The sequence below is a fragment of the Mediterraneibacter sp. 210702-DFI.3.120 genome (genome assembly GCF_020561005.1).
Taxonomy (GTDB): domain Bacteria; phylum Bacillota; class Clostridia; order Lachnospirales; family Lachnospiraceae; genus Mediterraneibacter; species Mediterraneibacter faecis.
In genome coordinates this window covers 1-57671 of sequence record NZ_JAJCNG010000020.1, presented here as the reverse complement: position 1 = coordinate 57671, position 57671 = coordinate 1, and the positions used below count along the sequence as shown (strand labels likewise).

The following is a 57671-nucleotide window of genomic DNA, read 5'->3' as shown; positions in this document are numbered from 1 at the left end:
GGAGTCGATTTTTATGGGAGTTGTAAACATCGGAATATCCAGTACAGCAGAACCGGCACTTGCAGCCGGACTTGCAACTGCTTTTGCAATTAATCTCGGAGGAAATGTCGGAACCATTATTCCAATCGTTTTCCCATTGGCAGTGCTTGGATTACAGTTAATGAACTTTATTTTCTCTTTTGTGATTGGTCCGTGCGCACCGAAATTTGAAGAACTTGCAAAAGAAGGAAAAGATAAAGAAATTACAATACTTCATTTTGGTTTATGGTTCGTACATTATGCGTTATATGCATTGATTCCGTTTTTTGCAGTATTGTTTGGTTCGGATGCTGTTCAGCGTATTCTGGAAATGATACCGGATGTAATTATGAACGGTCTGACGGTAGCGGGAAATATGCTTCCTGCAGTTGGTATGGCAATGCTTCTGCAGATGCTCTGGGATAATAAGATTGCAATCTATTTCCTGCTGGGATTTATTCTCGTAGCATATTTGGATCTTCCACTGATCGCAATTGCAGTATTGGGAACAATTATTGCGGTTGTGACAGCACAGCGTGATATGCAGTTAAAGAACAATCAGGCGGCACCGGTAGAAAAAACGAGTGAAGAGGAGGACTTTTTCGCATGAAATTAATGAATAATGTCAGTAAGGAAGAGAAAAAATTAATCAGAAAAATGTTCTGGAGATCCGGAGCAATGTATGCATCAGTAAATCCGGTTACCATGGGAGGAGGCGGTTTCTGCTATTCCATGATTCCGTTTATCAATCATTTTTATAAAGATAACGAAGAAAAAAGAAGAGAAGCATTGACACGTCATGTGAAATATTTCAGTACGACAATTCCGATGGCATCTTTTGTAATGGGAATTGCAGGCTCCATGGAAAAAGAGAACAGTGAAAAAACAGATTTTGATGCAGGATCCATTAACTCAATCAAGCTGAGTCTGATGGGACCGCTGGCCGGAATCGGCGATTCCTTATTCTGGGGCGTATGGCGTGTTGTTGCAGCCGGACTTGCAATCGGACTTGCCAATGCAGGAAATGTGCTTGCACCATTGATTTTCCTTCTTGCATTTAATATTCCGAACTACCTGTGCCGTTACTATGGAGCGTTTTTAGGATATTCTCTTGGCGCAAAATACATAGAAAAGATTTATTCTAACGGAATGATGGAGATTCTGACGAAGGCAGCGGGCATTGTCGGACTGATCATGGTCGGAGCGATGACGAGTAAAACGGTTCTGTTTACGACAATTCTTGATTTTACGATGAAAGGAAAATCCGTAATGGATGTACAGTCTTCTCTTGACAGTATTTTTATCGGAATTGTACCGCTTTTGCTTACATTTGGATGTTTTAAACTGTTAAAGAAGAAAGTAAATATCATTGTTTTGATCTTTGGAATTGTTGCATTGGGAATTATATTATCCGTTCTCGGAATCTGCTAAGGCAGGAGGAAAAGTTATGACAGGAAATCGTATCAGAGACAGTAAAAGAAATCCGTTTTTTCAGGTAAAAGTAAAAGACGGAAAATACAGCACGGAAAATCAGGTGAGTTATTATGGAAAAAAACTACCGGATGATACATTTTCCTTTGATGTTTCCAATCAGAAAGTACAGGCGAATCTGGATGAATTCGGAACGATAAGACATATTACATTTTTTCACGGAAATTATCTGATGGAAAGTAAGCCGGGGGTGTGGGTGGCAAAGGATTTTGTGCAGGAACATCAGTTGTCTGTTTCTGTAAAATGGAATGGACAGACAGAAAAATTATGTGAACATACAAAATATGTGGAGATGGATCTGGCAGAAAATCTGTTTCCACGCTGCAGGCATTATTTTCCGTGGGGAGAAGTCACGATTCTTGCCACAGCACCGATTACAGCAAAAGGAGAACGGCTGAGTTGTCTTCTTTATGAAGTAACGGTAAAAAATACAGGCAGAGAGGCGGCAGAGATGACGGTCTGTCTCCCTGCTTTGTATGAAAAGAAATATTCGGATACAAGAAATGTGTTGATGATAACAGCGGAGAGTGGAACGTATCAGGATGTTTCCTTTACACTGCAGCCAATGGAGCAGAAACGGGTTTCACTTCTGTTTGGAGATCCGAACCGGTATCAGGATATAGAAATGTTTTTAAGTAAAGATACGGATTTCTGGATGGAACAGACGTTACAGTATTTCCGGTCATTGACAGGAGAACTGAAGATGGAAGAAGATGCGATGGCAGGAATGCTTTTGCAGAGAGCATACCAGCAGGCGTTTGGTGCGTTTGCAATGTCAGGCGAGAATGAAATTCTGGGTTCCAACTGGGGAACGTATCCGGTCACACCACATGTATGGAATAAAGACATGTACTACTCCAGTCTGCCGTTTACACTGACAGAGCCGGAACTTTGTAAAAAATGTATTCTCTGGTTTGCAAAATATGGAATCAAATATAAAGGAACTAAATTCGAAGGCGGCGTCTTTCATTCATTGAGCAATTCGTTGTCTGTGATCATGCTTTCCGGTGCATATTATGAGTATTTCGGTGAGAAAGAATTTTTCCAACAGCATCCAAAGCTCTATAAGAAAATGAAAGCAATTCTTCAGACGGTTCTCGAAAGCCGTGAGGAAAATGAGCCTTATCTGTATCGTACAACGTGGATTTCCGATGCGTATGCACTGGGAAAGTATCATACAGGAACCAATCTCTGTATGTACCGCAGTTTTATGGCATTAGCAAGAATTGCGGAAGAAGTTTTCGGAGAGAAAAGTTATGCGGAAATGTTGAGAAGTGAAGCAGGAAAGACAAGAAAAGATATCGAACGGTATATGACTGCGAAGGGGCTCTTTGGAACACAGTATCTGGAAGGAATCAGTGGAATCGCAGAGGAAAAGAAGGAATGTGATTCTGCAGAAAAGTATCAGAAAGAGATGTTGGACCAGGGGCTTCAGTTTATAACAGATGTGAACCATGACGGAGAAATTTGTCTCAGAATGCATGATGGGGAAGAATCGGATACAACCCTGATGAAATACTACAAATATCAAAGTGAAGAGCAGGATACTTTGAAGCAGTATGGTCAGTTTACAGGAAGCAGAGAAAATCCTACTTACAGTGAACTGAGCAGAGGAATCAAGTGGGGAAATCAGTCCGGGGCAACATTTCCGGGATATATTTCGATTTTAAACGGTGCGGCAGAGAAAGAAAGCTGGTCAGGAGACGAAGGTAGATTTCGTGAGTTAGAAAGACTGACAGACCTGGATGGTTCCTGGTGGTGGTGGCCGTATAAGATCGGAGCGCAGACCGGTGATGTTGTGAGAATGAACAGCTGCGGAAAATGTGGATGGGGTGCAGGAATCTTTTTTATCCTTTTTATCACGGAATTTCTCGGAATCGAATACGATGCGCCGAAGGCGGTGTTCAGAATCCATCCTAAGCGGTTTATCGGCGGATTCTGCTGGAAAAATATGCGGATAGGAAATGCCCGATTTGATATTTCGGTTCGGTATGAGCATCATATGGCAGAGTTTTCTATGAAAAATAGAAGTACATTTCCGGTTTATGTAGAAATGAAAAAAAATCAGAAGAAATTAATTCCCCCAAACAACGAAGAGAAATGGAGTCAGGATTATGAATTTATTAAATAATATCACAACCTTTAAGGGCGAGCGGTCAAGAGCAGTATCTCCGGAAAATCCGACGGGAGAAAAGGGAAGAGCATGCATGGAAGACAGTGCACTCGGACCGCAGAGAAAAGGAAGAGGAAGTATCCGTCTTCCAATGGGAGAAGAGACGGTCATTGCAGATATAAAAGGACCGGGAATCATTCGTCATATCTGGATGACGATTCGTGAAAATACAGAAAAGGGAAGTTTTGTTATGCGTGATGTTGTACTCAGAATCTATTGGGACAACAGCAGCACTCCGGCGGTAGAAGCTCCACTGGGAGATTTCTTCTGCAACGGATTCGGTGAACGATGTGACATTGCGTCTCTGCCGATCGTAGTAAATCCAACGGGCGGTATGAACAGCTATTTTGAAATGCCGTTTCGTGAGAGAGCAAGAATTACCATTACAAATGAACATCCGAAAGACATTACTTCATTTTTCTATACAGTAAATTATGCGGAGACAGACAGTCTGCCGGAAAACACTCTGTATTTCCACGCATACTGGAAACGGGAAAGACAAACAGAACTGGCAAAAGATTACGTGATACTGGATAAGATTAAAGGAAAAGGCTATTATGTAGGAACATTTCTTGCGCTGACTGCACTGGAAAGATATTGGTGGGGAGAGGGTGAATTTAAGTTCTATCTGGATGGAGATGAAGAATTCCCGACAGTATCCTCCACAGGTTCTGAAGACTATTTCGGAGGTGCGTGGGCATTTCATCAGAAAGATGAGCTGGGAAGACCTTCCGTTAAGAACTATTCCACACTGTTTCTAGGTTATCCGTTTTATGAGACAAAGGACAAGACACGTGTACGGTTTGAAACAGGAAAATTAAATGCAGTACATGCATTTGGTGATGACAGTCTGCCGCGCCATGGTCTGTACCGCTGGCATATTCTGGATCCAATCGCATTTTCAGAAGATATCAAAGTAACTTTGCAGCAGATTGGAAATGATGATCTGTCATTGTTTGAACGTTCGGACGATGTGGCAACAGTGGCTTATTGGTATCAGGATTCTGCAGAAGGATTTGACCGGGCATTTCCGGACAGAAGAGCACGTCTGCCGAGGTAAGAATGCCGGGAGTTACTGCTCACAGGTTAACATGTGAACAGTAATCCCCGGGACAAAAAGCCATGAGATGGAAAAGAAAAGTGTTGTAGAGAAATTCAAAATTCATTATAATAGGGGTACGAAAAAGCAGAAAACCCGGGAGGTACTTTTTATGGAAGCAAAAGACAGGGTATATCAGGCACTGTGCAGGATGGCGAAGAGTGATTGTCAGATTACGGCGGCAGCACTTGCAGAAGAACTGAATTTAAGCCGACAGGTAGTCAGCCATTATCTGAACCGTCTTTTGGAAGAAGGCTGTGTGGAAAAGACACTTACCCGGCCGGTATGCTGGAATATCAGGAAACAACAGAGAGAGAACGTGCAGGGTTCTGTCAGTGAAGAAAGAAAAGAAATAGAAGAAGTGCTGCCGGAAGTACGCCGGGAAGATGTCTTTGATGCAATGATCGGTGCTGACGGCAGCCAGAAAAATGTAATTGAAAGATGCAAAGCGGCGGTGTCATATCCGCCGGACGGACTGCCGATATTGATTACAGGAGAAAGTGGAGTCGGAAAAAGCTTTCTGGCAAGACTGATCCATCAATATGCAATTTCCAGAGCCGTTATCAGGGAAAGTGCTCCGTTGGTAGTGCTGAATTGTGCAGATTATGCGAACAATCCAGAACTATTGTCGGCAGCACTTTTAGGGTACAAAAAGGGAAGCTTTACAGGAGCGGATACAGATAAAGAGGGGCTTTTGCAGGAAGCGGACGGCGGTTATCTCTTTCTGGACGAGGTTCACCGGTTGTCTTATGAAAACCAGGAAAAGCTTTTTGTTTTCATGGACACAGGAAGATATCGGCCACTTGGTGACAAAAACTGGAAAGCAGCGAAGGTAAGGTTTATTTTTGCGACGACGGAGGTACCTGAAAAAGTCCTTCTGGAAACATTTCGCCGGAGAATTACCGTGCAGATTTCAATCGGAAGTATTGCAGAAAGGCCGCTGATGGAACGGCTTCAGTTGATTTATCGGTTTTATCAGAAAGAAGCAGTAAAGATCAACAAGGATATATTGATTGAAAAGGATGCGATGCAGTATCTGTGTTTTTCAAAGTTACCCGGAAATATCGGAAAACTGGAAAATCTTGTGCAGGTAAGCTGTGCGGAAGCATATTTTCGGCAGCAGGAGAAGGAACTGTTGAAAATCTCTTCAAGAGAGCTGCAGAATGAGTCACCGGACAAGGACGATTCCTTGGAAGAAATTGTCTGCCCGATGAAAGTTTTGTGCAGTCAGGAATGTGAATCTGCGTATGAAGCATGTGTCACGGAGCATACCGTGAATGTTTCAACACTTTGGGAAGAGGTAGTGAAGGCATCCTGGGATGAGATCGATATGTTATATCTGCGGTATAAACATCAGATGAAGACTTGGGAAAAATACGTCACAGTGAGTTCTTTGGTGTTTGAAAATACGGCAAAGAAGATGTTTGAAAGCAGCTGCAGATTGGTGCTGAAACGCTATGGAATCCGTGTGACAGACCAATGTCTGAAGGAACTGTACCTGAGTTATAAGATGTTTTCGCAAATGGAATTGGATGCAGAGATGGAGTGGAAATTGTCTGTTTATTTTGAACAGGCTCTTTCAAGGGCACATTATATTGCAAAACGCCTTTTTGAGAAAGTGGCATCGTTGGAACAAGGCTGTGGAAAGCATGTTCTGTTTTTGTTTACACTTGCTTTGCATGAATATGTTGCAGAGTGTGTTGAACTGGCAGGTCTGATTGCTGCGCACGGAGATACCACGGCAAGCAGTATTGCAAAAGTGGTGAACCAGGCATGTGAAACCTTTGTGTTTGAAGCAATTGATGTGCCGATGGATTCTTCTTTTGATGCGACGATCGAGAAAGTAAAGAGTTATCTGGAAGATATCCCGGGGGGAAGAGGACTGATTCTGCTGGTAGATACAGGTTCTCTCAGCAGAATGTATACATTGATCAAAAACAGTCTGTCAGGGGATCTGATGATTATCAATAATGTTTCCACGGCAATTGCACTCGATATCGGAATTAAAATGCTGGGACATAGTTCCTTTACGGAAATTACACAGAGTACAAAGAAACTCTGTAGTTTTGATGTACAGTTTTTTGAAGGCCTTTCACAAGGAAAAAATATTGTCATATCCTGTATGTCCGGAGTGGGAATTGCGGAGAAGATTCAGGAAATGATGAAAAGCGTGTTCGGAGACTGTGGGCTTGATTTTATTACGATGGATTATAAGGAACTGATTCGGGCTTTGGATGAAAATGATGAAAAATCCTTTGAGCAGACACTGTTGATTTTGACGACTTCTTCACTTTCAGAAGGAGTAAAAACTCCATGGCTGAGTATGTATGACGTGTTGGATGGAAGTGGAGAACAGGTGCTGTGGGATTCTTTAAAGACAGTGATCAATCCGGAGCGGTTTGAAGTGCTCAAAAGAGAATTTGTAAAGTTTTTCTCAATGGAAGGTATTGTAAGCCGTCTGCAGTTTTTGAACCCTGCGGTTGTAGTTCAGGAAGTAGAATTGATTTTGATGCGGTATGAACAGTATTATACATTGGAAATGTCGGGGTATGTGAGACTAAATTTGTATATGCACATTGCATTTATGTTTGAACGTCTGATGATCGCACAGGATGATTATGAGGAAGAACAACGGGAATTATCTGAGCAAGAGCAGGAGTTCTATCGGATTTCACGGATTGTATTTTCAGAAGCAGAAAAAAAATACAGAATCAGACTGGATGAATATGAATTGTCGATGCTATACGAATTGTTTAAAAGCCTGATTAAGTAGCAAAGAGGAAATTCGATGGGACTGGAACTGAAGGTTGAGCAGAAACAAAGGGTATATCAGAAGCAGATTGAGCAGGCACGCATCCTGCAAATGAATGCACAGGAACTCGCTGTGTGTATTCAGGAGGCAGCATTGGAGAATCCGTTGATTGAACTGGAAGAAATGATGGATGTGCCGATAGAAGAACTGGTGAAGAAGGATGTGCGAGAAACTGATGAAACAGAAGCAGAGGTATCGGAGGATACCGACTGGAGATATACCGGCGGGCATCAGTCGCCAGAAGACTGGTGGACTCCACAGGGAGGAAAATCGGAAAGTCTTGTTGATATGATACATCAACAGCTGCTGACGATGTCAATTGGGGAAAAAGAAAAGGAAATTGTGGAAAAGTTGGCGGGAGCGTTGGACAGCAGAGGATATCTGGAGATTCCGGTGAAAAAACTGGCAAAATATATACCATGTTCGGTGCAGGAACTTCGGAGTGCATTAGAGATACTTAAATCATTGGAACCGGCAGGAATCGGTGCGACAGATTTGAAGGAATGTCTGATTCTGCAGTTGAGACGGCAGAAAGACTCCCGGCTTGCGGTTACATTGGTCAAAAATTATCTGGAAGACTTGCCGAAACATAGAATTTCAGCAATTGCAAAGGAACTGGGAGAGAACGAGGATGCGGTAAAAGATGCATTTGCCAGAATCAGGACCTTGAACCCAAAACCGGGAAGTATTTTCGGGGAAGGAACAACGGTGCTCTATGTGATACCAGATATTATTGTGTCGGAAGAACATGGAGAATACACAGCGGCATTGAACGAGGCTGTGTACCGGAAACTGCGGCTGAATGAATCCTATGTGAAGCTGAAGGATTCTGAGGAATCAGAGGTAAGAGAATATATTATTCAAAAACAGGCGCAGGCAGGGTGGCTGAAAACATGTATTGAACAGAGAAGTCATACACTGCAGAGAATCGCAGATATATTGATAGATTTCCAAAGGACATTTTTAGAGACGGGAAAGGATATGAAACCGCTCAGACAGAAGGACGTTGCACAGATCATGGAAGTGCATGAATCGACGGTCAGCAGGGCTGTAAAAGGAAAATATCTACAGTGTGGCAGAGGTGTATACGCACTGTCGGATTTTATGCCGAAAGGAATGGAAGAAGTCAGCAGTGATTCTGTAAAGCAGATGCTGAAGAAAATCATTCAAAATGAAGATAAGAAAAAACCACTGAGTGATCAGAAACTGGTAAAGAAACTGGAAGAAGAGGGTGTACAAATATCAAGAAGAACAGTGGCAAAATACAGGATGCAGATGGAAATTCCAGATGCATCCGGCAGAAAAGCAGAGTGAGCTGCGAATCAGAGCTGTTGGCTGAACTGATACCATTTTTTAGGAGTTGTGACATTAGGGTATGACTTCTTAAAAAATATTAATAGCAATTCAATGGTTAAATTGTATAGAAATAAAAACAATTTTAATGTTTGTAAAAAAAATATTGTGAAAATGTTAACAATAATTACGTCTGTGGATTGTTTTTTATGCAAAACATAAGATTGTCATTTATAAATTAATACGCTATAATATAGAAGAATTCTAAATAAATAATTCCTGATGATTTTCACGGGTGTCAGGATCTTTAAGAATTGGAGGAAAGAAATATGTTAGTATCAGCTACAGAAATGCTTCAGAAAGCAAAAGCAGGCCACTATGCAGTAGGACAGTTCAACATCAACAATCTTGAGTGGACAAAGGCTATTCTTACAACAGCACAGGAACTCAACTCACCAGTTATCCTTGGTGTATCTGAGGGTGCAGGAAAGTACATGACAGGATATAAGACTGTTGTAGGTATGGTAAACGGAATGATGGAAGAACTCGGAATCACAGTTCCGGTTGCTCTTCATCTTGACCACGGCAGCTACGAAGGATGCCTGAAATGTGTAGAAGCAGGATTCTCATCAATCATGTTTGACGGATCTCATTATCCAATCGACGAGAACGTTGAGAAGACAAAAGAACTCGTTAAGATCGCTCACGAGCACGGAATGTCAATCGAAGCAGAAGTTGGATCCATCGGTGGAGAAGAAGATGGAGTTATCGGAAGAGGTGAGTGCGCTGATCCGGAAGAGTGTAAGAGAGTAGCTGATCTGGGAATCGATTTCCTGGCAGCAGGTATCGGTAACATTCATGGTAAATATCCGGCAAACTGGGAAGGATTAAGTTTTGAGACTCTGGATGCTATTCAGCAGCGTACAGGAGCAATGCCACTCGTACTTCACGGTGGTACAGGTATCCCGGAAGATATGATCAAGAAAGCAATCTCTCTTGGAGTTGCTAAGATCAACGTTAATACAGAGTGTCAGCTTTCTTTCGCAGATGCTACACGTAAGTACATCGAAGCAGGAAAAGATCTTGAGGGTAAAGGATTTGACCCACGTAAACTTCTCAAACCAGGTGCAGACGCAATCATGGAAACAGTAAAAGAGAAGATGGAGTTATTCGGATCTGTCGGAAAAGCCTGAGAAGTTACTGCTCACACGGTGTGCGACCAGCAACGCATCTCGCCATTTTAAATCGCCTTTGGCGATGGGGCGAGATGCATTCAAGCCAAAACATGCATCCTCCGTGCCAATCAGCGGAGTGATTGACACGGGAGTGAACAGTAACCCTGCGAAGAACTTTTTTAAAAAAAGCACTTGCGTTTTAAAGCAAGTTGAGGTATACTGACTCACGTAGACAGAACAAGGGCGTTCCAATTATAATTGGAGTGCCCTTTTTTTATCGCTTGGGAAATGATCCGCATGATTGAATCAGAGTGGATGGAATGAAATCAGATCAGATCTGACTGGATCAGACGGATGATTTCCTGAGAGGTAATCTATTATGGGGTTTCCCGTAGTGTAATCGAATATTGTTCATTGCAGTGAACGGTAATCGAAGAATTAAGAGAAAAGGAAGGTATAGGGTATGAGCACAGAATTATTCAATGTAGCTGACATCTTTGGAGAAAATGTATTTAATGATACAGTTATGCAGGAGCGTCTGCCAAAGAAAGTTTACAAGAATCTGAGAAAGACAATTGAAGAAGGAAAAGACCTGGATCTCGAGACAGCAGATGTTATTGCTCACGAGATGAAAGAATGGGCGATTGAAAAAGGAGCGACTCACTATACACACTGGTTCCTGCCACTTACAGGAGTTACAGCAGAGAAGCATGATTCCTTTATCTCAGCGCCACTTCCGAGCGGAAAGGTTCTGATGACTTTCTCAGGAAAGGAATTGATCAAAGGTGAGCCGGATGCATCTTCATTCCCGTCAGGAGGACTGAGAGCAACATTCGAGGCAAGAGGATATACAGCATGGGATTGTACATCACCGGCATTCGTAAGACAGGACGCAGGCGGAGCTACACTTTGTATCCCAACAGCATTCTGCTCCTATACAGGAGAGGCACTGGATCAGAAGACACCGTTGCTTCGTTCTATGGAAGCTATCAATAAAGAAGCATTAAGACTTCTTCGTTTATTTGGAAATACAACATCTAAGAAGGTTACTCCATCTGTTGGAGCAGAGCAGGAGTACTTCCTTGTAGATGCAGAGAAGTTTGAAGAAAGAAAAGATCTGATCTACACAGGACGTACACTTTTTGGAGCAATGCCTCCGAAAGGACAGGAGCTTGATGATCATTACTTCGGAACAATCCGTCAGAGAATCGCATCCTTCATGAGAGATGTAAATATCCAGCTTTGGAAGGTGGGTGTTCCATCAAAGACACAGCATAACGAGGTTGCACCGGCACAGCATGAGCTGGCTCCGATTTATACAGAAGCTAATATCGCTGTAGATCAGAATCAGCTGACAATGCAGACATTGAAGAGAGTAGCTTGTCAGCATGGTCTGAAATGCCTGCTTCATGAGAAACCGTTCGCAGGAGTTAACGGCTCCGGTAAACATAACAACTGGTCTATTACAACAGATGATGGAATCAATCTTCTCGAACCAGGTAAGACACCTCATGAGAATACACAGTTCCTTCTTGTACTTGCCTGCATTATGAAGGCGGTTAATGTACATGCAGATCTGCTCAGAGAATCTGCAGCTGATCCGGGAAATGATCATAGACTTGGAGCAAATGAGGCACCTCCGGCAATTATCTCTATCTTCCTTGGAGAGCAGCTTGAGGATGTTGTTGAGCAGTTGATCAGTACAGGAGAAGCTACACACAGTCTGAAAGGCGGAAAGCTGGAGACAGGTGTAAGCACACTTCCAGATCTGTTCAAAGATGCAACAGACAGAAACAGAACATCACCGTTCGCATTTACAGGAAATAAGTTCGAGTTCCGTATGGTTGGATCAAGAGATTCTATTGCAAACCCGAATATCGTACTGAACACAATCGTTGCAGAAGCATTTGCAGATGCATGTGACATTCTTGAGAAGGCAGATGACTTTGATCTTGCAGTACATGATCTGATTAAAGAATACCTGACAGAGAACCAGAGAATCATCTTCAACGGAAACGGATACTCTGATGAGTGGGTTGCAGAGGCTGAGAGAAGAGGACTTCCGAATATTAAGTCTATGGTTGAAGCAATTCCGGCAATCACAACAGAGAAGGCTGTAGAATTGTTTGAGAGATTTAACGTATTCACAAAAGCAGAGCTTGAGTCCCGTGCAGAGATCCAGTATGAGGCATATGCTAAGGCAATCAATATTGAAGCCCGTACTATGATCGATATGGCAAGCAAACAGTTCCTGCCGGCATTTATCAAGTATACAAAGACACTGGCAGATACAATTAATGCTGTGAAGGCAGCAGGTGTTGATGCGACAGTTCAGACAGAGACACTTAAAGAAGTAAGTGCTCTGATGGCTGAGACAAAGGCAGCACTTGATAAGCTTGTAAAAGTGACAGGTGAGGCAGCAGCAAAAGAAGAAGGCGAAGTACAGGCTACATACTATCATACAGAGGTTGTTCCGGCTATGGATGCACTCCGCACACCGGTTGACAAACTTGAGATGATCGTGGATAAAGAAGCTTGGCCAATGCCATCTTACGGAGACCTGATCTTCGAGGTATAAAATACATTACAGAAAAGTAATTTGAAGTAAATGATTGGAAGTCATTATTCGGATAAAGAGTCTGGATAATGGCTTCTTTTTGCTGTACAGATCTGGCAGGCTGCATGACTCTTGCATGCAAGAAAGCAAAAATTGTTGTATAATAAGAATTGGTTCGTGTAGTTTGAGTGTGTTCTGCACGAATGAGAAAAAAGAAAGAGTGGAATAAAAATGCAGTCAGAAGCAGAACTTAGAAGTTTATTATCAAGAATAGATCACCGGGGATATCCGGCTTATAAAGATACAAAAGGACAGTACCGATTTCCGGGATATATTTTATCGATCGATCACGTACAGGGAGATCCGTTTGCGTCACCGTCAAAGGTAAGTGTACTGGTGAGTGGGAAGACAGCAGGATTCCCACAGAAATTATATTGTGGAAAATGTCAGAGAATTGCACTTCAGGACGAACTGCTGCGCCAGTTTGGAAGAAGGGCAGAGAGGTTTGCATTCAAGGCGAAAGGTTCAGGTAAGAGCGGACTGATCTCTGTCAGCAGATGCGGACAGGAAGTTTTGGAGAGAACCGCGTGTCAGATTCAGCCGGAGAACGGAAACATCCTTCTGAGAATGGAAATAGGATTTCCGGCAAATGGACGAACGATCAATGCAAGAGAGTTAGAGAAGATTTTATTTGATTTTGTTCCGGAGTGTGTAAAGGCATCCCTGTTTTACAAGAATCTGGATGCAAAGAGATTGAGAAGAATCGTAGATCTGGCAGAAGACCAGGAGTATATCCGTAAAGAACTTCCGAAACTTGGTCTTTGTGCTTTCGTGGCAAACGGAAGTGTACTGCCAAGGGAATCCGGAATTTCGTTCCGCCCGATGCGTGACGGAATTGCCTTCCAGTCTCCGAAGGAGCAGGAAGTGCAACTGGAACTTCCACATAAAGGAAAGATTACCGGTATGGGAATCCGTAAGGGGATTACTTTGATCGTCGGTGGAGGTTATCACGGAAAATCAACACTTTTGAAAGCATTGGAACTTGGAGTGTACAATCACATCGCAGGGGATGGAAGAGAGTATGTGATCACAGATGCGACAGCAGTGAAGTTACGTGCGGAGGATGGAAGAAGTATCCAGAAGACAGACATTTCCATGTTCATCAACGATCTTCCGAACGGAAAAGATACAACGTCATTCTGTACAGAAGATGCAAGTGGAAGTACTTCACAGGCAGCAAATGTGATTGAAGGAATTGAGGCCGGAACATCCCTGTTCCTGATTGATGAAGATACGAGTGCAACAAACTTTATGATCCGTGATGAGCTGATGCAGCGCGTGATCCACAGAGAGATGGAGCCGATCACGCCATTTATTGAAAGAATCAGAGAATTGTATGAAAATTATGGAATTTCGACAGTGATCGTTGCAGGAAGTTCGGGAGCTTATTTCCATATCGCAGACAGCATTATCCAAATGGATCGTTATGTTCCGAAAGACATTACAGTACTGGCGAAAAAGGAAGCAGAGAACTTTCCACAGATCAGTGTGCCGGAGCAGTCGGCAAAAAAACCGGCTTATGACAGAGTGCCGCGACCGGATAAAGCATTTCGCGGAAATGACAGGATCAAGATGAAGACGATGGGAAAAGAATCTGTGATGATCAACAGGGATGCGATCGATCTGAGATACTTAGAGCAGATTGCAGATAGTGAGCAAGTGACAGCACTGGGATATTGTGTACGATATGCACAGAAGCATTTGATTGACGGAAAGAAGAATCTGATCCAGATTGTAGATGAGCTGGAAGAAGTGATGCAGAATAAATCGCTGGCGGCATTATGCGAGAGTACATCAAGTGTATCTTGTATGGCAGTGCCGAGAAGACAGGAAATATTTGCATGTTTTGATAGATATAGAGCACTTAGGTTAGTATGATATAGGAGTGGCGGACATGAAATTAGAGAATGGAAGACCAGAAAACACAGAAGGAAGATTACAGAAGGAAATCAGGGTATATGATTTCCTCGACAAGCTTGGTGTGGAATACCAGAGAGTAGACCATGAGGCGGCAATGACAATGGAAGCCTGTGAAGAAATCGATAGAACACTTGGAGATGGAACCGCAATCTGCAAGAATCTGTTCCTTTGCAATCGACAGGAAACAGAGTTTTATCTGCTTCTGATGCCGGGAGACAAGCCATTTAAGACGAAAAATTTGTCGGCACAGATAGGCTCTGCCAGACTTTCCTTTGCAAAGCCGGAGTATATGGAGAAGTATCTGGACATTACACCGGGATCCGTCAGCGTTATGGGACTTATGAATGATACAGAGGGGAAAGTACAGCTTCTGATCGATGAGGATGTAATGAAAGATCCGTATTTTGGGTGTCATCCGTGTATCAACACATCCAGCTTGAAGATTCGTACATCTGATTTGATTGCAAAGATCATTCCGGCGCTGAAGCATGCACCGAAGATGGTGAAACTTCCGGGAGCGGAGGAGCAACAGTAGTAGTGAAAGTGTAATTAATAGACATTAGGTCCATTTCCTGTTGGTTGTATATTTTTCGTGAATTTGCTATAATTTATATGTTGATATGATACAAGGGTCAAAAGGTCATGCGTTTCTTGCTTGCATGAAATGCGAAGCAATCCGTGTATCATAGGGGTCAAAATACCTTTTGCCCCCAACATCTTGATATATGAAGAGCAGGTATCATTTTCAGGATTAATGCGTAGAAGATAAAAGGAGAACTATAGTGTCTGAAGAAAATAAAGTGATAGATAAAGTGAATACATCAGAAATAGTCGAGCAGCTGGTGGAGACAGAGGCGATACCACCGCTGAATACGGAACCAACACATCCTGTACAGCCACCGGTAGAACCAGCGCAGAAGCTGGAAGATTATTACAAAGAGACTGCGGAGGATCGTGTAGCCGAGGAAGAGTATGAGCAGGCGGTTAAAGATCCGCAGAACAGGAAGGAGAAGATCGATCAGATCAAGAGTATTTTCCACCGCAGTGGGGAGAAGAAGTTTTCCAGAGAAGAAGTGATTCTTTCTAAGATTCGACCGGAGGATATGCTGGAATATCTGACGTTGGAGCAGCGCAGACTGGAATGCTTACAGAAAGCAAGACAGAGCCGGAATGAGAAGCTTCTCAAGGTACTTCAGCTTGCGGCGATACTTGCAGCAATTGTAGCGGTTGTCGCTTTACTGAAGGATAATCCGGTCGTTCTTGTGAACATTCTGTATATGCTTGGTATTGTAGCAGCAATCTGGATCTGGAAGAATCCGGGAAAGAAGTAAATTTACTGTAATGAGGTGACGATATGAAATTTTTTCATTTATCAGACCTGCATATAGGAAAGCAATTACATCACTATAACCTCCGGGAGGATCAGGAACATATCCTTGCGGAGGTTCTTTCATATGCAGCGTCCATACATCCGGATGCAATTGTTATCGCAGGAGACATTTATGACAAATCAGTGCCATCAGGAGAAGCGGTAAGTCTGTTTGATGAATTCTTGACAGCTCTGGCTAAGATTGAACCGGTGATTCCGGTTCTTATTATATCGGGAAATCATGATTCGGCACAGCGGCTTGATTATGCCAGTCGTTTGCTTGGAAGCCATCAGATTTATATTGCGGGTCAGGCTCCGGAGGAAGAAGCAGATCGTTTGAAAAAGATTACTTTGACGGATGAATTTGGAGAAGTGGATTTCTGGCTGCTTCCGTTTTTAAAGCCGGGATATGTGCGCAAGATCTTTGGCGGAGAGGTGCCGGAGAGTTATACGGCAGCTGTACAAGGAATTCTGGAACGGGAGAAGATTGATTTTTCCAGAAGAAATATACTGGTTTCCCATCAGTTTTATACAGGGAAGGGGGAGACTCCAACAACGTGTGAATCAGAAGTATTATCTGTCGGAGGCATTGATAATGTAGATATTTCCGCAGTGCAGGAGTTTGACTATGTGGCACTTGGACATTTACATGGTGCACAGAGAGTCGGACAGGAGAAGATCCGCTATTGTGGAACGTTGCTGAAGTATTCTGTCAGTGAGGCAAGCCAGAAGAAGACACTTCATGTAGTTGAACTGAAAGAAAAAGGGAGCGAGCCGGAGATTCAGAATCTGCCGCTGCATCCACTTCGTGATGTGAGAAAACTCAGGGGAACGCTGGAAGAGATCCTTGAAGCGGAGGACGGAACCGGGAGTGAAGATTATGTCAGTGTAACGCTGACAGATGAGGTTGATCCGTACAAACCAAAGGAACAGCTGGAAAGAAAGTTCCATCATATTCTAGAAGTGCGGATGGATAATGAGAGAACAAGACAGAAGCTGGAATTTTCTGAAGAACAGATACGGATCGGTACTCCGTTTGAAACATTTTGTGATTTCTACAAAGAGATGCAGGGGCAGGAAATGTCTGAACAAGAACAAAAGATCTTAAGAGAGATTCTAAGTGAAATGAAAGGGGAAGACGTATGAGACCGGTGAGATTGACGATGTCCGCATTCGGATCTTATGCGGGTGTCCAGGAGATAGATTTTACAAAGATTCACAGCGGATTATTTCTGATCACCGGAGATACAGGTGCAGGAAAAACAACCATCTTTGATGCAATCATGTATGCACTGTATGACCGGACGAGTGGCGGACGCAGGGATGGAAATATGATGCGCAGCCAGTATGCATCAGAAGATACAGACACTTATGTTGAATATGTGTTTTCTTATCGGGGACAGGAATATACCGTGCGTCGTAATCCAGAATATCTCCGAGTCGGAAAGAGGAGAAAAGCAGATGGAAGCCTCCGGTATGTGAAAGAGACAGCGAAGGTAAGTCTCCTTCTTCCGGACGGAAGGGAATACCAGGGGAAGAAGCGAGAGACAGACCAGAAGATTCAGGAAATCATTGGTCTTGATGCGGGACAGTTTACACAGATTGCCATGATCGCGCAGGGAGATTTCTTAAAGCTTCTTCATGCAGAATCGAAAGAACGTAAAAAGATCTTCTCACAGATTTTCCAGACACAAATCTACTGGCGAATCCAGGAAGCGCTGAAAGAAAAAGGAAAAGATCTGTATATTGCGCTGAAGGAAAGTGAATCAGACATCCGGCGTGAGATGGAGCGTGTGGAACCGGAGAATACAGAACAGCAGGATCTGGCAGAACAGTGGAAAGAACTCAGTGAGTTATCCATGCCGGAAGGGGAAAAGGTTCTGGAGGTTGTGAAAAACTTTCTTGAATACGAAGAAAGTTGTGGAAAAGTCTTAAACAAAGAATCAGAGGAACTTAAGAAACGGTCCGAAACACTTCGAATGCTGATTCAGAAGAAAGAAGAGAAGAATAAGATATTTGACCGTTTGGAAATGGAAGAGAAGAGTTTGCTTCTTCTGAATGCAAAACAGGACGAGATGGAAACTTGTCGGGTTCAGGCAGGGCTTGGACACCGGGCAGAGCAGGCGAGACATTTGGAAGTGCAGGCTCTTCGAACAGCAAAATCCGTGCGGCAGATACAGGGAGAGATCGAGCAGATCACTGCATGGCAGAAGGGACAGGAAAAGGAACTTTCCGAGGTTAAAGAAAAAGCGGAAGAACTGGAAGATATTTTTGCAAAGGAAGAACCGCAAATGCTGAAAAGAATTTCACAGTTATCGGATCTTCTTCCACATTACACAAATGTGCGTAAGTATTCGAAAGAATATGACAATCAGACAGAAGCTATGCGACAGTGTATACAGAACTGTCAGGAAGCATCAGCAAAGTATGAGGAAGCATATGCGAAATTCTTTCAGGAGCAGGCGGGAATCCTGGCAAAGGAATTACGAGAAGGTATTCCATGTCCAGTTTGCGGATCAATAGAACATCCGCATCCGGCAAAGATTTCCGGAGAAGCACCGGATAAAGAGACGGTAGAGAAACTGAAGCAAAGACGTGATCTGCTGGAACAAAAAAGAATACAGCAGCAGGAAAAGTTTCAGATATGTAAAGCACAGCTTGAATCAGAACAACGTATTCTCGGAGATAATCCTGTGAAAGAAGAGCAGGTGAAAGAAGAGCTTCAGAAGATGCAGGTTGAACTGGATCGGAAGAAGAATGAAACAAAGCAGGCACAGGAACAGTGCCGTAAGATGACGGAGGAAAGCAGACGTCAGGCAGGAAAACTGGAGGGACTTCGAGGCCAGAAGGCAGAACTTGAGAAGCGTTTTGTAAAAGAGCAGGAAGAGTTCCGAGAGGAGATCAGTCGACAGGAATTTACTTCACAGGAAGAATTCCGTGAGGCGAAACAGTGGATCGAAGGGTGGCGGGAGAAAGACAAAGAAGTGAAAGAACATGACCGCCAGCTGTTAGAGAAAAAGGCAAAGATCGAGACGCTGAAGGAACAGACTGCAGGCGAAAAGCGGGAAGATCCGCAGCAGGAGATAGAAAAGCGAAATGAAGTAGAACATCTGTTGAAAGAAAAACAGGATCATCAGATGCAGCTTCACAGCAGATGGACAGGTAACCAGAATGCATACAAGAATCTGAAACAATATTTTTCTTCGCAGGAAGCTGTGCGAAAAGAATATGAGGTACTTTCCAATCTGAGCAAGACTGCAAATGGCAATTTGAGTGGCAGTGTGAAACTTGATTTTGAGACGTATGTACAGCGGACTTATTTCCGGCAGATCATTCAGGCGGCAAACCGCAGGCTGGCGCGGATGACATCACATGAATTTATTTTACAGTGCAGGGAGATTCAGGATCTGAGCAGTCAGGGACAGGCCGGCCTTGATCTGGATGTCTATGATCTGGTGACAGATTCTGTCAGAGATGTAAAGTCTCTCTCAGGAGGAGAATCCTTCATGGCAGCTTTGTCGATGGCATTGGGACTTGCAGATATTATCCAGAATACAGCCGGAGCAGTGAGTCTGGAGACGATGTTTGTAGATGAAGGATTCGGATCTCTGGATGATGCATCAAGAGACCGTGCGATTCAGATTCTCAAAGAACTTGCAGGAGAGAAAGGACTGGTTGGAATCATTTCCCATGTAAATGAATTGAAAGAGCAGATTGACTGGAAATTAAATATTACAAAGACGGAGCATGGAAGTCAGGCAAAATGGGAAATCTAAAAGCATAAGGCAATAATAGGGACAGCTACGAAGAAGGACAGAATACAGGCAGGTGCGGAAAATGAAACAAAATGGAATGAGAGAAAGAAAAGGAAGGATTTCAAGATACGGAAGAAGGATGTTGGCAGTTCTGCTCAGCGCAGGGATGCTGCTGACAGGGACTCTTCCGGTATCCGGAACAGAAAATACGGAGGAAACGGCACGCCCACATCAGCTTTATTGCACAGTACTTGGAGACAGTATTGCGAAAGGTTACACTTGCGATAAATCCTGGATGGAGAATTATGGAAGTCTGGCAGCAAAGGAAATAGCATATAGCGAAGGGTGCAGATATATTTATCACAATTATGCAAGAACAGGTCTTGATACAGCAGGATTGAACGAAAAGTATTTGTCAAAGCAGGATGTGCAGACGAATCTTGCAAAAGCAGATGTTATTTTTATAACAATTGGTTCGAATGACCTGCTCAACGAATGTAAGCGTGTGGTTCAGGAAATTCTGAAGACAGATACAAAATTTAAAAGTGCGGATGAGGCACTTGCATCTTTGAAAGAGTCCGTAAAGAAGAATCCGCTGCTTGTGCTGAGTGCGATCAACGCGTTGAACAACTGGGATTATAATTCCTTTGAAAAAGAATGGATCCAGATGATGAAGACAGTAAATTCATTGAAAAAGGACGATGCAAAAGTGATCGTGACTACAATTTATAATCCGGCAGGAAATATGAAGCTTCCATCTACGCTGAATAAAATTGTAGAAGACATTATTGAAAATATGAACGCGATCATTGAAAAACGTGCGGGAAAATACGATTATGAAGTTGCGGATGTGTATCAGTCATCTGTGACATCTCATCTGCAGAAAGACGGAGTACATCCGGATTTTCAGGGGCAGCAGATCATTGCAGATCTGGTTTATAAGGAATATGAAAAGTAAAAAAGAAGCATTCTTTGTGTTGGTTCTTATATGGAACAATGCAGAGAATGCTTTGTTCGTTTTGCAAGAAATAGAACTGTCACATTTATAACACAAAACATTCACAGAATCCTGATACTTTTGAAAGGTCAAAAATCTCGGTTTGTCTGCATAGATATAGACTGGAAGAAATATAGGGAGGTAAGACTTTGATAGAAGTAAAGAATCTTGTGAAGAAGTATGGAAATCATACAGCAGTAGATCATTTAAACTTCACAATAGAGGAAGGGCATGTCTACGGCTTTCTTGGACCGAATGGGGCGGGAAAATCAACAACGATGAATATTATGACAGGATACCTCGGTGCTACCGAAGGAGAAGTACTGATCAATGGACATGATATTCTGAAAGAACCTGAGGAGGCGAAAAAGCAGATTGGTTATCTGCCGGAATTGCCACCGTTGTATATGGAGATGACAGTCCGTGAATATCTGGAATTTGTAGCGGAGTTGAAAGGAATCGCTAAGAATAAAAGAGAAGAGTCTATCAATGAAGTAGAGAAGATGGTGAAGATCTGGGAAGTGGAAAACCGTCTGATCAGGAATCTGTCAAAAGGATACCGTCAGAGAGTCGGACTGGCACAGGCAGTGCTTGGATTTCCGGAGATCATTATTCTTGATGAACCAAGTGTCGGACTTGATCCAAAACAGATTATAGAGATCCGTGAACTGATCCGTCAGCTTGCGAAGAAACATACGGTGATCCTGAGTTCTCATATTCTGGCGGAAGTCCGTGAAGTCTGCGATTATATTTTGATTATTTCCAAAGGAAAACTGGTCGCAAGCGATACGCCGGAGAACCTGGAACGGAATCTGGGAGATTCTGATCTGATTGAGGTCGAGACGAAAGCAAGCCCGGACGAAGTTCGGAGAATTCTTGAGACAGTAGATGGAATTCGAAGCATTTCTACAAAGCATCTGGAAAATGGAATCACATGGGCTCAGGTTCAGGAAAAGAAAAATACAGATATACGTGAGAAAGTATTTCAGGCATTTGCACAGAATCATCAGCCACTGCTGAAACTGAATCCGCTGCAGGTAAGTCTTGAAGATGTCTTTATGGAACTGACGCAGAGCGACAGGGCAGCAGAAGAATATGCAGAAAAGGCGAAGAAGAAGGAAACGGAGGACATGAAAGATGCTGGCGATTTATAAAAGAGAAGTACGCTCCTATTTTCAGTCTATGGTGGGATGCGTGTTTGTTGCATTTCTTATTGCATTTACAGGAATCTACTTTATGGCATATAACCTGACAGCCGGATATCCATACTTTTCCTATACGCTTTCAGGCACACTGATCGTATTTATCGTAGGGATTCCGCTGATCACGATGCGCAGTTTTTCAGAAGAGCGTAAAAATAAGACAGATCAGCTGCTTCTGACAGCTCCGGTCAGTCTGTGGAAGGTTGTGCTTGGAAAATATCTTGCAATGGTAACGGTAATTGGAATCCCGAATGTGATCTTCTGTGCGTTCCCATTAATCATTAAGGCACAGGGAACTGCATATCTGAAAGTAGATTACATATCCATCGGGGTATTCTTCCTGTTGGGTTGTGTATATGCGGCAATCGGCATGTTCCTGTCTGCTCTGACGGAAAGTCAGATGATCGCATTTATCAGTACATTTGGTATTCTGCTTATCTTGTATCTTTGGAATGGAATTCTTTCCATGCTTCCAAGCAGTGCAGTCAGCGGATTGGTCGGTGTGCTTATCATTCTGACTCTGATTGTTGTTTATATTTATCAGATGACAGGAAATATAGTGATTGCCGGTGTGATTGAAGCAGTTGGTGTGATCGCCGGTATGGTCGTGTACTTTGTGAAATCAAGTCTTTATGAAAACCTGCTGACAAAGATGCTTGGAAGACTGGCACTTGCAGATGTATTTACGGATATCACTTCGAACAGTATTGTAGATATAACAGGAATCGCGTTGTATCTTTCACTGATCGTAGTCTTTGTGTTCCTGACAGTACAGGCAATCCAGAAGAGACGTTGGAATTAGGAGGGCATGAAAGTGGATAGAAGAAAGAAAACAACAGGAAAGATTAAAGGGATGTTCCACACCTCCGGTACAAAGCACGGATCTTACAGTGTGGGGCTGACAGTACTTGTAATCGCGATTGTTATTGTGTTCAATCTGGTAATCGGACAGATCCCGGAAGCTTATCGCAATCTGGATATGAGCAGTACAAAGATTTATGAAATTTCAGATACAACAAAGGATCTGCTGAGCGGATTGAATGATAAAGTCGATATGAAAGTTCTTGCGGTAAAGAAAGACACGGATGACAGGATTAAGACATTTATCAGTAAATATGCAGCACTTTCAGATAAGATCAATGTTGAGTGGATCGATCCGGTTCTGCATCCGTCAGCATTGACAGAGTATAATACATCCGAAAATACAATCGTTGTATCTTGTGAAGCAACAGGAAAGACAACAACTATTTCTTTTGACAAGATTCTTGTTATGGATATGTCTTCCTATTATTCGGGAAATGCATCTTATTCAGAATTTGACGGAGATGGCCAGTTGACAAGTGCGGTGAATTATGTGACAAGTGATGTGCAGAAGACAATCTATAAAGTAAGCGGGCATGGAGAGGCGGAACTGTCATCTACAGTTACAGATTTGATGAGTAAAAATAATTACACGTTGACAGAACTGAACCTTCTGATGGCAGATTCCATTCCGGATGATTGTGATCTTCTGCTTATGAATGCACCGACGAATGACCTTTCAGAAAATGAAGTGACACTTCTGACAAATTATCTGGCAGCAGGTGGAAAAGTGATGTGTCTGCTTGGGGATACCTCTCTGACGGATTTCCCAAATCTGGCAAGTGTGCTGAAGGTGTATGGAATTGAAGGTGTAGATGGTTATATTGCGGATCCGACAAGATGTTATCAGAACCAGCCATATTATATCTTCCCACAGCTGAATGTATCTGGTGATCTTGCGAACGGAATCAGTTCTCAGATGGTGCTTTTGACGAATGCACATGGAATGACATTGACAGATCCGACACGAGATACGATAACAACAAGTGCATTCATGGAGACATCGGAAAATGGATACGCAGTAACAGAGTCCGAACAGAAACAGGGAACGTATGAACTTGGAGTTGTCGCAACAGAGACAATTTCTTCGGGAGATGATTCTTCTTCGAATAGTTCAGATGCCGAGGCAACAGATACAACAACTGATGATAGTGAAAGTACGGAAGATTCTGAGGAAAGCAGTACAACAGAAGCCCGTCTGACGGTGATCTCCGCAGGAAGTCTGATCGATCAGAATATTACAGATGCATTTTCACAGCTTGAGAATACACAGATCTTTATGAATGCAGTAAGTGCAAACTTTGACGGAGTACAGAATCTGTCCATCGAGGCAAAGAGCCTTGGAACAGAGTATAATACGATACAGCATGCCGGTCTGTTCAGCCTTCTTGTAATCTTTGGAATCCCGGCAGTGATTCTGATCGTCGGATTCAGCGTATGGTTCAGAAGAAGAAAAGCTTAAGGAGGAAGAAAATTAGAATGAAGAAAAAGAAAGGGCCAGTGATTCTGATCGGTGTTCTGGTGTTGCTCCTTATCCTCTATTTTGCCTTAAGCACATGGAATAAGAAGCAGGATTCCAAGGAAGAAGAAACGGTGAAAGTGACAGACCTGAAGACCTCAGAGATTACCGGGGTGAAATATGATCTTGGTACGGGTGAAATGAATTTTGAGAAAGACGGAGATACCTGGTACTATACCGCAGATAAAGATTTTCCATTGCGTCAGAGTTATCCGAAGACAGTGGCTGATGCCATGGGACAGTTGAGTGCGGATCGAGAACTTGAGGATACGGATGCGCTGGAAGAATATGGATTAGATCATCCGACTTATACAGTTACACTGACAGATGAAGATGGAACTGTGACAACAATCAAGGTTGGGAATGCGACCGGAAATGATTACTATGCGACAGTGGACGATACGGAAAAGGTTTATACAATTCCGGCGACTTCATTGGATGATATCCAGACAGAACTGGATCAGATTACTCAGTTGGATACTTATCCAAGTATCGGAAGTGGAAATCTGAAAAAAGAAGTGATCACACAGAACGGTGAGACAACAACCTATGATTCCGAAAATGAGAATCAGGCAGAAGATGTTGCAGCAGTAGCCGGAGGACTTGGTGCTGTGAAGCTGTCAGAGGCGGCGGATTATTCTGTAGATGATGCGGATCTTGCAGGGTATGGTCTGGATGCGACTTCCAGAATCACAGTAGAAGTTACTTATACAAGCGATGATGAAGATCAGACAATGACGCTTTACATCGGAGGAGAAAATGGAAGTGGAGACAGATATGTCATGATAAATGATTCTAGAATTGTTTATCTGATTTCTGATGAAATCTGCAAAAATATTTTGAATCAATAAAGAATGGTAATCGTTCAGAGGAAAGTGAAAAATTCGGTATATTTCCTCCGGGCGGTTACCACATTTTATATTTATTTAATTGACTTTTATTCGAAAACAGCGCAGAATAAAGCACATATCGTTTTTATAGAAAATGCATAGCATTTTGGAGGTTGGCTCTGAACAGTTAGAGATAATATAATTGGCGAGATGCACAGCAGAGAAGTAGGGGCAGTAAAAATGTGCATGAGCAGATTTATCAAGAAAGAAGGATTTGTATGAAAGAAAAATTTTTACGTTTTATGCAGGGCAGATATGGTGTGGATCAGTTTTCTAAAGGTCTGCTCATTGCTGGACTGGTAGTAGTACTCTTGTCCTCATTTTTTGCAGGGGGAAGGGCAGGATCATTATTCTATTTACTTGGATGGGTATTGATCATTTATTGTTATTTCCGTATATTTTCCAAAAATATATCTAAACGATATGCGGAAAATCAGAAGTATCTTGCAAAGACATACAAGATTAGGACTTATATTCAGCAGCAGAAGAACAGTCTGGCGCAAAGAAAGGCATATCATATTTATAAATGTCCGGGGTGCAAACAGAAGATTCGTATTCCGAAGGGGAAAGGAAAGATTGAGATCCGATGCCCGAAGTGTGGAACAACATTTATTAAGAAGAGTTGATGTGTTTACTGGAGAGAAACCATCTGTTATGATAGGTAGTGCGTGTTAGAATGAATGCGAGAGAAAGAATGAGAGGACGGGAAGGATGTCAGATCCATACAGTATATTAGGTGTAGACAGAAATGCTACGGATGAGGATGTGAAGAAAGCTTATCGAAAGCTGAGCAGACAATATCATCCGGATGCGAATATCAATAATCCGAAGAAAGATGAGGCTGAGGCGAAGTTTAAGGAAGTGCAGCAGGCTTATCAGCAGATTATGGATGAACGCGAAAAAGGATATACTTCCGGATATGGTTCGAGTGATGGTTCAGGTTATGGAGGTTACGACCCGTTTGGAGGATTCGGCGGTTTTGGTTCTTATGGATATGGTTCAGCAGGAAGTACGGGTAGAACTTCCGGGATGAGTGAGGAAGATGCACATCTGAATGCGGCAGCTAATTACATACGAAGCGGACATTATAAAGAGGCTCTTAACGTACTTGACGGAATCAGTCAGCATAGTGCAAGATGGTATTTCTACAGCGCATCGGCGAATTCCGGATTAGGAAATAACGTGACCGCATTGGAACATGCGAGAGAAGCAGTTCGTCTGGAGCCACAGAATATGCAGTATCAGATGTTGCTTCAACAGCTGGAAGGTGGAGGAAACTGGTATCAGACAAGACAGACGATGTACGGATATCCCGGAACCTATAATAGCAGCTGGTGCGTGAAATTATGTATTGCCAATCTGATGTGCAATATTTGCTGTAACGGTGGCGGACTGTGCCTGGGAGGCGGTCCGGGCGGCGGAACATTTATGTAAGAGGAATAGAAGAGGAGAACCGAGAATGTTAACACAGTTTTCGAGAACAGAACTGCTTTTAGGCAAGGAAGCAATGAACAAGCTGGAAGATGCCCGCGTTGCAGTATTTGGTATCGGTGGTGTCGGCGGCTATGTCTGTGAGGCACTTGTAAGAAGTGGTGTAGGAAAATTTGACTTGATCGATGATGATAAAGTGTGTCTGACGAACTTGAATCGTCAGATCATTGCAACGAGAAAAACAGTTGGAAAATATAAAACAGATGTGATGAAAGACAGAATTCTGGAGATTAATCCGAAGGCAGAGGTGAATATTCACAATTGCTTTTTTTTGCCAGATACTGCAGATGAATTCCCTTTTGAAGAATATGATTATGTTGTGGATGCAGTAGATACTGTGACGGCTAAGATTGCGCTTGTCATGAAGTGTAAAGAACTGAATGTGCCGATCATCAGCAGTATGGGGGCGGGGAATAAGCTGGATGCAAGTGCCTTTCGCGTGGCGGATATCTATAAGACGAAGGTGTGTCCGCTGGCAAAGGTGATGCGCCGTGAATTGAAGAAGCGCGGTGTGAAGAAGCTGAAGGTAGTTTATTCAGAAGAACAGCCAACCCGGCCGTTGGAAGATATGTCTATCAGTTGTCGTGCAAACTGTATTTGTCCGCCGGGAGCAGAACATAAATGTACCGAGCGCCGGGATATTCCTGGAAGTGTTGCGTTTGTACCATCTGTAGCCGGTCTGATCATTGCAGGAGAAGTTGTAAAAGATCTGGCAGGAATTAAGAAAAAATAGGATAACGGGGGGAGAAAATGGGTATTTCAATAGAAGAACTCCGCAAGCTGGAGAAAGATAGTTATCAGATCCTGGATATCAGAAATGAGACAGAGATTTCACATGGAGCAATTCCGGGAGCGATTGCGGTTGCGGAAGATGCAATTGATGGGCATCCGGAGATTGATTTTACAAAGAAACTGGTCATCTGCTGCAGCAGAGGAGAGCATAGTGTGGAAGTGGCAGAGACACTGGAAGAAAAAGGTGTTGATGCAGTCAGTCTGAACGGCGGATATATTGCCTGGCTGATTGATACGATGAAGCAAAAAGAGGCGGAGGATGCGAAAGAAGAAGTGAACTTCGCAAAAGAGGTAGAGCAGAGTTTAAGGAAGAAGTTCAGAAAAAACATCTGGTGCAAGTTTACCAAGGCGATCAATGAGTATGAGCTGGTAAAACCGGGAGACAGAATTGCAGTCTGCATCTCCGGTGGAAAAGATTCCATGCTGATGGCAAAGCTTTTTCAGGAATTAAAGCGTCATAATAAATTTGATTTTGAAGTGAAATTCCTTGTGATGGATCCGGGATACAGCCCGGCGAACCGCCAGGTGATCGAGGAGAATGCAAGACGTCTGGAGATCCCGATTGAGATTTTTGAATCAGATATCTTTGAATCCGTCTATAATATTGAAAAGTCCCCATGTTACCTGTGCGCAAGAATGCGCCGCGGATATTTGTACAGTCATGCACAGAAGATGGGCTGCAACAAGATTGCACTGGGACATCATTATGATGATGTGATAGAGACAATCCTGATGGGAATGCTCTATTCGGCACAGGTACAGACGATGATGCCGAAGCTGCACAGCACAAACTTCGAGGGGATGGAGCTGATCCGTCCGCTGTATATGGTCCGTGAGGATGATATTAAAGCATGGAGAGATTATAATGATCTGCATTTCATTCAGTGCGCATGCAAGTTCACAGATACATGTACGACATGTAATAATGAGGAGAACCGTTCCAAGCGTATGGAGATCAAAGAACTGATCGCAACCCTGAAAAAGGTGAACCCATACGTGGAGGGAAATATTTTCAAGAGTGTTGAAAATGTAAATCTGGATACTGTAGTTGCGTATAAGTCAAAAGGTGAGAAGCATCATTTCCTTGACACTTATGATGAGAAGTTGGAAGAACAAGGTGAATGATACGGAACTGCGGATGTAAATGAAAAAGCAGCGAATATAAAAATGCTAAATTGAAAAATTAAGAAAGAGGCTTGACTTCTGTTTGTCCCCATGATACAATGTTTGGGCGAATGGAAGTAGGCTTTTTTTTTATGCCTAAAAATTGATGGCTCGCAACCATCAGCAACACGTAGGTGAATATATTAAAAGCGAGGTGGAAGTTGTGCGCACAAGAATTACTCTGGAATGTACGGAATGCAAGAACCGTAACTACAACATGACAAAGGATAAGAAGACTCATCCGGAACGCATGGAAACCAAGAAGTACTGCAGATTCTGCAAATCACACACACTGCACAAAGAGACAAAATAATTGTTGTCGAAAGGAAGTGGAATTATGGGTGAGAATACAAAAACTCAGAAAAAGAGCTGGTTCAAAGGACTTAAGGCAGAGTTCAATAAGATCGTTTGGCCAGACAAGAATACACTTGCTAAACAGACCACGGCAGTTGTTGCTGTCTCCGTAGTGCTTGGAGCGCTGATCTCAGTAGTTGATGCGCTTTTGAGATATGGAATTGACTTTTTAGTGAAATAGTTGATCGCAGCAGAAAGGTGATTTTATGTCAGAGGCAAAATGGTACGTCGTTCATACCTATTCAGGGTATGAGAACAAAGTAAAAGCAAACATTGACAAGACAATTGAGACTCGTCATCTGGAAGACCAGATTTTGGAAGTTCGTGTTCCACTTGAGGAAGTACCTGAGATACGTAATGGGGTGGAAAAGGTCGTACAGAGAAAGATGTTTCCTGGATATGTTATGATCCACATGATCATGAATGATGACACTTGGTATGTTGTAAGAAACACAAGAGGTGTTACAGGATTCGTCGGACCTGGATCCAAGCCGGTACCGCTTGATGAGAGTGAGATGGAGAACCTTGGAATCAAACAGGATGAGGTGATCCTTGATCTTGAGATCGGTGATGTTGTAACTGTACTTAGCGGTGCATGGGAAGGAACAGTTGGAGCTGTTCAGACAATCAACGAACAGAAGAAGAGTCTGACAATCAATGTTGAGCTGTTTGGCCGAGAAACTCCGGTTGAACTTGGTTTTTCAGAAGTGAAGAAAATGGATTAAAATTGCGTGGGAGGGATGAGAATCCCGCCAATACCACAAGGAGGTAATTGAAATGGCAAAAAAAGTAGAAGGATATATCAAATTACAGATTCCTGCTGGAAAGGCAACTCCGGCACCACCGGTTGGTCCTGCACTTGGACAGCACGGTGTAAACATCGTAGAATTTACAAAACAGTTCAATGCTAGAACAGCAGATCAGGGAGATCTTATCATCCCTGTAGTAATCACTGTTTACAATGACAGAAGCTTCAGCTTCATCACAAAGACACCACCGGCAGCAGTTCTTATTAAGAAAGCTTGTAAGATTCAGTCCGGTTCTGGTGTACCGAACAAGACAAAAGTTGCTACAATCACAAAAGCTCAGGTTAAAGAGATCGCTGAAATGAAGATGCCAGACCTGAACGCAGCTACAGTAGAGGCTGCTGAGAGCATGATCGCTGGAACATGCCGTTCCATGGGTGTAGTTGTAGAAGACTAATCCAGATTTTATAACGATTATATTGTAGGATACAATCAGCCGACCTTTTCCGGTGTCCTCGGGGGAGAGAGCGCTGAGAGTTCAATTGTTTAGTAAATTCATAAAGTGGGAGGGGCAAGTTCCCGCCAATACCACAAGGAGGTTATTGTAAAATGAAACGAGGAAAAAAATATATCGAAGCTGCAAAACTGATCGAAAGAGGAAATCTCTATGATCCTGCAGAAGCAGTAGCATTAGTAAAGAAATCAGCAACAGCAAAGTTTGACGAGACAATCGAGGCTCATATCAGAACAGGTTGTGACGGACGTCACGCTGATCAGCAGATCCGTGGTGCTGTAGTTCTTCCACACGGAACAGGTAAGAAGGTTCGCATCCTTGTGTTCGCTAAGGACGCTAAGGCTGAGGAAGCAAAAGCAGCAGGTGCTGACTTCGTTGGAGGAGACGAACTGATCCCGAAGATTCAGAACGAGGGATGGCTTGACTTCGACGTTGTAGTTGCTACACCGGATATGATGGGTGTTGTTGGACGTCTTGGACGTGTACTCGGACCTAAGGGACTTATGCCAAACCCGAAGGCTGGTACAGTAACAATGGACGTTACAAAAGCTATCAACGATATCAAAGCTGGTAAGATTGAGTACAGACTGGACAAGACAAACATTATCCATGTTCCGATCGGAAAAGCATCCTTTACAGAGGAGCAGTTAGCGGACAACTTCCAGACGCTTATCGATGCAATCAACAAGGTTAGACCAGCCGCTGTTAAAGGTCAGTACATGAAGAGTGTAACTCTTACATCTACAATGGGACCTGGCGTGAAGATTAACCCGGTTAAGCTTGCATAATAAAATGTAAAAGAGACAGTTGCGAGACTGTCATAGAGGAGGATCTGCTTTCGGCGGATCCTCTTTTGAAAAAGAGTTTTGAAAAAGAAAAAAGAAAAAGATGAAAAATAGGCTTGACATATGGAAAATAACATGGTATTATAGCCTAGCAACTGCCGAAGACAGTAGGTGCTGAAAAGCGTAAGTTATGAACGCCTACCGAGGAAGAATGAATTTTTACATGCGTATGAATTTGTAGAACCTCCACGTCTTTGGACCTGGAGATTTTTTTAGTTTCAGCAGAGTGATCTGCTGGGAACTTTGGCAGTACACGAATAATATAAGGAGGTGTACCGAAAAGTGGCAAAGGTTGAAGTAAAACAGCCAATCGTTGACAAGATTGCAGAAGAGATTAAAGACGCTCAGTCAGTAGTTCTCGTTGATTACCGTGGACTTACAGTTGCTCAGGATACAGAGCTTCGTAAACAGCTTAGAGAAGCTGGTGTGATCTACAAAGTTTACAAGAACACAATGATGAAGAGAGCTTTCGAGGGTACTGAATTTGCAGCCCTTGATGACTGCCTGGAAGGACCAAGCGCTATTGCTATTTCTAAAGATGACGCAACAGCACCGGCAAGAATCCTTTACAAATTTGCACAGGATGCTCCGGCACTTGAACTTAAGGGTGGTGTAGTTGAAGGAACAGCATATGATGTAGCAGGTATTTCTGAACTTGCTAAGATCCCTTCAAGAGACGAACTGCTTTCCAAGTTGCTTGGAAGCTTACAGTCACCTATCACAAACTTTGCTCGTGTTATCAAACAGATCGCAGAGCAGGGTGGAGAAGCGGCTCCAGCAGAAGCAGCAGAGGAGACAGCAACAGACGCAGAGTAATATGCGTCAGCTGATCTGGATACAGACAGCACATATGAGCAGATGCTCATCTAATTAATTAAGAATGAAAAGAAAAATGGAGGATATTTAAAATGGCTAAATTGACAACAGCTGAAATGATCGAAGCGATCAAAGAGTTATCAGTATTAGAGTTAAACGAGCTTGTTAAAGCTTGTGAAGAAGAGTTCGGCGTATCTGCAGCAGCAGGCGTTGTAGTTGCAGCAGCAGCTGAGGGTGCAGGAGCAGCAGAGAAAGATGAGTTCGACGTAGAGCTTACATCCGCTGGAGCATCTAAAGTAAAAGTTATCAAGGCTGTTCGTGAGATCACAGGTCTTGGACTTAAAGAAGCTAAAGAGCTTGTAGACGGAGCTCCGAAGGTAGTTAAAGAGGCAGTTTCTAAAGCAGAGGCTGAGGAAATCAAAACTAAACTTGAAGAGCAGGGAGCAGAGGTTACTCTTAAATAATTTTCCTGAATATAAGTTTATTCCGACCGCAGAAGATGATATGCTTCTGCGGTCTTTTTGCGAAAGAGGCGTTAGAAATGGATGCAGTTGAGTTGACGAGAGAGCTGATTAAGATAGAAAGTACGGATCCGGGAAGCTGGGAAACCGAGATTGGTGAATATATCTGCGACTATTTGAAAGAGAGTGGAGCAGATACAGAGACTTACGAAGTAGAGCCGGGAAGAAAAATTGTAAAAGGTGTTGTGAAAGGTGCGAAAGCGCATCCGGCACTGGTATTTATCTGTCACATGGATACGGTTGTTAAGGGCGAAGGATGGACAAAGAATGCATTCGGCGCAGAAGTTTCAGATGGGAAAATCTGGGGACGAGGAGCTTGTGATATGAAGTCAGGACTTGCAAGTGCGTTGACAGCATTTGCGGAGGTGGCAAAATCACAGAAAGAGAATGCTGAGGATATAGAAAAACTTCCGGGAACATTAGTCTTTATCGGAACTGTAGACGAGGAAGCAGATATGAAAGGGTCAGAAGCAGCAGTGCAACAAGGATGGATTCAGAAGGAAGACTGGGTTCTTGATATGGAACCGACTTCCGGAATGATTCAGATGGCTCACAAAGGGAGAACCTGGTTTGAACTTAGTGTGGAAGGTATTACTGCACATGCGAGTATGCCGGAGAAGGGGGCAGATGCAATCGCCGGAATCGCATTTATGATCGCAGAGATCCGAAAAGCGATGGCAAAAGTACCGACACATGAAGAACTTGGAAAGTCTACGGTTACATTTGGACAGATTTCCGGAGGATACAGTCCGTATGTAGTATCAGATCACAGTATGGTGACGATAGATATGCGTCTTGTTCCGCCGATGAATACACAAGGGGCAGAAAAGATTGTTCGAAAAGCAATTGAAATTGGGGAAAATGCAGTTCCGGGTGTAAAGGGTTCTTATAAGATTACAGGTGACAGACCACCGGTGGAGACACACATGGAGTCAGGTCTTATGAAAGCTTTATCTGAATCAGTGAAAAAAGTTACTGGAAAAGATCCGGTTGTGTCAGCGTTCACGGGTTATACAGACACAGCAGTTGTGGCAGGTCTTTTGGGAAATCTGAATTGTATGTCTTATGGGCCGGGAAATCTTGCACAGGCTCATAAACCGGATGAGTATGTTGAAATTGCGGATATTGAGCGGTGCGTTCAGGTTTATCGTGAACTGATCTGTCTTTATGAAGATATGATATAGAAGTTATTTCTGAAAAAAAGATACTGTTCAAAAGGAAAAAGCTTAGAATAGCGGAAGATATAACATATCTTGAGAAAAAAGTCAAGAAAAATATAAAAAAACACAAGAATCATGTTGACAATAAAAAGAGCTTTGTGATATAGTAAAAAATGCGCTATTATGGAAAGGTATGCCATATAGTGACAGAGAATACTGTCGCAAGGCTCTTTTCATTTTTATATAACTGGAACTCGTAAAAGGCAGTTTATTGCCTGCAAAAACAATAAATGAGGAGTGAAACGTCAATGGAGAAAAACAGAATTCGTCCCATCAAAACCGGAAAAAGCTTCCGCATGAGCTATTCCAGGCAGCAAGAAGTATTGGAGATGCCTAACCTCATTGAAGTTCAGAAAGATTCCTATCAGTGGTTTCTTGACAAAGGACTGAAAGAGGTATTCGATGATATTTCCCCGATCGCAGATTACAATGGTCATCTGAGTCTGGAATTTGTGGATTTTACACTCTGCGAGGAAGATGCAAAATATACGATTGATGAGTGTAAAGAACGTGATGCAACTTATGCAGCACCTCTGAAAGTCAGAGTAAGGCTTTATAATAAGGAAACTGATGAGATTAACGAGCATGAGATCTTTATGGGAGATCTTCCGCTGATGACAAAGACAGGTACTTTTGTTATCAATGGTGCTGAGCGTGTTATCGTCAGCCAGCTTGTGCGTTCCCCGGGTATTTATTATGGAATCGCACATGATAAGTTCGGTAAGAAGCTTTATTCAGCAACTGTTATCCCGAACCGTGGAGCATGGCTGGAATATGAGACTGACTCCAATGACGTTTTCTATGTACGTGTAGACCGTACAAGAAAAGTGCCGATCACAGTTCTGATCCGTGCACTTGGAGTAGGTACAAATGCAGAAATCATTGAACTCTTTGGTGAAGAGCCAAAACTTCTTGCAAGTTTTGGAAAAGATACTTCTGAGAACTACCAGGAAGGTCTGTTAGAGCTCTATAAGAAGATCCGTCCGGGCGAGCCGCTGGCAGTAGACAGTGCAGAAAGCCTGATCACAAGCATGTTCTTTGATCCAAGACGTTATGATCTTGCCAAAGTTGGACGTTATAAGTTTAATAAGAAGCTTCTTCTTAAGAACCGTGTATCAGGACAGATCCTCGCTGAGGATGCTGTAAGTGCAATCACAGGTGAAGTTGTTGCTGAAAAGGGAACAAAGATTACTCGTGAGATTGCTGATATGATCCAGAATGCGGCAGTACCGTACATCTGGGTAGAGGGTGAAGAGACTTCCAGAAATATCAAGGTCCTTTCCAATATGATGGTTGACCTCCAGGCTGTTGTTGATATTGATCCGGCTGAGGTTGGCGTGACAGAGCAGGTATATTATCCGGTTCTTGCAGGAATCATTGAAGAATCTGCAGGTGATGTAGATGAGATGAAGAGACTGATTAAGAGAGATCTTCATGATCTGATTCCAAAGCACATCACAAAGGAAGATATTTTTGCATCTATCAACTACAACATGCATCTTGAATATGGCATGGGAAATGATGATGATATCGACCATCTGGGTAACAGACGTATCCGTGCGGTTGGAGAACTTCTTCAGAACCAGTACAGAATCGGTCTGTCCAGACTGGAAAGAGTTGTTCGTGAGAGAATGACAACACAGGATCAGGATGGTATTTCACCACAGTCCCTGATCAACATTAAGCCTGTAACAGCAGCAGTGAAGGAATTCTTCGGATCTTCCCAGCTGTCACAGTTCATGGATCAGAACAACCCGCTTGGAGAGCTGACACATAAGAGACGTCTCTCCGCACTTGGTCCTGGAGGTCTGTCAAGAGACCGTGCAGGATTCGAGGTCCGCGACGTTCACTACTCTCACTATGGAAGAATGTGTCCTATCGAGACTCCTGAAGGTCCTAACATCGGTCTGATCAACTCCCTTGCATGTTATGCGAGAATCAACGAGTATGGATTTATCGAAGCACCATACCGTAAAGTTGACAAGACAGATCCGATGAACCCGGTTGTTACAGATGAAGTTGTATATATGACTGCTGATGAAGAGGATAATTACCATGTAGCACAGGCGAATACACCTCTTGATGAAGAAGGTCATTTCATTAATAAGAACGTATCCGGTCGTTACCTTGAGGAAACACAGGACTACGAAAGAAATAAATTCGATTACATGGACGTATCACCTAAGATGGTGTTCTCCGTGGCTACAGCGTTGATTCCGTTCCTTCAGAACGATGATGCTAACCGTGCGCTGATGGGATCTAACATGCAGCGTCAGGCAGTACCGCTTCTTACAACAGAAGCTCCGGTAGTCGGAACAGGTATGGAAGTTAAGACAGCTGTTGACTCCGGTGTGGCTGAAGTTGCAGAGCAGGCTGGTGTGGTTGAAAGCTCTACATCTACAAGCATCACAATCAGACATGATGACGGAACAAAGAAAACATATAAACTGACAAAATTCCAGAGAAGTAACCAGAGCAACTGCTACAACCAGAGACCAATTGTTGACAAAGGTGAACGCGTTGAGGCAGGACAGGTTATCGCTGATGGACCGTCTACATCCGGCGGAGAGATGGCTCTTGGTAAGAACCCACTGATCGGATTCATGACATGGGAAGGTTACAACTACGAGGATGCTGTTCTCTTAAGTGAGAGACTGGTTCAGGATGATGTCTACACATCTGTTCATATTGAAGAATATGAAGCAGAAGCAAGAGATACAAAGCTCGGACCAGAAGAGATCACAAGAGACATCCCAGGTGTTGGTGATGATGCACTGAAAGATCTGGATGAGAGAGGAATCATCCGTATCGGTGCTGAGGTTCGTGCCGGAGATATCCTTGTCGGAAAAGTAACTCCAAAGGGAGAGACAGAGCTGACTGCTGAAGAGAGACTGCTTCGTGCAATCTTCGGTGAGAAAGCACGTGAGGTAAGAGATACATCTCTGAAAGTACCTCATGGAGAATATGGTATCGTAGTAGATGCCAAAGTATTTACAAGAGAAAACGGAGATGAGCTGTCACCTGGAGTAAATCAGGCAGTTCGTATTTACATCGCTCAGAAGAGAAAGATCTCCGTTGGTGATAAGATGGCCGGACGACATGGAAACAAGGGTGTTGTTTCCCGTGTACTTCCAGTAGAAGATATGCCATTCCTTCCGAATGGACGTCCTCTGGATATCGTGCTGAATCCACTGGGTGTGCCTTCCCGTATGAACATCGGACAGGTGCTCGAGATTCATCTGAGTCTTGCAGCAAAAGCACTTGGATTCAACGTATCAACTCCTGTATTCGCAGGTGCGAACGAGAACGATATCATGGATACACTGGATCTGGCAAATGATTATGTAAACCTTGAGTGGGATGAGTTCGAGAAGAAACATGGCGAAGAGCTTCGTCCGGAAGTTCTCCAGTTCCTGTCTGAGAACAGAGATCACAGAGAACTCTGGAAGGGTGTTCCGCTGTCAAGAGACGGTAAAGTTCGTCTTCGTGACGGACGTACAGGAGAGTACTTCGACAGCCCGGTAACAATCGGACACATGCATTATCTGAAACTGCATCATCTGGTAGACGACAAGATCCATGCTCGTTCTACTGGTCCTTACTCTCTCGTAACACAGCAGCCGCTGGGTGGAAAAGCTCAGTTCGGTGGACAGCGTTTCGGAGAGATGGAGGTATGGGCCCTGGAGGCTTATGGTGCATCTTATACACTGCAGGAGATCCTGACAGTGAAGTCTGACGACGTTGTAGGACGTGTGAAGACATATGAGGCAATTATTAAGGGAGAGAATATTCCTGAACCAGGAGTTCCTGAGTCATTTAAGGTTCTTCTTAAAGAGCTCCAGTCACTTGCTCTGGATGTCCGCGTACTGCGTGATGACAATACAGAGGTTAAGATCATGGAGAGCGTTGATTATGGTGAGACAGACCTGCGTCATATCATCGAAGGAGACAGAAAGTATCGTGATGAGAATGAATCTTTCGGAGATCATGGATTCACAGAGAAGGAGTTTGTCGGAGAAGAACTGGAAGATGTTGAACTGGACGAAGAGCCGGACGACAGCGATCTTGAGAACTTAAGTTTTGATGATGATGATTACCTGGGTGAGGAATAATAAGGAGGAGCCGTTTTTATGCCAAATAACAATGAACAACAATATGAACCGTTAACATTTGATGCGATTAAGATCGGCCTGGCTTCACCTGAAAAAATCCTGGAGTGGTCCAGAGGTGAGGTAACAAAGCCGGAGACCATCAACTACAGGACTTTGAAGCCGGAGAAGGACGGACTTTTCTGTGAGAGAATCTTCGGACCAAGCAAAGACTGGGAGTGTCACTGCGGTAAATACAAAAAGATCCGTTATAAGGGTGTTGTATGTGATCGCTGTGGTGTTGAGGTTACAAAGGCCAGTGTTCGTCGTGAGCGTATGGGACACATCGCTCTGGCAGCACCGGTATCCCATATCTGGTACTTCAAAGGAATTCCGAGCCGTATGGGTCTGATCCTTGACATTTCTCCAAGAACACTGGAGAGAGTACTTTACTTTGCTTCTTACATCGTGCTTGATAAGGGAGAGACAGATCTCTCTTACAAGCAGATTCTTTCAGAGGCAGAGTATCAGGAAGCAAAGGAAAAATGGGGAAGACATGCATTCCGTGTAGGTATGGGTGCTGAATCCATCAAAGAGCTTCTTGAGTCTATTGACCTTGAGAAAGAATATGCAGAACTTCAGGCAGGCTTGGAGAATGCAACAGGACAGAAGCGTGCGAGAATTGTAAAACGTCTGGAAGTTGTAGAAGCATTCCGTGAGTCCGGAAACAGACCGGAGTGGATGATCCTTACAGCTATCCCGGTTATCCCGCCGGATCTGCGTCCTATGGTACAGCTGGATGGAGGACGTTTTGCAACATCTGACCTGAATGATCTGTACAGAAGAATCATTAACAGAAATAACCGTCTGAGAAGACTCCTTGAACTGGGAGCACCAGATATTATCGTAAGAAACGAGAAGCGTATGCTTCAGGAAGCTGTTGATGCGCTGATCGATAACGGACGTCGTGGACGTCCGGTAACAGGACCTGGAAACAGAGCACTCAAGTCTCTGTCTGACATGCTGAAAGGTAAGTCCGGACGTTTCCGTCAGAACCTGCTTGGAAAACGTGTTGACTATTCAGGACGTTCTGTTATCGTCGTTGGACCAGAACTGAAGATCTATCAGTGTGGTCTGCCGAAAGAGATGGCAATCGAGCTGTTCAAGCCATTCGTTATGAAAGAGCTTGTAGCGAACGGAACAGCACACAATATCAAAAATGCAAAGAAAATGGTCGAGAGACTTCAGCCAGAGGTATGGGATGTGCTTGAAGAAGTAATCAAAGAGCATCCGGTTATGCTGAACCGTGCCCCTACTCTGCATAGACTTGGTATCCAGGCATTCGAGCCAATCCTTGTAGAAGGTAAGGCAATCAAGCTTCATCCACTGGTATGTACAGCTTACAATGCCGATTTCGATGGAGACCAGATGGCTGTCCATGTACCGCTGTCACAGGAAGCACAGGCAGAGTGCCGTTTCCTTCTTCTTTCACCAAACAACTTGCTGAAACCATCTGATGGTGGTCCGGTAGCCGTTCCTTCACAGGATATGGTACTTGGTATTTACTATCTGACTCAGCTTCGTCCTGGTGCAAAGGGAGAGGGCATGTTCTTTAAGAGCGTGAACGAGGCTATTCTTGCATACGAGAATGGATATATCACACTTCACTCACAGATTAAAGTACGTGTGACAAAGACTCTTGCAAATGGAGAAGAGAAGACAGGAACTATCGACGCAACACTTGGTCGTCTCCTGTTTAACGAGATCATTCCACAGGATCTTGGTTTTGTAGACCGTGAGGTTGAGGGAAATGAACTTAAGATGGAAATTGACTTCCATGTTGGTAAGAAACAGCTGAAGCAGATCCTTGAGAAAGTTATCAACACTCATGGAGCTACACAGACAGCAGAAGTTCTTGATGATGTTAAGGCAATCGGATACAAGTTCTCTACAAGAGCAGCTATGACAGTATCCATTTCCGATATGACTGTACCACCGCAGAAACCGCAGATGATGCAGGAAGCACAGGATACAGTAGACAAGATCACAAAGAACTATAAACGTGGTCTTATCACAGAGGAAGAGCGTTACAAAGAAGTTGTTGAGACATGGAAAGCAACTGATGATAAACTGACAGAGGCACTGCTGACAGGTCTTGATAAATACAATAACATCTTCATGATGGCAGATTCTGGAGCCCGTGGATCTGACAAGCAGATCAAACAGCTTGCAGGTATGCGTGGACTTATGGCTGATACAACAGGTCGTACAATCGAGTTGCCTATCAAGTCAAACTTCCGTGAAGGTCTTGACGTACTGGAATACTTCATGTCTGCCCATGGAGCTCGAAAAGGAATGGCCGATACAGCTCTTCGTACAGCCGATTCCGGTTACCTGACAAGACGTCTTGTAGACGTATCTCAGGAGCTTATCATTCACGATGCAGATTGTGCAAAACCGGGTCAGCCGATTCCGGGAATGTATGTATCTGCATTCATGGATGGAAATGAAGAGATTGAGAGCCTTCAGGATCGTATCACAGGAAGATTTGCTGCTGAGGATCTTAAAGATAAAGACGGAAACGTCCTTGTAAAAGCAAACCATATGATTACACCTCGTCGTGCAGAGCGCGTGATGAAGAAAGGTGTTGACGAGAACGGAAATCCTCTTGAGCAGGTTAAGATCCGTACAATTCTTACATGTAAATGTAAGAACGGTGTATGCTCCAAATGTTATGGTGCGAACATGGCAACAGGTGAGGCAGTTCAGGTTGGTGAGGCAGTCGGAATCATGGCCGCTCAGTCAATCGGAGAACCAGGTACACAGCTTACTATGCGTACATTCCATAATGGTGGAGTTGCCGGTGACGATATCACACAGGGTCTTCCTCGTGTCGAGGAGCTTTTCGAGGCAAGAAGACCTAAGGGACTTGCCATCATCACAGAGATCGCAGGACGTGCAACACTCAGTGATACAAAGAAGAAACGTGAGGTTATCGTTACAAACGAAGAGACAGGAGAATCCAAATCCTATCTTATTCCTTACGGATCACGTATCAAAGTACAGGACGGCGTTATGCTTGAAGCCGGAGATGAGCTTACAGAAGGTAGCGTAAATCCACATGATATCCTGAAAATCAAAGGACTTCGTGCAACACAGGATTATATGCTCCAGGAAGTACAGCGTGTATACCGTCTCCAGGGTGTTGAGATCAACGATAAGCATATCGAGGTTATCGTTCGTCAGATGCTGAAGAAGATCAGAATCGAAGAGAAGGGTGATACAGAGTTCCTGCCTGGAACAATGGTAGACGTTCTTGACTTCGAAGAAGTAAACGAGCAGCTTGTTGCAGAAGGAAAAGAGCCGGCTACCGGAGAGCAGATCATGCTTGGTATCACAAAGGCTTCTCTGGCAACAGAATCCTTCCTGTCAGCCGCTTCCTTCCAGGAGACAACAAAGGTTCTGACAGAAGCAGCTATCAAGGGTAAAGTTGACCATCTGGTTGGTTTGAAAGAGAACGTTATCATCGGTAAACATATTCCTGCCGGAACAGGTATGAAGAAGTACCGTGATGTAAAACTCAACACAGATATTAAGATGGAAGATGAACTGGATCTTGAAGATGATATCGATCTTGATGAGAATGTTGATCTGACAGATGAGTTCGCAGAAGAAGCTGTTGCAGACGAAAGTGCAGATGCAGTTGAAGAAGCAGTAGCAGAAACTGATGAGTCTACAGAAGAATAAGATAATTAGAGATTTATCGTAGAGATTCTTTTTCGAGTTCGGACAAAATCAGATATCGCATATAGAGTTTATTCGAATAGACAGACGTCGAGGGTTTGATGCAGGCTCCGGGTTCTGTATACAGGAAAGACTAAGAAAAACGAAAGATTACTAAGAGCAAAGCAGTGCTCGGCAAACTCGCTGCCGCTTCAGACAGTAGCCTCGCACTGCTTTAACGTAATCTTTCGTTTTTTAAGTCTTTCCAAGCACACAGAACAGTCATCTGAATCAAACCCTCAACGTCTATCTATCAGTAAGTTTTTCTGCGCTATCTGATTTCTACTCTCTCGAAAGAAGAACTTTACTTGAGAAGTAGGCGCAACGGAAATTCCCTAGAATGATATCCATATCTCAAACGTTTTTTGTAGCTAATAAAATTTAGCGTTGAAATCGTTTTTTTCAATAAACAGAAAACAGAAAATATGAGCTTCGCGGAGCTTTATGTTAGAAGATGGGTATAGGGACGCAGACGAATGTGGAGCATGCTTGCTCATACTTGAAAAACAATAGATTGCGTTAAAGAAAGGATTGACAGCTGTCTGAGCGGCAGCGAGTTTGTCAATCCTTTCTTTGCTTTTAGCAGTCTGTTGTTTTTCTTAGTATGAACAGTATGCGTAACCCTGAGTCGGCGTTCCTATGCCCATCTTCTAACAATCAACTCTCTAAAATAATATTTTCAGTTTTCGTCCATATATCAGTAAAATGATCTCTACGCTAAATCTTTAATTAGATAGTTTCACCATTTTTGTATTTCTGAAGTACATTCTGAATACGCTCATTCGGACTGAGAATCTCGCTCAGTGATCCGTCATGATTCAGAGTATCAATGATCAGAGCAATGTACTTGCTCATATCACAGTTGATATAATATGGTTTTGAAAGAAGGTTTGGTGTCTGATAGATGAGGTTTGTTGTCAGGATACCATCAATAATACCTTCTTCATAAGCTTTGTCAAACTTCTCCATTCCGTTAGTAAACAGACCAAAAGTAGCAGCGGCAAAGATACGTTTTGCTTTACGTCTCTTTAATTCTGTAGCAACTTCAATGATACTGTCTCCGGAAGAAATCATATCATCAATAATAATTACATCTTTGCCCTCTACAGAGCTTCCAAGGAACTCATGAGCAACGATAGGGTTACGTCCGTTTACAATCTGAGTGTAATCACGGCGTTTGTAGAACATACCCATATCCAGACCAAGAACGTTTGCAAGATATACAGCACGGTTTGTACCACCTTCATCCGGACTAATCGCCATCATATGTTCACTGTCGATCTGAAGATCCTTTACCTTGCGAAGAAGACCTTTGATGAACTGATAAGTTGGTGAGATTGTCTCAAATCCACTCAGCGGAATCGCATTTGATACACGAGGGTCATGAGCATCAAAAGTGATAATATTGTCAACTCCCATACGGACAAGCTCCTGAAGCGCAAGTGCGCAGTCAAGAGATTCACGGGAAGTTCTCTTATGCTGACGGCTTTCATAAAGGAATGGCATAATAACGTTAATACGGCGTCCCTTACCACCTACAGCAGCAATGATTCTCTTTAAGTTCTGAAAATGGTCATCCGGTGACATATGGTTTGTGTTTCCTGTCAGAGAGTAAGTAACATTGTAATTACATACATCGACCATCAGGTATATATCCTTTCCACGTACGGATTCTCCAAGGATACCTTTGGCTTCACCAGAACCGAAACGCGGTACGCTGGCATTAATCAGATAATTCTCTTTCTCATATCCGGAGAAAGCAACATCATTCTTGTGCTCGTGAGCGCTTTCGCGGCGCCATTTAACAAGGTAATCATTTACCTTATTTCCAAGCTCTTCACAGCCAAGTAAAGGAATGATTCCAAGGCTTCCTACTGGTATGTTCTCCAAGATACGTTCTGAACGACTTAACATGAGTCATAATCCTCCTAATGTTCTAACTTCTTTTTAATACGTATATCATCACCGACTATTTTCAACAGACTATATCTGCTTGTAATTCTGGAGAAAGAACGCTCAGTATAAAGATCAGCGAGCGACTCCAAAGAAAGGTTTGTTGAAATAATCGTTGATTTCCGATGCAGCAGCCTTTCATTGATGCAAGTAAAAAACTGTGATGCAATAAAGGCGTTTGTGTACTCTGTACCAAGATCATCAATAATAAGCAGATCACAGTCAAAAATGTATTCACACATGTTATGTGCATCAATGTCATTTTTGTCAAATGCATTCTTGGCAAGAGTATTAAAAAGCTGTGGAGCAGAAAAATATAAAACAGAATATTCTCTGTTCATAATCTCTTTTGCGATACAGGTGGAGAGAAAGGTTTTCCCAACACCGACATCTCCATAGAAAAAGAGATTGTTAAACTCTGTACCAAAGCTGTCGATAAAATGATGGCAGATGCGCAAAGTATCTTCCATCATGGAACGAGAAGAACGTCCCGTTTTCTTATCGTAATGTGAAACCGGATAATAGTCAAGTCTGAAATTGCTAAAATCTGCTTCTACAGGGAATTTTTTAATATTTGACTGGTCATAAAGCAATCCAATGATCGCTTTTTTGAAACAATGGCATTTTTTATTACCAATGTATCCAGTGTCTTTACAATCCGGACAGTCGTAAACCGGCTCCAGATAATCTTCTGGGAAGCCGGCTGATTTGAGCAGATGAATCTTACGATTACGTAATTCTGCAAGATCTTTCTTTAAAGCATCAACTGCACTGGTATCTCCATCAAGTAGTTTCTTTCCATGCTGAATAGACAGTGAGGCAATGGAGTCATCAAGTGTTTTGAATTCAGGGAGCTTTTTATAGACTTCTTCATACCGGGCCACCTGAATGTCATGGCTATGTAATTGTTTCTGCTCATATTTACGCATGATTGCATGGTACTGTGAATTTTTTAATCCCATGAAAAGACTCCTTTTAAATTCTCTTAAAAATAATTGATCTTCTAAACTATTGTTTTTTCATTAGTTGCTCTTTAAAAGCTGCTCTTCCAGAGAATCCATGTCGTAGGAACGTCTCTCAAAATTATTCAGATTTCTTGTGACATTCTTTGGTTTTGTGACAGGACTTCTATGTAAGGAACGTTCTTTCTGGAATTCATGATCTAAGGCATTGATATCAGTCAGATGATGAATATTGCATTCATACCATTTTGTGAGAATGGAGTCAGCATATTCAAAACTTGGCTGATGTGTGGCAGAGATTGTTCTGCGGCAGGCTTCCTGAATGATGTCAGCGGAAAATCCATAAGTATCAGCCCATTTATTAATATATTCCAGTTCGGAAGAGGCAGGTCCTCTGTTCTTAATGCCGAATGCATTCAAAACCGTGTAGCAGTTACGGCTGTATGCAGCAGCCTGTTCTTTTGCCTGTGATATAGTTTCAACTCCGTTCTCTACCCAGGAAATGGCAACCTTCTGGATATAATGCATACTCTTATGTCCGTTCTCTACACAGGATTCAATCAGATATTCAATCAAATCAGCAGACATATGTAGCGTATCATAGAAGTAAGTAATTGTGTCGACATCCGTATGCGTCAGTGTCTTGCCAAGGTACTGTTCTGTGATAAACAGGAGAGACTTGATCTCCTTCTGGGCACGGAATGTATCAAGAGGAACCGCATTGGAAACAGGAGTCTGGATACTGCTTTCTACCGGTGCAGAAACAGCTTCTGAGCGGAACTCTGTTACCGGAGCTACCGGAGTCTGAGTTGGAATTGAATCCTGTGGATAGCCTGATGCACAGCTGGAAAAATCAGTTGTATCTCCACAAGTATTCTCTTCTTCATCGCGAAGAAATTCAACGGCAGTGATTCCACCGTCCGGTCCGTGTCCAAGTCTGAGAAGACCGACAGATTCCCAGTAACGGAAAGCGCGAAGAACATCGTTCTCTGTATTATTCAGATAATCTGCGATCATGGAGATGCTCAGAGAAGATGCAGCATCCTCAACATGGCGGAGAAGAAAAAGGTATACTTTTACAAACTCTCCGTTCGCATTCGCCATATAATGATCTACAAAGCTGTTCGGCAGCATTGTCATATTCATCTGAAAATTATTCTTTAAAACCAAAGTCTTCATAACTTATCCTGCTTTCTCTATGTATTAACCAATTGCCACTTGCTCTGTCTGATGAGGGGCAACCTGAAATCTATATCTTCTTCTCTTTAGTGTGAATATTATAACATCATATGAGAATCTTAAAAAGAATTTTCGAGTGGGTAACTAGGACTTTTTTGTAGATAACTATGTGGAGAAAATGTGGATAAAGTGTGGAAAAGTTCACATGCATGTGGATATCTATGTGAACTTTTCCACAGAATAGTTTAGCAAAGTTATTGAGAAAGCCTTATTTTAAAATGTCTTCGCCGATTTTGACAACATCTCCGGCTCCCATTGTGATCAGGAGATCTCCGGATTTGCAGTTTTCTTTAAGGAAAGCTTCTATTTCTTCAAAACTTGGAAGGTAATGTGCATCTGTTCCAAGTTTGCGCGCTTCCTCTGCAAGACCGGCAGAAGAAACTCCGAGAGTATCTGTCTCACGAGCTGCATAGATATCTGCAAGCACCAGATGATCCGTGTGAGAAAGAGCTTCTGCAAATTCATGGAAGAAAGCCTTTGTTCTCGTATAAGTATGTGGTTGGAAGACACACCATACCTGATTGTGTGGGTAGTGCTGTGCAGCCTTCAGAGTAGCGGCAATCTCTGTCGGATGATGTGCATAATCATCGACAACAGTTACACCGTTAAATGTTCCCTTGTATTCGAAACGACGGTCTGTTCCGCTGAAAGAAAGAATTCCCTTTTTAATTGTTTCCATTGGAATCTGAAGCAGTTCAGCAGTAGCAATAGATGCAAGTGCATTTGACACATTATGATCACCTGTTACAGAAAGCTGGATATGGTCAACCGCTTTTCTGTTCTTTATAAGATCAAATGCAACAAGCCCTTTTTCATCATAAGTGATGTTAGCAGCACTGTAGTCAAGCATATCAGAAGAACCATAAGTGATCACATTACAGTCAAGACCTTCATAAATCTCCTGATAATTGTCGATATCACCATTGATGATCAAAGTTCCATCAGAAGGAAGAAGTGCCGCAAACTGATGGAAAGAATGTCTGATGTCTTCGAGATCCTTGAAGAAGTCCAGATGATCTTCCTCAATATTGAGAATGACACTGATCTTCGGATAAAAATGAAGGAAACTGTTTGTATATTCACAGGCTTCTGTGATAAAAGTCTCGGATTTTCCAACGCGGATGTTACCACCGATCGCCTTGAGGATACCGCCGACAGAAATTGTAGGATCCAGATCGGCTGCAAGTAAAATATGAGAGATCATGGATGTAGTAGTAGTTTTTCCATGAGTACCGGATACAGCGATCGGTGTCTTGTAATTTTTCATCAGCTGTCCAAGCAGCTCTGCGCGTGTAAGCATTGGAATTTTGCGGGCAACAGCTTCCATAAGCTCCGGATTAGCTTTATTGATCGCAGCAGTGTATACAACACAGTCAATTCCGTCAGAAATGTTCTCGGCACACTGTCCGTAATGGATGATGGCACCTTCAGACTCCAGCTTTTTTGTGAGTGGAGACTCCTTTGAATCTGAACCGGATACAGTAAATCCTTCTTCCAGAAGAATCTCAGCAAGACCGCTCATACTGATTCCGCCAATTCCAATAAAATGAATATGTATCGGCTTTTCAAAATTGATTTTATACATTGAGATACGCCCTTTCTTTAATAGATTTTATAAAATAACTTGTGATTTTAGTCATAAATCTTCTATATCGTTTATATTATACTATATATCGAAAAAAAAGAAAGAAGATCTTTTTGGTAGAAATTGATAAAAAGGAGAAAAAAGTATGAAAAAAATTGTAAAATATGTTTGTTATTTCTAAATATATGGTATAATGATTTTAGCTTACTTGAAATGAGGTGACGTAATGTATAAGAAGGAAATGATTGCCATGCTGCTGGCGGGTGGACAGGGCAGTCGACTTGGAGTACTTACATCAAAAGTTGCAAAACCAGCAGTTGCTTTTGGTGGAAAGTACCGTATTATTGATTTCCCGCTTAGCAACTGTATTAACTCGGGAATCGATACGGTTGGTGTACTGACACAGTATCAGCCGCTTCGCCTGAATACACATATTGGAATTGGAATTCCGTGGGATCTGGACCGCAACGTTGGAGGGGTATCAGTTCTCCCACCATATGAGAAGAGTACAAACAGTGAGTGGTATACAGGAACAGCGAATGCCATTTATCAGAATCTGAATTACATAGAGACTTATAATCCGGACTATGTACTGATTCTTTCAGGAGATCATATTTATAAGATGGATTATGAAGTGATGCTTGATTTCCACAAGGCAAACGATGCTGATGTGACAATTGCAGCGATGCCGGTGCCGATGGAAGAAGCAAGCCGTTTCGGAATTGTAGTGACAGATCAGGACAGCAGGATCAAAGAATTTGAAGAGAAGCCTGAGAAGCCAAGCAGTAATCTGGCATCAATGGGAATCTATATCTTTAGCTGGCCGGTTCTTAAAGAGGCACTTATCAAGCTGAAAGACCAGCCAAATTGTGATTTCGGAAAACATATTATTCCATATTGTCATGAAAAAGGGGACAGGCTGTTTGCATATGAGTACAACGGATACTGGAAAGATGTTGGAACACTCAGCTCTTATTGGGAAGCGAATATGGAACTGATCGATATCATTCCGGAGTTTAATCTTTATGAAGAATTCTGGAAGATCTATACGAACAGTGCGAACATTCCTCCACAGTATATTGCAGAGAATGCTGTTGTAGACAGATGTATCATTGCAAACGGAACAGAAATTTACGGAGAAGTCCACAGTTCTGTTATTGGAGGAAGTGTTACTGTAGGAAAGGGCAGCGTAGTCCGTGACTCGATTATTATGCAGGGAGTTACAATCGGAGAAAACTGCGTGATCGAGAAAGCAATCATAGCAGAAGACACGGTAATTGGAAATGATGTTTCTATCGGAATCGGAAGTGAAGTTCCGAATAAGATGAAACCGAATATTTACAGCGGTGGACTGGCTACGATCGGAGAGAATTCAGTGATTCCGGGAGGAGTACAGATTGGAAAGAATACCGCCATCAGTGGAGTGACATCATCCGAGGATTACATAGATGGAGTACTTGCAAGCGGTGAGACATTGATAAAGGCAGGTGACAGAGTATGAGAGCAGTAGGAATAATTTTAGCCGGCGGTAACAGCAGAAAGATGAAAGAGCTGACTTCAAGACGTGCGGCAGCAGCAATGCCGGTTGCCGGAAGCTATCGCGCAATTGACTTTACATTAAGTAATATGACAAACTCTCATATCCAGAAAGTTGCTGTGCTGACACAGTACAATGCCCGTTCTTTGAATGAGCATCTGAATTCCTCCAAATGGTGGGATTTCGGAAGAAAACAAGGTGGATTATATGTATTCACACCTACGATCACAGATGATAATGGTTACTGGTACAGAGGAACAGCAGATGCGATTTATCAGAATCTGGATTTCCTGAGAAGATGTCATGAACCTTATGTAATCATTACATCAGGTGATGCAGTCTATAAGATGGATTATAATAAAGTGCTGGAATATCATATTGCGAAGAAAGCAGATATCACTGTTGTTTGTAAAGAACTTGGAGCAGGAGAAGATGCGACAAGATTCGGAACCGTTAAGATGAATGAATCTTGCAGAATCGAAGAATTTGAAGAAAAACCGATGATTGCAAGATCACAGACAATCTCTACAGGAATTTATGTGATCCGCAGAAGACTGCTGATCGATCTTGTAGAACAATGTGCGGAAGAAGAGAGACATGATTTCGTAAATGATATCCTGATCCGTTATAAGAATGTAAAGAAGATTTATGGTTATAAGATTGAAAGCTATTGGAATAATATTTCAACAGTAGATGCATATTACAAGACGAATATGGATTTCCTGAAACCGGAAGTGAGAAAATATTTCTTCAAGGATCTGCCAAGTGTATATTCTAAGGTGAGTGATCAGCCACCGGCAAAATATAATCCGGGTGCGATCGTGAAGAACAGTCTGGTTGGAAGTGGAAGTATTATTAATGGAACGATAGAGAACTCAGTTATTTTCAAGAAAGTATTTGTTGGAAATAATTGCGTGATCAAGAACTCTATCATATTGAATGATGTATATCTTGGAGATAATACATACATTGAGAACTGTATTGTAGAGAGCAGGGATACGATCCGTGCGAATACAAGACATGTAGGGGAAGACGGAATTAAAATAGTTATTGAAAAGAATGAAAGATATGCATTATAAGCCAAGATAAGCACAAAAACCCTGAAAAAGGGTGTTCATATTCCGTGATAATGCAAAAGAGAAAGGGGAACTGTAATATGCAGATTACAGATGTACGTGTACGTAAAGTTGCGAAAGAGGGAAAGTTAAAAGCAGTAGTATCTATCACAATTGATGAGGAGTTTGTTGTTCATGATATCAAAGTGATCGAAGGTGAAAAGGGGCTTTTCATTGCAATGCCAAGTAAAAAAGCATTAGATGGTGAGTATCGTGATATCGCACATCCGATCAATTCAGGAACAAGAGAACGAATTCAGTCAACAATTCTTGCAAGATATCAGCAGGCACTTGAAGAAGAGCCGGAGCCGTTGGTTGTTGACGAGATGTAGGGTATTGTGGTGCTGCTCTTATTTGGATAAATGACAGGTAAAGGCAGGGCTAATACAATAGATAGGAAACAGGCGAAAGGAAAAGTGCAGTGATTGCCCGATCACTGCACTTTTCCTTTTTGTCTTATAAATGAAAAACCATTTTTTCACCGGTTGTCGGATGTGTGAATTCCAGTCGACAGGCACAAAGCATTAACTGTCGTGAAGTGCATGCGGCAGTGCCATATTTCCGATCCCCGATCAGAGGGTGCCCGGCATGTGCAAACTGCACGCGGATCTGATGATGACGCCCGGTATCCAGATGAATTTCCAGTTGGGAAAAAGGTTCACCAGAAGGAAGTGTATCTGTATGGATTACTTTATAATGAAGTCGTGCATATTTTGCATCAGGCACATTTTCTTCACAGACACGGGAGGTGTTGGTTCGTCCGTCTTTTACAAGATAGTCTTCCAGAGTTCCTTCGTTGTGTTCGAAAATGCCTAAAGCCTGTGCACGGTAATATTTCCCAAAACCAGATGCGGTAAGCTGGCGGGAAAGTTCCTTTGCGGCAGCAGGTGTTTTTGCAAAAACAAGAAGTCCTTCTACCGGTTGGTCCAGCCGATGGATGACAGCAAGATAAGGTTCGCGTGAAGCGGTTTTTTTAGCAGTATTTTTTATCAGATGATTTTTTAAAATACTGACCATATCTTTTGTGCCAATGCGGCTGCTCTGGGTAGGAACTCCAGCAGGTTTATGACAGATGATAATATCCTTGTCCTCATATATTATTTCAGGGGTAAGTGATGAAATCATAGTTGTATCCTTCTTTCTTGACAATCGCTAAAGTTGCGTCTAAACTGAGAATTAATAATGTTATAATGATACATGATGCAAACGAATCAGGTCAAGCTTTTAAGGAGAACATCAATGAATAATGACTGGGAACATTTTGGAGAAGAGATAAAGCAGACGATACAGGATGCAATTGATACAAAGGATTACAGCAGACTGAATCAGATGGTGTCGGATACAGTGAACCATGCGATGGACTGTGTCTCAGCAGGAATTAAAAACGGTGGATGGTACAGAGATCCGAAGACAGGACAGCCATTATATGGAAATACAAAGAATGCCGGAAACAGGTCAGGTGCAGAAAACCAGAGATATTGTCCGGTACCGGTAAGCCCAAGATATCTCAAAGGAACTTCGGTAAAGATCGGCGGAACTTTTCTGGCAGCGACAGGAGCTGTATTTGGATTGACTTCTGTTATTTTCCTTATCATCACTTTGATTGGGAGTGTGATCACAGCGTTTGATGTAGTCAGTGGTCTGATTATTGGAATTTTTGCAGTTGCTTTTATATCTTTTGCAGTGATGACTTATGTAGGAGTGGATATGGTACGTACGGTGGGAAGGTTTCGCCAATATGTATCTGTTCTGAGAGACCGGGAATTTTGTGATATTAAGGAAATTGCTTCTGCGACAGGGCGAGATGTCAGAAAGGTTCTGAAAGATGTGAAAAAAATGATTACAAAAGGCTGGTTCTGTCAGGGACATCTGGATGAGAAAGAATCCTGCCTGATGGTCAGTGAACATGCATGGAATCAGTATACAGCTCTTATGGAAGACATGAAACAGCGCAAGGCAGAGGAGCAGGCTGCTCAGAAAAAGATGCGGGAAGAGTATGACAGACTTTCACCGGAAGTACAGAAGATCGTACAGGCAGGAGATGAATATGTGAGAAGGATCAAGGCAGCGAATGACGCAATTCCGGGAGAAGTGATTTCGGCAAAGATTTCCCGCATGGAACTGCTCGTGGATCGTATTTTTGACCGCGTGGAGCAGAATCCGGATTCTGTGAATGATATGCGAAGAATGATGGATTATTATCTTCCGACAACGATGAAACTTCTTGAAGCGTATGAAGAGCTGGATGCACAGCCGGTACAGGGAGAAAATATCATTTCTTCCAAGAAAGAGATTGAAGATACGATAGATACATTGAATATTGCATTTGAAAAATTACTGGACAGCCTGTTCCAGGATACAGCATGGGATGTATCTTCAGATATTTCAGTACTTCATACAATGCTTGCGCAGGAAGGTCTGACAGAAGACGGGCTGAAGAAGTAATGATATCACAAACAGACAATGAATCAAAACAGTTACAAACAGAAATGGAGGATTACTATGAGTGATGCATTCAAGGATGTAAGTACAGTGCCGACACTGACACTGGAACCGTTTCAAGCGGAAGAAGAAAAGAAACCGGCGGTGCAGCCGGAAGAACCGAAGCTGGATGATACGATTCTGACAGAAGAAGAGCGCAGAATGGTAGATGCATTTGCACAGCAGATCGATCTGACGAATTCTTCTATGATTCTTCAGTATGGCGCAGGTACACAGAAAAAGATGGCAGATTTCTCAGAAAGTGCTTTGGAAAATGTGAAGTCAAAGGATCTGGGAGAAGTTGGTACACTGCTTACGAATGTTGTAACTGAACTGAAGAGCTTTGATGAAGAAGAGAGCAAAGGATTTCTTGGAATATTTAAGAAAGCATCGAATAAAGTTGAATCTATGAAAGCAAAGTATTCGAAAGCCGAAGAAAATGTGAATCAGATCGTGAAAGCACTGGATAACCATCAGGTGCAGCTGCTGAAAGATGTTGCGATACTCGATAAAATGTATGATCTGAATCTTACTTATTTTAAAGAGCTTTCTATGTACATTCTTGCAGGAAAGAAAAAACTGGAAGAAGTAAGAAGCACACAGCTTGCTGAATTGATGAGCAAAGCTCAGGTAAGCGGCCTCCCGGAAGATGCGCAGGCAGCAAAAGATCTGGATTCGATGTGCAACCGTTTTGAAAAGAAGTTACATGATCTTGAACTGACGAGAATGATCTCCATCCAGACCGCACCACAGATCCGTCTGGTTCAGAATAATGATACACAGATGGTAGAGAAGATCCAGTCTACAATCGTGAATACAATTCCGTTGTGGAAGAGTCAGATGATTCTCGCACTTGGAGTAGAACATTCTTCACAGGCGGCGGCGGCACAGAGACAGGTGACGGATATGACAAATGAACTGTTGAAGAAGAATGCGGAGACATTAAAAATGTCCACGATTGAGACTGCAAAAGAGTCTGAAAGAGGAATTGCAGATCTCGAGACATTGAAAGCAACAAATGAATCACTGATCTCTACATTGGATGAAGTGATGAACATTCAGAGAGAAGGAAGAGAAAAACGCCGGGAAGCGGAGGTGGAACTTCGCAATATGGAAAATGAATTGAAAGCAAAGCTTCTGGAAATCAGAGGATAAAGCTTTTTGGCTTGACAGCGGGTGTTTTATCAGTTAGAATTTCATTTGATAACTGACGTTGAACGGGAATAGTAGATACGCAGCATGCTTCAGAGAGAAGGCGGCAGGTGAGAGCCTTTGCATTACGGTATGGAACCGGCCCGGGAGTCTCTGTATGAAAGTACAGCGTAGGTCCTGCGTTAAAGGAGAAGAAAGTGAATGCAGATACAGAGATCATTTGTGTTGGTTTTGATTATAGAATGGATGTATTGCATTAATTAGGGTGGTACCGCCGGAGATATTCGGTCCCTATCGTGGGGATGCGATATCCCGGCGATTTTTTATATTAAAGTAAAAGCAAACTGCTGTCAGGGGACAGCAATGCAAAAAAACAAAAAGGAGAAGAACAATGGCAAAGAAATTAGTACAGAATATCACTGCCAGAGAAGAAGATTTTGCTCAGTGGTATACAGACGTTGTGCGTGAAGCAAAACTGTGTGATTATTCAGGTGTTAAAGGATGTATGAACTACCTTCCGAACGGATATGCTCTGTGGGAGAATATTCAGAAGAACCTGGATGCACGTTTCAAAGAGACAGGAGTAGAGAATGTATACCTTCCGGTTATGATCCCGGAAAGCCTTCTTCAGAAAGAAAAGGATCATATCGAAGGATTTGCACCGGAAGTTGCATGGGTAACACATGGTGGACTGGAAGAACTTCAGGAAAGATTCTGTATCCGTCCTACATCTGAGACACTGTTCTGTGATGTATGGAGCAAGACAGTTCAGTCTTACCGTGATCTTCCTAAGGTGTGGAATCAGTGGTGTTCCGTTCTTCGTTGGGAGAAGACAACAAGACCATTCCTTCGTTCCAGAGAGTTCCTGTGGCAGGAAGGACATACAATCCATGCAACATACGAAGAAGCAGAAGAGCGTACAAAACAGATGTGGAGAGTCTACAGAGACTTTGCACAGGATGTTCTTGCAATCCCGGTAGTTTCCGGACGTAAGACAGAGAGTGAGAAATTCGCAGGAGCACAGGATACTTATACAATCGAAGCGCTGATGCATGACGGAAAAGCACTCCAGTCAGCAACAAGCCACTTCTTCGGAAGTTCATTCCCAAGTGCATTCGGTATTCAGTATTCAGATAAGAATAACGAACTTCATGAAGTATACGAGACATCCTGGGGACTGTCTACAAGAATCATCGGTGCGCTGATCATGGTACACGGAGATGACAGTGGACTTGTTATTCCACCGAGAATCGCACCGGTGCAGACAATGATTATTCCGATCGCTCAGCATAAAGAAGGTGTTCTTGATAAGGCAAATGAACTTGTTGATACACTGAAGGCAGCAGGATATAAAGTGAAAATCGACGATTCTGACAAAGCACCTGGATGGAAGTTCAGCGGACAGGAGATCCTTGGAATCCCGACACGTATCGAGATCGGACCGAAAGACATCGAGAACAATCAGGCAGTTATCGTACGCCGTGATACAAGAGAGAAGATCGTTGTTTCTCTGGATGAACTTACAACAAAACTTGCCGAAGTTCTTGAGACAATGCAGAACGATATGTTCGAAAGAGCAAAAGCATTCCTTGATTCTCATATCAATGAAGCAACAACAATGGATGAGATGAATGAGAAGTTCAATGAGAACCTTGGATTCATCAAAGCAATGTGGTGTGGAGACGAAGCCTGTGAAGATGAGATCAAAGCTCAGACAGGCGGTGCTACATCAAGATGTATTCCGGAAGAGGAAGAACATCTTTCAGATGTATGTGTATGTTGCGGAAAACCGGCGAAGCATATGGTATACTGGGGCAAGGCATACTAATTCATTTCGTTGAAAATAAAGAAGAGATTTACTTTCATAGTTGCTAGAAAAAAGAATTTGATTTAATAACAAATTTTATATCTAATTTTCGATTATCCGCATAAACACTATACTTTCAAGTATTTTGAAGTATAGAAAAAACTCATTTTACCACGAATTTACCACGATTGAATGAGCCTTGATATGACCTATAAAATAACACCCAAAAGACATCATTACACCTAAATGGTGTCTTTTTAAAAAGCAGTCAATCCTAAGACTAACTGCTTTGTGTGTATGGATATGAAATTGTCAAACTGGGATTTGTCTTACAACAATTTATATATGCATAAAAAGCAATATATTTATGAAAACACCCTAAATCCAAAATCTACTCAATTCATTTTTCCTTACATAAAATGTTCTCGTATATTTCACTTCCTCACCAAGTGTTTCCCCTATCAAAACTTCAAAATCATTGATATCAAATTCTGGAAAGAATGTATCTCCATCTTCAATATTTAAATCTACTTCTGTGATATACATTTTATCTACTATTTGCAAAGCTTCCTTAAATAGTCCATATCCACCAGATATGTATACATCTCGTCCTTTAGCCAATAATAATGCATCTTCTAATGATTTAACTGAAACTAAATTATCTCCTTGATACTCTGTTGTGGTGGAAACAACAATATTCATTCTATTAGGCAACGGATGACCGATTTCTTCATAAGACTTTCGCCCCATAATAACCACATTACCCGTTGTTAACTCTCTAAATTGCTTTTGTTCTCCCTTTATTTTCCATGGTATATTACCATTCTTGCCTATAACATTATTCTTTGACCTCGCAACAATCAAACCTATCATCTATTTCATCCTCCATAATATGATGTCGTACCTGTGATTCCATCAAGTGCACCACATCTTAACAAACTCAAAATTATCTCGAACTAACCAGCTCGACAAATTCTAGTTTGCCGAAATATATTTCTAACTTTCCCTATTTTACAGGCTTTCCAGCCTGTGCATTAGCGAAACGATATGTATTTTCCCTTATTTTTGCCCTTATGAGATAATCGTAAGGGAAATAAGGGAAAGTTTTATTTAGTCATTGCCTGCCACTTTATCAAGTAACCTTGCAGATTCCCGCTTGGCTTTTCTTGTAGAGTGTGCATAGACATTCATGGTGGTACTGACATCTGAGTGCCCTAACAGTTCCTGCACATCCTTTGGTGCTGCTCCATTTGCCAGAAGGTTGCTTGTGTAGGTGTGTCGCAACTGGTGAAAATGAAATCCTTCAAATCCATCCAGTTTCTGAGCAATCTTCCTGCAAACAATTCCTAACGTGCTTGGCAGTTCCAAACTTCCATCCGGTCTTAAGCAGACAAAGGATATTTCCTTATAATCTTCTGGAACATTCTCTGTTCCGTCCAGATGATAGAACTCATAGTAAACTCTGTTTTTGTCTTTTACTTCTCTGTAGTAGTTTTTATGGTAAAGTTCTCCGTACTGCATTCGGTTTTTAAGTTGTTCCTTTCGGGCATTGCGAAGAATCTCTGCCAGTGTATCTCCAAAATCAACAATCCTTACCTTTTTTCGTTTGGTTGGTCCGATGATATTCTTGTGCCTTGAACCATCATATCGGATACTGCGTCTGATTGTAAGGCACTGTTCTTCAAGATTCACGTCCTGCCATGCCAGACCACAGGCTTCACCGATACGAAGTCCTGCATAATAAGCTATCTGGATTGGAAGTATTGCCGGTGGATTGTAATTCTGTAGAAATTCAATCAGTCTTTCATAATCCTCTCGTGGAATTGGCTGTATATCGCCATCCATGTCATCATCGGAAAACAGGTCAACCTCATCCGTCTGGTATTTCAGCTTAATATACTGCATCGGATTGAAAGTGATATATTGCTTTGGTGATACTGCAAATCGGAATGACTGCTGTAATACTGCCGAGAAAGAACGAATGTAATCTTTGCTATAACCTTTTCTTTCTGAACCATCTGGATAAGTGCCACCAAAGGAAAGCAGATTGAAGAAGGCTTGTAAATGCTCAGATGTTACATTTTTCAACTTTCTCTCTGAAATTGGATGCTTCTTGATGTTGGTAATGGCACCGAGGTAATTCTGGACTGTCCCATTACTGAGCGTACCGGTCTTTAATTCTTCCTCTGCCCATATATCAAGTAATTCTCCAATTGTAATATTTTCCGACTTTGCAATGAATTTCTTGCTTTCGTAATCGTCCATTGCCTGACGGAGCAGTTTTTCCGTTTCACTTTTACTTTCTGTTCCAGCGT

General features: G+C 42.6%; 45 protein-coding genes and 2 other annotated features (1 of these 47 running past the window's edge). Of the genes, 38 read left to right on the top strand and 7 right to left on the bottom strand.

Annotated features, from left to right (window positions below; all coding sequences use genetic code 11):
• The 32 genes from LI162_RS11120 to rpoC form a co-directional block, all read left to right on the top strand.
• Positions 1-628 carry the 3' portion of a PTS mannose/fructose/sorbose/N-acetylgalactosamine transporter subunit IIC gene (locus tag LI162_RS11120; RefSeq protein WP_015528643.1) on the top strand. It extends 161 nt beyond the left edge of the window, so the window shows 628 of its 789 coding nt (coding positions 162-789); its start codon lies beyond the left edge, outside the window; its stop codon occupies positions 626-628.
• A complete protein-coding gene (locus LI162_RS11115; protein WP_015528644.1) occupies positions 625-1449 on the top strand; it encodes a PTS system mannose/fructose/sorbose family transporter subunit IID in 825 nt (274 codons plus the stop codon). The genes LI162_RS11120 and LI162_RS11115 overlap by 4 nt, the downstream gene beginning before the upstream one ends.
• 16 nt (positions 1450-1465) lie before the next feature.
• A complete protein-coding gene (locus tag LI162_RS11110; protein WP_015528645.1) occupies positions 1466-3640 on the top strand; it encodes a hypothetical protein in 2175 nt (724 codons plus the stop codon).
• Positions 3624-4742, top strand: coding sequence for a glycoside hydrolase family 172 protein (locus tag LI162_RS11105; RefSeq protein ID WP_015528646.1), 1119 nt, complete (start codon positions 3624-3626; stop codon positions 4740-4742). The genes LI162_RS11110 and LI162_RS11105 overlap by 17 nt, the downstream gene beginning before the upstream one ends.
• 151 nt (positions 4743-4893) lie before the next feature.
• A complete protein-coding gene (locus tag LI162_RS11100) occupies positions 4894-7554 on the top strand; it encodes a sigma 54-interacting transcriptional regulator (RefSeq protein WP_227156621.1) in 2661 nt (886 codons plus the stop codon).
• A 15-nt stretch (positions 7555-7569) separates the two neighbouring features.
• Positions 7570-8907 (top strand): RNA polymerase factor sigma-54, encoded by a 1338-nt coding sequence (gene rpoN / locus LI162_RS11095; protein ID WP_015528647.1) that lies wholly within the window; start codon positions 7570-7572, stop codon positions 8905-8907.
• Positions 8908-9215: 308 nt separating this feature from the next.
• On the top strand, positions 9216-10079 hold the full coding sequence (fba, locus tag LI162_RS11090; protein WP_015528648.1) for a class II fructose-1,6-bisphosphate aldolase: 864 nt from the start codon (positions 9216-9218) through the stop codon (positions 10077-10079).
• Positions 10080-10524: 445 nt separating this feature from the next.
• Positions 10525-12639 (top strand): glutamine synthetase III family protein, encoded by a 2115-nt coding sequence (locus LI162_RS11085; RefSeq protein WP_227156619.1) that lies wholly within the window; start codon positions 10525-10527, stop codon positions 12637-12639.
• A 210-nt stretch (positions 12640-12849) separates the two neighbouring features.
• Entirely contained in the window at positions 12850-14556 is a 1707-nt protein-coding gene (locus tag LI162_RS11080) for an ABC-ATPase domain-containing protein (RefSeq protein WP_227156618.1), read from the top strand.
• A gap of 16 nt (positions 14557-14572) precedes the next feature.
• Positions 14573-15133 (top strand): prolyl-tRNA synthetase associated domain-containing protein, encoded by a 561-nt coding sequence (locus LI162_RS11075; protein WP_227156616.1) that lies wholly within the window; start codon positions 14573-14575, stop codon positions 15131-15133.
• A gap of 247 nt (positions 15134-15380) precedes the next feature.
• Positions 15381-15929 carry a hypothetical protein gene (locus LI162_RS11070; protein WP_227156614.1) on the top strand — a complete coding sequence of 183 codons (549 nt, stop codon included), beginning with the start codon at positions 15381-15383 and terminating at the stop codon, positions 15927-15929.
• Between the two features lie 23 nt (positions 15930-15952).
• On the top strand, positions 15953-17113 hold the full coding sequence (locus tag LI162_RS11065; protein ID WP_155204477.1) for an exonuclease SbcCD subunit D: 1161 nt from the start codon (positions 15953-15955) through the stop codon (positions 17111-17113).
• Positions 17110-19743 carry an AAA family ATPase gene (locus LI162_RS11060; RefSeq protein WP_227156612.1) on the top strand — a complete coding sequence of 878 codons (2634 nt, stop codon included), beginning with the start codon at positions 17110-17112 and terminating at the stop codon, positions 19741-19743. The genes LI162_RS11065 and LI162_RS11060 overlap by 4 nt, the downstream gene beginning before the upstream one ends.
• Before the next feature lie 61 nt (positions 19744-19804).
• Entirely contained in the window at positions 19805-20680 is an 876-nt protein-coding gene (locus LI162_RS11055) for an SGNH/GDSL hydrolase family protein (protein ID WP_015528654.1), read from the top strand.
• A 188-nt stretch (positions 20681-20868) separates the two neighbouring features.
• Positions 20869-21873 (top strand): ABC transporter ATP-binding protein, encoded by a 1005-nt coding sequence (locus tag LI162_RS11050; RefSeq protein WP_208913292.1) that lies wholly within the window; start codon positions 20869-20871, stop codon positions 21871-21873.
• Positions 21857-22723 carry an ABC-2 transporter permease gene (locus LI162_RS11045; protein WP_227156610.1) on the top strand — a complete coding sequence of 289 codons (867 nt, stop codon included), beginning with the start codon at positions 21857-21859 and terminating at the stop codon, positions 22721-22723. The genes LI162_RS11050 and LI162_RS11045 overlap by 17 nt, the downstream gene beginning before the upstream one ends.
• 51 nt (positions 22724-22774) lie before the next feature.
• Positions 22775-24244: a Gldg family protein gene (locus LI162_RS11040; protein WP_227156625.1), complete on the top strand. Its 1470-nt coding sequence runs from the start codon at positions 22775-22777 to the stop codon at positions 24242-24244.
• Positions 24245-24261: 17 nt separating this feature from the next.
• Positions 24262-25152, top strand: coding sequence for a DUF4340 domain-containing protein (locus tag LI162_RS11035; protein ID WP_227156607.1), 891 nt, complete (start codon positions 24262-24264; stop codon positions 25150-25152).
• A gap of 257 nt (positions 25153-25409) precedes the next feature.
• Entirely contained in the window at positions 25410-25817 is a 408-nt protein-coding gene (locus LI162_RS11030) for a hypothetical protein (protein ID WP_055171576.1), read from the top strand.
• Positions 25818-25902: 85 nt separating this feature from the next.
• The gene (locus tag LI162_RS11025) at positions 25903-26625 is read left to right on the top strand and encodes a J domain-containing protein (RefSeq protein WP_196020909.1); all 723 of its coding nucleotides are present in this window, start codon (positions 25903-25905) and stop codon (positions 26623-26625) included.
• 25 nt (positions 26626-26650) lie between these two features.
• Positions 26651-27415, top strand: coding sequence for a tRNA threonylcarbamoyladenosine dehydratase (locus LI162_RS11020; RefSeq protein ID WP_226861247.1), 765 nt, complete (start codon positions 26651-26653; stop codon positions 27413-27415).
• A 17-nt stretch (positions 27416-27432) separates the two neighbouring features.
• Complete coding sequence (locus tag LI162_RS11015) at positions 27433-28599, top strand: ATP-binding protein (RefSeq protein ID WP_055157768.1); 1167 nt, start codon at positions 27433-27435, stop codon at positions 28597-28599.
• Positions 28600-28801: 202 nt separating this feature from the next.
• Positions 28802-28951: a 50S ribosomal protein L33 gene (gene rpmG, locus LI162_RS11010; RefSeq protein WP_054753150.1), complete on the top strand. Its 150-nt coding sequence runs from the start codon at positions 28802-28804 to the stop codon at positions 28949-28951.
• Positions 28952-28975: 24 nt separating this feature from the next.
• Complete coding sequence (gene secE / locus LI162_RS11005; RefSeq protein WP_015528659.1) at positions 28976-29173, top strand: preprotein translocase subunit SecE; 198 nt, start codon at positions 28976-28978, stop codon at positions 29171-29173.
• A 25-nt stretch (positions 29174-29198) separates the two neighbouring features.
• Positions 29199-29717, top strand: coding sequence for a transcription termination/antitermination protein NusG (gene nusG, locus LI162_RS11000; RefSeq protein WP_015528660.1), 519 nt, complete (start codon positions 29199-29201; stop codon positions 29715-29717).
• 52 nt (positions 29718-29769) lie between these two features.
• Positions 29770-30195 (top strand): 50S ribosomal protein L11, encoded by a 426-nt coding sequence (rplK, locus tag LI162_RS10995; protein WP_055157766.1) that lies wholly within the window; start codon positions 29770-29772, stop codon positions 30193-30195.
• A 152-nt stretch (positions 30196-30347) separates the two neighbouring features.
• On the top strand, positions 30348-31040 hold the full coding sequence (gene rplA / locus LI162_RS10990; protein WP_055157764.1) for a 50S ribosomal protein L1: 693 nt from the start codon (positions 30348-30350) through the stop codon (positions 31038-31040).
• A gap of 137 nt (positions 31041-31177) precedes the next feature.
• Positions 31178-31319, top strand: a sequence feature (ribosomal protein L10 leader region).
• 60 nt (positions 31320-31379) lie between these two features.
• Positions 31380-31913: a 50S ribosomal protein L10 gene (gene rplJ, locus LI162_RS10985; RefSeq protein WP_020437213.1), complete on the top strand. Its 534-nt coding sequence runs from the start codon at positions 31380-31382 to the stop codon at positions 31911-31913.
• 92 nt (positions 31914-32005) lie between these two features.
• Entirely contained in the window at positions 32006-32377 is a 372-nt protein-coding gene (gene rplL, locus LI162_RS10980; protein WP_015528663.1) for a 50S ribosomal protein L7/L12, read from the top strand.
• Between the two features lie 77 nt (positions 32378-32454).
• On the top strand, positions 32455-33618 hold the full coding sequence (locus LI162_RS10975; protein WP_055157762.1) for a M20 family metallopeptidase: 1164 nt from the start codon (positions 32455-32457) through the stop codon (positions 33616-33618).
• Between the two features lie 284 nt (positions 33619-33902).
• On the top strand, positions 33903-37766 hold the full coding sequence (rpoB, locus tag LI162_RS10970) for a DNA-directed RNA polymerase subunit beta (protein ID WP_226901221.1): 3864 nt from the start codon (positions 33903-33905) through the stop codon (positions 37764-37766).
• An 18-nt stretch (positions 37767-37784) separates the two neighbouring features.
• Positions 37785-41489 carry a DNA-directed RNA polymerase subunit beta' gene (gene rpoC / locus LI162_RS10965; RefSeq protein WP_055157758.1) on the top strand — a complete coding sequence of 1235 codons (3705 nt, stop codon included), beginning with the start codon at positions 37785-37787 and terminating at the stop codon, positions 41487-41489.
• Positions 41490-42254: 765 nt separating this feature from the next.
• Here the strand turns inward: rpoC and LI162_RS10960 are convergent.
• The 4 genes from LI162_RS10960 to murC all read right to left on the bottom strand — a co-directional run bounded on the left by LI162_RS10960 (position 42255) and on the right by murC (position 47264).
• Positions 42255-43439, bottom strand: a complete 1185-nt coding sequence (locus tag LI162_RS10960) for a ribose-phosphate pyrophosphokinase (protein WP_020437206.1) — start codon at positions 43437-43439, stop codon at positions 42255-42257.
• A 14-nt stretch (positions 43440-43453) separates the two neighbouring features.
• Positions 43454-44440, bottom strand: a complete 987-nt coding sequence (locus LI162_RS10955) for an ATP-binding protein (protein WP_015528668.1) — start codon at positions 44438-44440, stop codon at positions 43454-43456.
• A 60-nt stretch (positions 44441-44500) separates the two neighbouring features.
• On the bottom strand, positions 44501-45619 hold the full coding sequence (locus LI162_RS10950) for a DnaD domain protein (RefSeq protein ID WP_055157754.1): 1119 nt from the start codon (positions 45617-45619) through the stop codon (positions 44501-44503).
• Between the two features lie 268 nt (positions 45620-45887).
• The gene (gene murC / locus LI162_RS10945; protein WP_227156605.1) at positions 45888-47264 is read right to left on the bottom strand and encodes a UDP-N-acetylmuramate--L-alanine ligase; all 1377 of its coding nucleotides are present in this window, start codon (positions 47262-47264) and stop codon (positions 45888-45890) included.
• A gap of 226 nt (positions 47265-47490) precedes the next feature.
• Here murC and LI162_RS10940 point away from each other — a divergent pair, with 226 nt between their 5' ends.
• The 3 genes from LI162_RS10940 to spoVG all read left to right on the top strand — a co-directional run bounded on the left by LI162_RS10940 (position 47491) and on the right by spoVG (position 50248).
• Complete coding sequence (locus LI162_RS10940; RefSeq protein WP_227156603.1) at positions 47491-48765, top strand: glucose-1-phosphate adenylyltransferase; 1275 nt, start codon at positions 47491-47493, stop codon at positions 48763-48765.
• Positions 48762-49880, top strand: coding sequence for a glucose-1-phosphate adenylyltransferase subunit GlgD (gene glgD / locus LI162_RS10935; protein WP_020437201.1), 1119 nt, complete (start codon positions 48762-48764; stop codon positions 49878-49880). The genes LI162_RS10940 and glgD overlap by 4 nt, the downstream gene beginning before the upstream one ends.
• Positions 49881-49957: 77 nt before the next feature.
• A complete protein-coding gene (spoVG, locus tag LI162_RS10930) occupies positions 49958-50248 on the top strand; it encodes a septation regulator SpoVG (RefSeq protein ID WP_055147886.1) in 291 nt (96 codons plus the stop codon).
• Positions 50249-50372: 124 nt separating this feature from the next.
• Here the strand turns inward: spoVG and LI162_RS10925 are convergent, their stop codons facing one another.
• Positions 50373-51041, bottom strand: coding sequence for an RluA family pseudouridine synthase (locus LI162_RS10925; protein ID WP_020437199.1), 669 nt, complete (start codon positions 51039-51041; stop codon positions 50373-50375).
• A 114-nt stretch (positions 51042-51155) separates the two neighbouring features.
• Between LI162_RS10925 and LI162_RS10920 the strand changes: the two genes are divergently transcribed.
• From LI162_RS10920 to proS, 3 genes are all read left to right on the top strand, one after another.
• Positions 51156-52361 (top strand): 5-bromo-4-chloroindolyl phosphate hydrolysis family protein, encoded by a 1206-nt coding sequence (locus LI162_RS10920; protein WP_020437198.1) that lies wholly within the window; start codon positions 51156-51158, stop codon positions 52359-52361.
• 57 nt (positions 52362-52418) lie between these two features.
• Positions 52419-53552: a toxic anion resistance protein gene (locus tag LI162_RS10915; RefSeq protein ID WP_227156601.1), complete on the top strand. Its 1134-nt coding sequence runs from the start codon at positions 52419-52421 to the stop codon at positions 53550-53552.
• Positions 53553-53601: 49 nt separating this feature from the next.
• Positions 53602-53845, top strand: a binding site (T-box leader).
• Between the two features lie 95 nt (positions 53846-53940).
• A complete protein-coding gene (gene proS, locus LI162_RS10910; protein WP_015528678.1) occupies positions 53941-55377 on the top strand; it encodes a proline--tRNA ligase in 1437 nt (478 codons plus the stop codon).
• Positions 55378-55734: 357 nt separating this feature from the next.
• Here proS and dfrF read toward each other — a convergent pair whose 3' ends face one another.
• Together dfrF and LI162_RS10900 are read right to left on the bottom strand one after the other, a co-directional pair.
• Positions 55735-56229 (bottom strand): trimethoprim-resistant dihydrofolate reductase DfrF, encoded by a 495-nt coding sequence (dfrF, locus tag LI162_RS10905; RefSeq protein ID WP_002322211.1) that lies wholly within the window; start codon positions 56227-56229, stop codon positions 55735-55737.
• Positions 56230-56466: 237 nt separating this feature from the next.
• Positions 56467-57671 (bottom strand): tyrosine-type recombinase/integrase (locus LI162_RS10900; RefSeq protein ID WP_227156599.1); only part of this gene is annotated, 1205 nt, incomplete at its 5' end.

What these genes read in the sequence shown, in the direction of transcription:
- LI162_RS11065 (WP_155204477.1), top strand. Translation starts at nt 15,953, where the DNA reads ATGAAATTTTTTCATTTATCAGACCTGCATATAGGAAAGCAATTACAT.
- LI162_RS10925 (WP_020437199.1), bottom strand. Translation starts at nt 51,041, where the DNA reads ATGATTTCATCACTTACCCCTGAAATAATATATGAGGACAAGGATATT.
- LI162_RS10920 (WP_020437198.1), top strand. Translation starts at nt 51,156, where the DNA reads ATGAATAATGACTGGGAACATTTTGGAGAAGAGATAAAGCAGACGATA.
- LI162_RS11105 (WP_015528646.1), top strand. Translation starts at nt 3,624, where the DNA reads ATGAATTTATTAAATAATATCACAACCTTTAAGGGCGAGCGGTCAAGA.
- LI162_RS11015 (WP_055157768.1), top strand. Translation starts at nt 27,433, where the DNA reads ATGGGTATTTCAATAGAAGAACTCCGCAAGCTGGAGAAAGATAGTTAT.
- LI162_RS10940 (WP_227156603.1), top strand. Translation starts at nt 47,491, where the DNA reads ATGTATAAGAAGGAAATGATTGCCATGCTGCTGGCGGGTGGACAGGGC.
- LI162_RS10950 (WP_055157754.1), bottom strand. Translation starts at nt 45,619, where the DNA reads ATGAAGACTTTGGTTTTAAAGAATAATTTTCAGATGAATATGACAATG.
- LI162_RS11075 (WP_227156616.1), top strand. Translation starts at nt 14,573, where the DNA reads ATGAAATTAGAGAATGGAAGACCAGAAAACACAGAAGGAAGATTACAG.
- glgD (WP_020437201.1), top strand. Translation starts at nt 48,762, where the DNA reads ATGAGAGCAGTAGGAATAATTTTAGCCGGCGGTAACAGCAGAAAGATG.
- LI162_RS11100 (WP_227156621.1), top strand. Translation starts at nt 4,894, where the DNA reads ATGGAAGCAAAAGACAGGGTATATCAGGCACTGTGCAGGATGGCGAAG.
- rplA (WP_055157764.1), top strand. Translation starts at nt 30,348, where the DNA reads ATGAAACGAGGAAAAAAATATATCGAAGCTGCAAAACTGATCGAAAGA.
- LI162_RS11085 (WP_227156619.1), top strand. Translation starts at nt 10,525, where the DNA reads ATGAGCACAGAATTATTCAATGTAGCTGACATCTTTGGAGAAAATGTA.
- LI162_RS10915 (WP_227156601.1), top strand. Translation starts at nt 52,419, where the DNA reads ATGAGTGATGCATTCAAGGATGTAAGTACAGTGCCGACACTGACACTG.
- secE (WP_015528659.1), top strand. Translation starts at nt 28,976, where the DNA reads ATGGGTGAGAATACAAAAACTCAGAAAAAGAGCTGGTTCAAAGGACTT.
- LI162_RS10975 (WP_055157762.1), top strand. Translation starts at nt 32,455, where the DNA reads ATGGATGCAGTTGAGTTGACGAGAGAGCTGATTAAGATAGAAAGTACG.
- proS (WP_015528678.1), top strand. Translation starts at nt 53,941, where the DNA reads ATGGCAAAGAAATTAGTACAGAATATCACTGCCAGAGAAGAAGATTTT.
- nusG (WP_015528660.1), top strand. Translation starts at nt 29,199, where the DNA reads ATGTCAGAGGCAAAATGGTACGTCGTTCATACCTATTCAGGGTATGAG.
- rpoB (WP_226901221.1), top strand. Translation starts at nt 33,903, where the DNA reads ATGGAGAAAAACAGAATTCGTCCCATCAAAACCGGAAAAAGCTTCCGC.
- LI162_RS11030 (WP_055171576.1), top strand. Translation starts at nt 25,410, where the DNA reads ATGAAAGAAAAATTTTTACGTTTTATGCAGGGCAGATATGGTGTGGAT.
- rplL (WP_015528663.1), top strand. Translation starts at nt 32,006, where the DNA reads ATGGCTAAATTGACAACAGCTGAAATGATCGAAGCGATCAAAGAGTTA.
- murC (WP_227156605.1), bottom strand. Translation starts at nt 47,264, where the DNA reads ATGTATAAAATCAATTTTGAAAAGCCGATACATATTCATTTTATTGGA.
- dfrF (WP_002322211.1), bottom strand. Translation starts at nt 56,229, where the DNA reads ATGATAGGTTTGATTGTTGCGAGGTCAAAGAATAATGTTATAGGCAAG.
- LI162_RS11055 (WP_015528654.1), top strand. Translation starts at nt 19,805, where the DNA reads ATGAAACAAAATGGAATGAGAGAAAGAAAAGGAAGGATTTCAAGATAC.
- LI162_RS10960 (WP_020437206.1), bottom strand. Translation starts at nt 43,439, where the DNA reads ATGTTAAGTCGTTCAGAACGTATCTTGGAGAACATACCAGTAGGAAGC.
- fba (WP_015528648.1), top strand. Translation starts at nt 9,216, where the DNA reads ATGTTAGTATCAGCTACAGAAATGCTTCAGAAAGCAAAAGCAGGCCAC.
- LI162_RS11035 (WP_227156607.1), top strand. Translation starts at nt 24,262, where the DNA reads ATGAAGAAAAAGAAAGGGCCAGTGATTCTGATCGGTGTTCTGGTGTTG.
- LI162_RS11080 (WP_227156618.1), top strand. Translation starts at nt 12,850, where the DNA reads ATGCAGTCAGAAGCAGAACTTAGAAGTTTATTATCAAGAATAGATCAC.
- LI162_RS10955 (WP_015528668.1), bottom strand. Translation starts at nt 44,440, where the DNA reads ATGGGATTAAAAAATTCACAGTACCATGCAATCATGCGTAAATATGAG.
- rpoN (WP_015528647.1), top strand. Translation starts at nt 7,570, where the DNA reads ATGGGACTGGAACTGAAGGTTGAGCAGAAACAAAGGGTATATCAGAAG.
- LI162_RS11040 (WP_227156625.1), top strand. Translation starts at nt 22,775, where the DNA reads ATGTTCCACACCTCCGGTACAAAGCACGGATCTTACAGTGTGGGGCTG.
- LI162_RS11045 (WP_227156610.1), top strand. Translation starts at nt 21,857, where the DNA reads ATGCTGGCGATTTATAAAAGAGAAGTACGCTCCTATTTTCAGTCTATG.
- spoVG (WP_055147886.1), top strand. Translation starts at nt 49,958, where the DNA reads ATGCAGATTACAGATGTACGTGTACGTAAAGTTGCGAAAGAGGGAAAG.
- LI162_RS11060 (WP_227156612.1), top strand. Translation starts at nt 17,110, where the DNA reads ATGAGACCGGTGAGATTGACGATGTCCGCATTCGGATCTTATGCGGGT.
- LI162_RS11115 (WP_015528644.1), top strand. Translation starts at nt 625, where the DNA reads ATGAAATTAATGAATAATGTCAGTAAGGAAGAGAAAAAATTAATCAGA.
- LI162_RS11025 (WP_196020909.1), top strand. Translation starts at nt 25,903, where the DNA reads ATGTCAGATCCATACAGTATATTAGGTGTAGACAGAAATGCTACGGAT.
- rpoC (WP_055157758.1), top strand. Translation starts at nt 37,785, where the DNA reads ATGCCAAATAACAATGAACAACAATATGAACCGTTAACATTTGATGCG.
- rplK (WP_055157766.1), top strand. Translation starts at nt 29,770, where the DNA reads ATGGCAAAAAAAGTAGAAGGATATATCAAATTACAGATTCCTGCTGGA.
- LI162_RS11110 (WP_015528645.1), top strand. Translation starts at nt 1,466, where the DNA reads ATGACAGGAAATCGTATCAGAGACAGTAAAAGAAATCCGTTTTTTCAG.
- LI162_RS11020 (WP_226861247.1), top strand. Translation starts at nt 26,651, where the DNA reads ATGTTAACACAGTTTTCGAGAACAGAACTGCTTTTAGGCAAGGAAGCA.